Source organism: Pantoea sp. CFCC18179 (assembly GCF_059412405.1).
In genome coordinates this window covers 285,793-328,207 of sequence record NZ_JBNBPM010000005.1, presented here as the reverse complement: position 1 = coordinate 328,207, position 42,415 = coordinate 285,793, and the positions used below count along the sequence as shown (strand labels likewise).

Genomic DNA, 42,415 nt, shown 5'->3' with positions numbered 1-42,415 from the left:
CTGAGTAACATAAAAAAATCCGTAATCCCTGATAGATTACGGATTCTTGCAGAACTGCCGGATCGTTCAACCGATCATTTTTGGCTTAACTGATCGGCATTACGCCATTTATGGTGACCTTTTTTATTCGCGCTCTTCAAACTCCTGATAATTATAAATTCCCGCCGCCAGCACCAACTGCGATGCCACTTCGCGCGCTTTGTCTTTATCCACCAGCAAATCAATCAGCTTCAAGGCGAAATCCATCGCGGTACCCGGTCCCTGGCTGGTGAGCAGATTAACGCGCGGATCCCACACTACGCGGCGTTCCATCCATTTGTTGTCGGGAATGGTTTCACGCAGGCCGGGGAAACCGGTCATGTTGCCGACGGGAAATAAGTCATGCGGCACTAAAACCGTGCCCGGCGCGGCACAAATCGCCGCCACAATTTTGCTGGAGAGATGAAACTGGCGCACGGTTTCCACCAGAAGTGGGCTATCGCGAAAGGTTTCTGCGCCTTTTAATCCGCCGGGTAACACAATCGCATCGTAATCGTTGTCAGCGACTTCAACCAACGGCGCATCCGCCAGCAGGCGCACGCCGCGTGAACAGACGATTTCGCGCGTGCCGTCGCTTTCAACGCTGGCGGTAGTGACACTTATCCCGCTGCGCACCAACAGATCGATAGTGGTGACCGCTTCGGTCTCTTCACTGCCATGTGCCAGGCAAACCAGCACCGATACGTTCGCGCTCATAGTGGGACTCCTTTTGTTTAATCAGGTCGTACAAACGGGTATTTTCCGGCAGTGAAATCCCTTGCGCGCGGGCACGACGCAGCAGGTAACCGTTGATGTAATCAATCTCGGTCAAACGCTGCGCGCGTACATCCTGCAACATCGACGAGGTATTGGCGGCGGTGTTGTCGATCACGTCGTAGATAATGTCCTGCAAGTTATCGACCGCAATATGCTGGCCTTCACGTTCCATCACCCAGGCAATCTCTTCGCACAAAGTGGCAATCTGCTGCGGCCAGGCGCGCAGCGCACCGTTTTGGCAATTATGCTCCACGGTTAACGGATTAATCACACAGTTGATGGCTAACTTGCGCCAGCTGGCAGCGGCGATATTGTCGTGCCACGCCACATCCGGCAGCGCCTGATGCAGAATGTCGGCGATGTCACTCAACGCCGCACCTTCGCGGCTGGCGGGGCCAATGTGCGTCATGCCTTGCGCAACGTGTTTGATCACCGTGCCATCACGCATTGCGGCGTGCGTGGTAATGCCGCGCAACACCGGTTGGCGCAACTCTTTGAGTTCATCCAAGGTGCCCATACCATTATGCAGCAGCAAAATTGGCGTATGGGCCGGCAGCACGCTTTGTAAGTTTTTCACTGCGGGTGAGACTTGCGGCGCCTTGAGCGTCACCAGTAATAACTGGCTCTCAGCGAGGAACAGTGGATCGTTGGCAATAAAAGTGTGATTGCTAACGTTGCCTTGTGTATCGATCACATTGACCGAGCAATACGGCTGCGGCACGCGAAGCCAACCTTGTACTTCATGTCCCTGGCGAGCGAGTGCGGCGAGCCAAATCTGACCCAAAGCGCCACAACCCAACACGGTAATTTTCATTTTGCCTCCCGCTGGCCGGTCTGATTTGTAAGTATAGCTTCCGCGTCTCGTGTTTAATTAGCGCCACAAGACGCGTATTATGCATGTCACTTTAGTATCAGGAGAAGAAAAGATGCCATCTTTCGATATCGTTTCAGAAGTCGAATTGCCGGAAGTGCGAAATGCGGTGGAGAATGCCAGCCGTGAGATCTCAACCCGTTTCGATTTCCGTAACGTGAGTGCAACTATTGAGCTCAACGAAAAGAATGAGACCATCAAAATCAGCAGCGAATCTGATTTCCAGGTAAAACAGCTGGTGGATATTCTGCGTGAAAAGCTGCTGAAGCGTGGCATTGAAGGCGCAGCGATTGAAGTGCCTGAAGAGATCGTGCACAGCGGTAAAAGCTGGACGGTGGAAGCCAAGCTGAAAAAAGGTATCGAAAGCGATATCGCTAAAAAGCTGGTGAAGCTGATTAAAGACAGCAAGCTGAAAGTGCAGACGCAGATTCAGGGCGAAGAGCTGCGTGTGACCGGTAAGTCACGCGATGACCTGCAAGGTGCGATGGCGCTGGTGCGCGGTGGTAACCTCGGTCAGCCATTCCAGTTNTGCAGACGCAGATTCAGGGCGAAGAGCTGCGTGTGACCGGTAAGTCACGCGATGACCTGCAAGGTGCGATGGCGCTGGTGCGCGGTGGTAACCTCGGTCAGCCATTCCAGTTCAAAAACTTCCGCGATTAATCGCGTTTGTCGCGCGCCGCACGGCGATACAGCGTGCTGCGCGCGACACCCAATGCTTCCGCTGTTTTACTCACATTGCCATTGAAGCGCTGGAGCGTTTCGCTAATCAACCGCTCATCATGACTTTGCCGATCCTCAATCGGTTGCAGTGCCGCACGACGATATTCCGCCGGTAAATGCACTTCTGTTACTTCTTCGCCTTCATCAGCCAGCGCCAGCAACACGCGCAACAAACTGCGTAATTGCCGCACATTGCCCGGCCACGGCAGCTGCGCTAAAGCTGTCAGCAGCGTAGGCGCGAGCTGAATATTACGATCGGCTCCACCTAATTCCAGCCATAAGCGGCTGATAAAGCCTTCTACGTCTGGCCAGTCGCGCAATGGCGGAATAGTCATCGAGAACTCTTGCAGGCGATAAAGTAAATCCTCGCGGAAATCCCCTTCAGCAACACGCGCAGTTAAATCGCGGTGCGTGGCGCAAATCACCGCAAAATTCACCGGCCAGCTGCGACTTGATCCTAAAGGTGCAACCTCTTTTTCCTGCAACACGCGCAACAAGCGAGTTTGCAATGCCAGCGGCATATCGCCAATTTCATCCAGGAACAATACGCCGCCATCGGCTTCACGAATTTTGCCGATGTAGCCGTTCTTGCTGGCACCGGTAAACGCGCCGGGTTGATAACCAAACAGTTCAGATTCGATCAGCGCTTCGGGAATCGCTGCACAGTTAATCGCCACGAATTTGCCTTCGCGCCAGCGGCTTTGCTGATGCAGCGCGCGGCTGACGTACTCTTTGCCGCTGCCGGTTTCGCCGTGAATGCACAGCGATACGCCAGCATTGAGCAATCGCACCATCTTTTCGCCATCGCGACGCAACGAGAACGGCAAATCACTGGCGGCTTCGCCGGGCGTGGCGAAATGGCTGCGATTGGGTGCGCGCAGGCGGAAATAGAAGCGTTGCGCGGCGTAATCCAGTGGAACCGGCACGGTATTGGCTTGTTGCTGTTGTTGCGGGAACAACTGCTGAAAGGTGAGGGTGCCAAGTTGCTCAACGCTGAGCGACAGTTCACGCATCGCCAAACGATTCGCGGCGGTGAGCACGTTATCGGAGAACACCAGCAGCAGTTCATCACTGGTATCAATGCCTTGCGGCTGAGCGTGCAGGCTCATCAACCACTGCTGCGGATGCAGACTCTGCTTCACCCACAAATATTCAATTTGCTTCGCGGCGGCTTTCACCCAGCTAAAGGTATGCGGATGCGGGAAGTGTGCCGGGCCTGAAATGTCCAGCACGCCCGCAATCTGACCGTTTGGCATTTGCAGCGGCATGGCGGCGCAATACAGGCCTTGGTTGAGCGTCAGGAAGTGCTGATGCCCATCGATTTCACAGCCATCATCAATCGCCAGCGCGGTACCAATCGCATTGGTGCCACGACCGCATTCACTCCACAAATTACCGGGTGCCAGCGCATAACGTTGCGCTTTCTCCATTGACGGCATATCGCCAAAGGTATTCAGCACCAAACCGGTGGCGTCGGAGAGAATCAGCACCGATTGCTTTTCGGCGAGCTTCTGCGCCAGTTGTTTGATCACCGGCTGGGCGAATTGCTGTAACCCGGCATTGCTGGCGAGCAAGTCAGCCAATTCACTTTGACGAACGCGAGGAAAATCATCGGCGGTGCGGTCAAGGCCATACAGCTGGCTACGGAACCAGGAGTCGCTTAACAGCGGGTTGGCGGTAACAGCAGAAGCGGATGAATTTCCCTGCATTGATGACCTCATGCCAGCTAAAAGTGTTGCGACATTGTAGCGGTTCCGTTTCTGCACTGTTGCGATACGCAACACAGATGCCGATCTTTCCTCGCTGATTAAGCAAGAACAATGGGCGATTAGTTTTGCAACGTAATGATAGATATGACGATTTTTAGCTAATTCGCCAGCTGAAAAAAACTGGCACGCCGGATGCAATATCAGACATGGCAGCGGGCTGTGTAGCCTGTTGACCCCAGGTTGCCGCTGCCAGTTCAGAATATCTGACCCTACATTAAGGAGTTTGCGATGCGTTATGCACATCCCGGCACGCCCGGCGCACTGGTTTCACTTCAGGCGACTTACGGCAATTACATTGCGGGCAAATTCGTAGAGCCGCTCAGCGGCCAATATTTCACTAACACCTCGCCAGTGAATGGCAGCGATATCGGCCAGTTCCCGCGTTCAGATGCGCGCGATATCGATTCTGCATTGGATGCTGCTCATCAGGCCGCTGACGCCTGGGGAAAAACCAGTGTGCAGCATCGCGCGAACTTGCTGTTGCAAGTTGCCGATCGCATTGAAGCCAATCTTGAAATGTTGGCAGTGGCGGAAAGTTGGGACAACGGTAAACCGATCCGTGAAACCCTGAATGCCGACCTGCCGCTGGCGGTTGATCACTTCCGCTATTTCGCCGGTTGCCTGCGTGCTCAGGAAGGCAGTACCGCTGAAATCGATGAAACCACCGTAGCGTATCATTTCCATGAACCGCTCGGCGTGGTTGGGCAGATCATCCCGTGGAACTTCCCGTTGTTGATGGCGGCATGGAAATTGGCACCAGCACTGGCGGCGGGTAACTGCGTGGTGCTGAAACCGGCGGAACAAACGCCGTTGGGTATCACCTTGTTGATGGAAGTGATTGGCGATCTGTTCCCGGCTGGCGTGCTCAACGTGGTGCAAGGATTTGGTCGCGAAGCCGGTGAAGCGCTGGCGACCAGCAAGCGTATCGCCAAAATCGCGTTCACCGGATCTACGCCGGTGGGCCGCCACATCATGGCGTGTGCGGCGGAAAACATCATTCCTTGTACCGTTGAGCTAGGCGGTAAATCGCCCAACATCTACTTCGCCGATGTGATGGAAGGCGAAGAGGAGTTTATCGAAAAAGCGGTGGAAGGCTTGGTGCTGGGCTTCTTTAATCAGGGCGAAGTCTGTACTTGTCCATCGCGTGCGCTGATCCACGAATCGATCTATCAGCCGTTTATGGAACGCGTGATCGCCAAAGTCACCAATATTCGTCGTGGCGATCCGCTGGATACTGACACCATGATCGGTGCGCAGGCGTCACGTCAGCAATTCGACAAAATCCTGTCATATATCAACATCGCACGTGATGAAGGCGGGCAAATTCTGACCGGTGGCGATCGTGCAAGCGTCGCCGCCGAACTGGATAACGGATTTTATATCCAGCCGACCTTAATCAAAGGAACCAACCAGATGCGCTGTTTCCAGGAAGAGATTTTTGGCCCGGTGATTGGCGTGACCACCTTCAAGGATGAGGCTGAAGCATTGGCGATTGCCAACGAAACGCAGTTTGGTCTCGGCGCGGGCGTATGGACGCGCGATACCAATCTGGCGTATCGCATGGGACGCGGCATCAAAGCCGGTCGCGTGTGGACCAACTGCTATCACATCTATCCCGCTCATGCGGCATTCGGCGGCTACAAGCAATCCGGTGTTGGTCGTGAGACGCACAAGATGGCGCTCAGCGCCTATCAACAAACCAAAAATCTGCTGGTCAGCTATGGCACCGCGCCTTTGGGCCTGTTCTGAGTCCGCATCCGATCAAATGGAGAGTGAAAGATGAATATGCAAATTAAAACCACCATGAAAGCCGCAGTCGTGAAATCCTTTGGCGAACCGTTAGTGATTGAGCAGGTGCCGGTGCCGCAGGTTGGCCCGGGACAGATTTTGGTGAAGATTGCCGCCACAGGCGTGTGCCATACCGATTTACATGCGGCGGAAGGGGATTGGCCGATCAAACCCAATCCACCGTTTATTCCTGGGCATGAAGGCGTTGGCCAGGTTGTCGCGCTGGGCGAGGGCGTTAAACATCTTAAGCTGGGCGATCGCGTCGGCGTGCCGTGGCTCTATTCCGCTTGCGGTCACTGTGAACACTGCCTGGATAGCTGGGAAACCTTGTGCCTGTCGCAGCAAAACGCCGGTTACTCTGTGAACGGCAGCTTCGCCGAATATTGCCTGGCTGATGCTAATTATGTTGGCATCATCCCTGATAATGTTGAATACAACGAAATCGCGCCAATCTTGTGTGCGGGCGTTACCGTGTATAAAGGACTGAAGATGACCGACACCAAACCCGGCGATTGGGTGGTTATTACCGGTATCGGTGGCTTGGGTCACATGGCGGTGCAATATGCAGTGGCGATGGGGCTGAACGTGGCGGCGGTGGACATTGATGACGAGAAACTGGAGTTTGCTAAGCGTCTCGGTGCCAGCGTGGTGGCGAATGCTAAGAATGTCGATCCGGCCAAAGTGTTCCAGGAAAGCTTCGGCGGCGCGCATGGCGTGCTGGTGACGGCGGTATCACCAAAAGCCTTCGAGCAGGCAATTGGAACCTTACGTCGTGGCGGCACCATGGTGCTGAACGGCTTGCCACCCGGTAAGTTCGATCTGTCGATCTTCAATATGGTGCTGGATGGCATTACGGTGCGCGGTTCTATCGTTGGCACACGTAAGGACCTACAGGAGGCGCTGGATTTCGCCGGTCGTCATAAAGTGAAAGCCACCGTAGCGGTGGAGCCGCTGACCAATATCAACGACATCTTTGCGCGCATGCACGCAGGTAAGATTGAGGGGCGTATTGTGGTGGATCTGTCGCTATAAGGATCGCAGGTTTTTGTAGCGGCGCGATTCATCGCGCAATAAATTGCGCCGCTACAATCTGTACATGGATTAACAGCTGGCGAGCAGCGCCTCAAGTTCGACGCGGCTCGTCACTTTACTGTCTATTTTGATGTAGGCGCTTTTCTCTTCCGGCACGATAAACACCGAAGCAACGCCTGGCTGGGCTTTCAAACGTTTTTCGAGGTTTGGCACCGCCAGAACCGCATCACTCAGCATGATGCGCAAGCTGCTGACATACGGCGGCTCTTGCATCGACATCGCCACAAACAACCACGCGGCGGCGACTAGCGCGCCAACCAAAAATACCGTTTGCGCATCAACATGACCGAAGATCCAACCGCCCATGCTGCCGCCAATCGCCACACCAATAAACTGGCTGGTGGAGTAAATGCCCATTGCGGTGCCTTTATAGCCCGGCGGTGATTCTTTGCTGATCAATGAAGGTAGAATCGCTTCCATCAGGTTGAAGGCGAGAAAGAACAATTGCACGCCGATCACTAATGTCCAGAAATGACCTGCTGCGCCCCACAACACAATTTCGGCAATCACGATCAACGCCACGCAACCAACAAACACGCGCTTCATGCGGCGTTTCACTTCGGCATAAATGATGAACGGCACCACCGCAACAAACGCCACCAGCATGGTGACCAGATATACTTTCCAGTGTTCCGCCGCTGGGAGTCCGGCCTGTTCGAACTGACCTGGCAACGCCACAAAGCTCGACATCAATAAAATGTGCAGACACAGAATGCCGATGTTGAGTTTCAATAATTTCGGATTAACCAATACCGCGCGGATGCTGCCTTTCACCATGCCCGATTCACGATTCAATACGTGGTTGGGGGCGTTTGGCACCACTAATAAGGTAATGACGATGCCGAGCGTGGCGAGGATCGCAATCATCCAGAACAGCGCGTGCAAACCCAGCGCGTGGGTGACAATCGGGCCAACCACCATCGCAATCGCAAAGGTTACGCCAAAACTGATGCCGATAAAGGCCATCGCTTTGGTACGGTTCTGTTCGCGGGTGAGATCGGATAATAACGCCATTACCGCTGCGGCAATCGCCCCGGAACCTTGCAGCGCACGACCTAAAATGACGCCCCAAATGGAGGTGGAGAGTGCTGCAATTACGCTGCCGAGTACGAAGAGTAACAGCCCACCAACGATCAGCGGCTTGCGGCCGACGCGATCGGAAAGCAGACCAAAAGGAATCTGGAATATCGCTTGTGCCAGACCATAAATACCAATTGCCAGACCAATTAAGGTTTCACTGGCGCCCTGTAATGCCATGCCGTAAGTGGTCAATACCGGCAGAACCATAAACATTCCCAGCATGCGCAGGGAAAAAACCGTGCCTAAACCCCATGTAGCCCGAAGCTCTACTGGCGTCATTCTATTGTCGTTCATTCCAACCTCTGTAATTTGCTGCGCCCATTTTAGGCAGCAGGGCAGGGCGGGTAAAACATTTGATCTTAAGCAGTGGTAACAAAAAGAAAGGGCGCGAAATTCGCGCCCTTTGCAGTCGTTGCGTGCTGAATTTACCAGACGTAAGTCAGCAGGTCTTTTGATGCCGGCGTCATGAAATCAACCGACATCATCACGCTCAGCGCGGTGATAGCGACAATCGAGAACACAAACAGCTTACGCGCCCAAACTTTATCGTTTGAGGTTTTGTAACCTGAAAGCGCCATTCCGAGCCACCATACGCTTACCGCAGCAGCGACAACCAGATATTTGTAGCCCGCGTAACCGCCCAGCGTCAGCATCAGCGTGGCAATCATGAACGCCAGGATATACAGCGTAATATGATTTTTTGCCACTGAGATGCCTTTCACTACCGGCAGCACCGGAATGTTGGCAGCCTGGTAATCTTTAAAGCGGAAGATGGCAATCGCATACGAGTGCGGCATCTGCCACAGGCTAAAGATAGCCAGTAAAATCAACGCGCCAGCATCAAACTGGTTGGTCACTGCGCAGTAGCCAATCACCGGCGGCGCTGCGCCAGAAAGGCTACCAATTAGCGTGCCGTAGACGGAGTTACGCTTCATATAGAGGCTGTAAACGCCTACGTAGACCACGAAGCCCATCACCGCCAGCCACATGGCCAGCGGGTTAGCGCCGAAATATAGCAACGCAAAGCCAGCAATACCCAATGCGGTTGCATAAACCAGGCTTACTTTCGCCGAGATCAGGCCTTTGACCAGAACACGATTCCGCGTTCTCTCCATTTTGATATCGATATCGCGGTCAATCACGTTGTTGAAAACACAACCTGATGCGACAACCAACGACACGCCTACCAATGCGTAGAGAAACAGGGGGTAGTCAATGCTGCCTTTCGAAGCCAGCAGGAATCCACCGATCACAGAAATTAAATTGCCGAAAATAATTCCTGGTTTTGTTACTTGCAGGTATTGCTTAATCATTACGCGACTCTTTAGTGGGCCATCATGTTGTAGTTGAGGTTCCACATAATCCACAGTGAGCCTACGACAACAATCAAGATGATGAGTGCTGAGAAGACAATGGCCACCATGTTCCAGCCACCTTCTGATTTGCTATCCAAGTGCAGGAAGTAGACCAGGTGAACCAGCACCTGAACTACCGCACACACCAGAACCACACCCAGAATAGTGCCGTGTGAAGCGCCGCCATCCATTACCATCCAGAACGGAATACCGGTCAGGATGATAGAGAGGATGAAGCCGATCATGTAAGACTTCACGCTACCGTGCGAAGCGCCATGTTCGTTAACAGAATGACTCATTACATGGCTCCCATCAGGTAGACAACGGTGAATACGCAGATCCACACCACATCCAGGAAGTGCCAGAACAAGCTGAGGCACATGATACGGGTGCGGTTGGTTGCAGTCAGACCACGTTTAGAAATCTGGAACATCATCACAGCCATCCAGATCAGGCCTGAGGTCACGTGCAGACCGTGCGTACCAACCAGCGTGAAGAACGCTGACAGGAAGCCGCTGCGATCCGGACCGAAGCCTTCTTTGATCAGGTGATGGAATTCATAGATTTCCATGCCGATAAAGCCAGCACCGAACAGGAAGGTCAACGCTAACCAGCTGATGACCGAACCTTTGTTCTGGTTGTTCATCGCGATCACTGCCATACCATAAGTAATGGAGCTAAGCAGCAGCAGCGCGGTTTCAACCAGTACGAACGGCAGTTCGAAGATGTCTTTACCTGCCGGGCCACCGGCGGTGTTATTGACCATTACTGCATAGGTCGCAAACAAGGTTGCGAAGATAATGCAGTCACTCATCAAGTAGATCCAGAAACCAAAGACTTTATTGGCTCCTGCATCGTGATGCCCATGCTCCGCATGGGCGTCGTGGTGGTGTTTTGCAGTTTCAGTTGACATTATTTCAGACCTGCTTTGCTGATTTCGTCAAAGTGCTTCTTCTCGATCTGCTCGACTTCGGCAACCGGTACGTAGTAATCCACGTCTTCATCGAAGCTCTTCACAATCCAGGTCACGATAGTGCCCAGGAAGGTAAGGCCAGCCAGCCACCAAATGTGCCAGATCATAGCGAAACCGAAGACAGTCATCAGGGCCGCGATAACAATGGCTGCGCCGCTGTTTTTTGGCATATGAATTTCTTCATATTTTTCTGGCTGCTTGTATGCTTCGCCTTTCTCTTTCATTTCCCAGAACGCATCACGCTCGTGGATATGAGGGATCACAGCAAAGTTGTAGAACGGAGGTGGTGAAGAGGTTGCCCACTCCAGCGTACGGCCGCCCCACGGGTCACCGGTCAGGTCACGGTTCTGATCGCGATCACGCACAGAAACGTAGAACTGAGTGATCTGGCACAGGATACCGCAAGCAATCAGTGCCGCGCCGCCTGCTGCAACCACCAGCAGTGAGTGGAACTGTGGATCGATGTCCTGGCTGATACGACGAGTCATACCCATGAAGCCCAATGCGTACAGCGGCATGAAGGCAACGAAGAAGCCAATGATCCAGAACCAGAACGCACGGATACCCCATTTTTCATTCAGCGTGAAGCCGAATGCTTTCGGGAACCAGTAGGTCACGCCAGCCATACAACCGAATACCACACCACCGATAATAACGTTATGGAAGTGCGCAATCAGGAACAGGCTGTTGTGCAGAATGAAGTCCGCACCCGGAACCGCCAGCAGAACACCTGTCATACCACCAATAGAGAAGGTAACCAGGAAGCCGATGGTCCACAGCATCGCTGAGTGGAACTCAACGCGACCCTGATACATAGTGAACAGCCAGTTGAAGATTTTCACGCCGGTCGGGATGGCGATGATCATCGTCATGATACCGAAGAAGGCGTTTACGTTTGCGCCAGCACCCATGGTGAAGAAGTGGTGCAGCCAAACGATGAACGACAGAACGGTAATCGCGATGGTCGCCCACACCAGAGAGGTGTAACCGAACAGACGCTTTTTAGAGAAGGTTGCAGTGACTTCAGCGAAGACACCAAACACCGGCAGAACCAGGATGTACACTTCTGGGTGACCCCAGACCCAAATCAGGTTGACGTACATCATCATGTTACCGCCCATTTCATTGGTGAAGAAATGGAAGCCAAGGTAACGATCAAGTGTCAACAGTGCCAGCGTAACGGTCAGTACCGGGAACGCAGCGATGATCAGGACGTTAGTACACAGTGATGCCCAGGTGAACACCGGCATTTTGAACAGGTCCATCCCCGGTGCACGCATCTTCAGAATGGTAACGAAGAAGTTGATACCGGTTAAGGTCGTACCGATACCGGATAGCTGGAGACTCCAGATCCAATAATCGACCCCGACGCCAGGACTGTACTCCGCACCCGAAAGCGGCGGATAAGCCAACCAGCCAGTCTGCGCGAACTCGCCCACACCCAGAGAGATGTTCACCAGGATCACACCGATCGCGGTAAACCAGAAGCTCAGGTTGTTCAGGAACGGGAAGGCAACGTCACGTGCACCGATTTGCAGCGGTACCGCGATGTTCATCAGACCTACCACGAATGGCATTGCCACGAAGAAGATCATGATCACGCCGTGAGCGGTGAAGATCTGGTCGTAGTGGTGCGGCGGTAGAATGCCGGCTTCTCCGGCGGAAGCCATCACTTGTTGGGTACGCATCATAACCGCATCGGCAAAGCCGCGCAGCAACATGACGAAAGCCATGATGATGTACATAATACCCAGTTTTTTGTGGTCGATGGAGGTGAACCATTCTGACCACAGGTACTGCCACTTACCAAAATAGGTAATGGCCGCAACCAGCGCCAAACCACCTAAGATGATAGCGGCGACCGTAACCACGATAATGGGTTCGTGGTATGGCACTGCATCCAGTGTTAATTTTCCGAACATCGTATTATTCCTCGGCTCCCGCGGAAGCGGCGTGACTCATGTCCATACCTTTATGTTCTGGCATGTCCATCTTCCCGTGGCTCATCATGAACTTATCAATAACTTGCTTGAACAGTTCTGGATTAGCAGTAGAGAAATATTCCACCGGATGATTTTCGCTTGGCGCAGCCACTTTCTCGAAATCATCCATGGTGGTCAGCGTGTTAGGTGCCGCTTTAACTTTGGCAACCCACTGCTGGAATTCCGCATCGTCTTTCGTTGCAATGGCTTTGAACTTCATGCCAGAGAACCCGCGACCACTGAAGTTCGCAGAGATACCGTCAAATGTTCCTGGCTCGTTGGCGATCAGATGCAGTTTGGTTTGCATACCGGCCATCGCATAAATCTGGCTGCCGAGAGTAGGAATAAAGAAGGAGTTCATTACGGAGTTGGAGGTGATCTTGAAGTTCACCGGAGTATTTGCCGGGAAGGCAATCTGGTTAACGGTCGCAATACCCTGTTCTGGGTAAATAAACAGCCATTTCCAGTCCAGCGCAACAACGTCGATCTCAACCGGCTTAACGTCAGAAACCAGCGGTTTGCTCGGCTCCAGCGCGTGGGTTGATTTCCAGGTCAACACGCCGAGGAAAACAATGATCAGGATCGGAATGGTCCAAACCACGGCTTCCACTTTGTTCGAGTGTGACCAGTTAGGGCTATATGTTGCATTAGTATTGGTTGCCCGATATTTCCAGGCAAAAAACACCGCCATGAAGACTGCGGGGATAACGACGATCATCATCAAGCCGAAAGCTGTCAGAATCAACGAACGTTGCTCCAGTGCAATCTGTCCTTTGGGATTTAACAACGCACTATCGCAGCCACTGAGTAATACAGCGCCTGCAATTAATGACAAAATCCCCAAACTTTTATTGTATTTACTGAGTCTCATTTAACGACCTCAATGACAAAGGGCTCTATTGTCGTTTAAGTGTGCGCGCATTTTACGGGAAGGTTTATGCAGTGTAAACCAGCTTAAGGATGTGTCAGAAGGCTGTTGACACCTTTTGCTAAGGGTGTCACAGATGTTACGCAGGGTGACAAATTATTAACTGCGACAAGCAGTTGGCGTCAATATAACAAAAAACGATGATAGAAACCGCAGAAAAATCAGGGAAAGTATAAACCGTACTCTTAATACTCATTTATTTAACAATTATGCATCATTTCGGCGATGAGTTTTATACAAAGTAATTGCTCACCGGATTGTAATATTATCCGCAGTTGTTAATTTAATGTTTCTAATTCGCTTTAAAAAAAATGCTATTTGGTAAAATCAGTAACTGATATTTTTTAGCCAACTATTTTAGCGTTGGCAAATAGTGATTACTCAACTCAAATTGTTCTGCGGCATTTTTCTTAATGCCAAACTATCCAAAATTACGCCGAGAGCGACCGCTAACAACGCGAAGGCCATTCCCGCTTCAAACATCGGTGCCAGCAACGCGCTGGTGTGTACCAGACCGCTGGCATTCAGCGCCAGTGCCAGCAACCACAATGCCAGCAGACCGCAGCCAAGACTGAACAGGCGCACTGTCCAGCGATAACCTTGCGGCCACAAACTGCGCATGACAAATTCGCCACTTTGTTGCACCGCATGCAAGGTGCCGCGACACAGCCACAGCAGCAGCAAACCGGGCACGCCAGCAAATACCGTAAAGGCGTAAAAAGTCGGCCAGCCCCATAATTCCACCAACCAACCGGCTGCCGGGCCAACATATACGCGGCCTACCGCCGACAGGGCAGAGAGCAGCGCAAATTGCGTGGCGGAGAAGGATTTGTTACACAGCGTCATTAACAACGCGACAAATGCCGCGGTGCCCATGCCGCCACATAGGTTTTCGATAAACACCGCGCTCGCCATGCTCCACAAATGCGGCGGCGTAACGGCCAGCAACCAGTAAGCAAAGTTCGAGACCGCTTGCAGCACGCCAAAAATCATCAGCGCACGGAACAAGCTCAAGCGTTGCATCAGCACGCCGCCGTACAGCGCACCAATAATGGTCGCCAACAAGCCAAGTGTTTTGTTCACCAGGCCGACATCACCGGCGCTAAAACCAACGCCGCGAATCAGGAAGGTCGTCGTGAGCGAGGCGGCAAACGCATCGCCAAGCTTATAAAGGATGATTAAGGTGATCAGCAGCCAGGCATTGTTGCGCTGGAAGAAGTCTTTAAGCGGGAAAGTCACCGCCTGGCGCAGAGAATGCGGTTCACGCACGGGCGTAATCGGCTCTTTTGCCAGCAGTGTGGCAATCAGTCCGGGCACCATTAATAAGGCCATCAACCAATACGTTGCTTGCCAGCCGAGATAACGATCGGCCAACCACAACGCTAATCCACCCGAAATTAACATCGCCAGACGATAACCCAGCACCGTAATCGCCGCGCCGCTGCCGCGCTCTTCAGGCGGCAGGACATCGGTTTTCCATGCGTCAAATACGATGTCTTGCGAAGCGGAGCAGAAGGCGACTAAAACCGCCAGCCCGGCCAATAAGGTTAAATCGCGCGAAGGCTGCATAAAGCCCATGGCGATAATGCCGCCAATCAGCGCTATTTGCGTCAGGATCAGCCAGCCGCGGCGGCGACCCAGAAACGGCGGGGTGTAACGATCCATCATCGGCGACCACAAGAATTTGAATACGTAAGCCTGGCCGACAAGGGAAAAAAAACCGATGGTTTTCAGGTCAACATTCTCTACCGTCATCCACGCTTGCAAAGTTCCGGCGGTTAACGCCAAGGGCAAACCGGAAGCAAAGCCCAGCAGCAGTAATACCGCCGCGTTACGTTGGGTAAAAATTCGCAGATAGTGAGATGTCATAACCAACCTGAAATGAAGCCCGGCTATGATTAGCCGGGCAAGTTACTGCGGAAATTAGCGGGCGTTCTGCTTAATGAAGTTATGAACGCTGGTGTCTTGCGCCATATCAGCAATCACGTCACTCAGGGTTGAGTTAACCGCGTTGGTGATCTTCGCGTTGGTGGCGGTAAATGCGCCTTCTACGCTGTAAGTCTGGCGATAGTTTTTCACCTGCTTGTTACCGTTTTTCGCGGTGGCGATGATGGAGATATCCGCTTTAGTGGTGATGCTGTAGCGCACGTTGCCTTGTGTCACATCAGCATACAAACCGTTTACCACGATTTGCAGATCAACCGCACCGCTTGGGCCGATCATGTAGCCACGTGACGTCATCTGCTTCTCTAACACTTCCTGCAACAGGAAGCGCAGATCGCGCGATGGCGTTAGCGTGATCAATTGACCATCGCGGTTGACTTTAGCCAGTGCTTGATCTGAACGTTGATCGGCGCCGTTAACACTGATGGTAACGCCCATCAAGCTTGGATCTTGCTGCGGTAATTGGATCTTCGGTTGAATATCCAGGGTCGTGTTGTTGCTGGCACAGCCGGCCAAAATAAAAGCAGCCAGCAGAGGGAATAACAGTTTTTTCAACATACTCATTCTCGTTAGCATATGGGTTGGTTTGCAAAACTGCGGCCATCATAGCATTGCGCAGCGGCGAAAAAAGCCCCGGGCCAGTGGAAATTGATTGTAAAGGCTTTTTTCGGACTGACTGAAATCGCCGCCGGTTGACCTGAGCCATCAGCAAGCTACTATGCGCAGCGTTGGCGGATTTATTTCCAACCAACCTGCGGAAGCGGTGAAAAACCTACTAATATTTAAACAGATGGGCACAGCGCTCGCCGGAGAGGAGTGTTAATCATGATTCGCGAACAAATAGAAGAAAAGTTGCGTAACGCTTTCGAGCCTGCACACCTTGAAGTGCATGATGAAAGCTATCGTCATAACGTGCCCGCCGGTTCTGAAAGTCACTTCAAAGTAGTGATTGTCAGCGATCAATTTACCGGTCAGCGCTTTCTGCAACGTCATCGTGCCATTTATGGCGAGTTGGCAACCGAGTTAGCGGGCAGCGTGCACGCGTTGGCACTGCATACTTACACGCAAAAAGAGTGGGATGGATTGCAAGATACCGTGCTGGCCTCGCCAAATTGTCGCGGTGCAGGCACCCTCGCTTAACTGATTTATTGATCTCCCTCAAAACGGCCTGCGGGCCGTTTTCTTTTCATTTATTACCCTCAAACGCGATCTACGGCGCAAAAAAGCAGCAAAACCGCTAAAAAGTGGTGAGTTTGCAGCCTCGACTCATTCCAGCGATGCCGCTATAATGCTGCGTCTATTTTTCCGGAATGTCTTCGGGACGCTTCTGGTGACAGGGATTAGGTTCTGCCTGCAGAGGCCGTCCCGGTTGTTGGATACGGCGCATTTATGTGTGGTGTCTGAAGTTGACCGAGCACGTGATTTTTTGAGGTAACAAGATGACAGTTTCAGTAGAAACCACTCAGGGTCTGGGCCGTCGCATTTCGATTACTGTTGCAGCTGACAGCATCGAAAGCGCAGTGAAGAAAGAACTGGTGGAAGTAGCTAAGAAAGTCCGTATCGACGGTTTCCGTAAAGGCAAAGTGCCGGCACACATCATTTCTCAGCGCTACGGTGCTTCTGTTCGCCAGGACGTGCTGGGCGAGCTGATGACGCGCAACTTTGTTGACGCCATCATCAAAGAGAAAATCAATCCGGCTGGCGCACCTAACTACGTGCCGGGCGAATATAAAGAAGGCGAAGACTTCACCTACGCGGTTGAGTTCGAAGTGTATCCAGAAGTTGAGCTGAAAGGCCTGGATGCTATCGAAGTCGAGAAGCCAGTAGTCGAAGTGACTGACGCTGACGTTGATACCATGCTGGAAACCCTGCAGAAGCAGCAGGCGACCTGGAAAGAAACCGATGCTGCTGCGACTGCTGAAGATCGCGCAACTATCGATTTCAGCGGTTCAGTGGACGGCGAAGAGTTCGAAGGCGGCAAAGCGTCTGACTTCGTACTGGCAATGGGCCAGGGTCGTATGATCCCAGGTTTCGAAGAAGGTGTTGTTGGCCACAAAGCGGGCGAAACCTTCACCATCGACGTGAAATTCCCAGACGATTACCACGCTGAAACCCTGAAAGGGAAAGACGCGAAGTTCGAAATTGTGCTGAAGAAAGTTGAAACACGCGAACTGCCAGAACTGACTGAAGAGTTCATCAAACGTTTCGGCGTTGAAGACGGTTCAGTTGCCGGTCTGCGTGCAGAAGTACGTAAGAACATGGATCGCGAGCTGAAAGGCGCTATCCGTAACCGCGTAAAATCTCAGGCAATCGACGGCCTGGTTGCAGCTAACGACATCGACGTTCCGGTTGCGCTGATCGACAGCGAAATCGACGTTCTGCGTCGTCAGGCTGCACAGCGTTTTGGCGGCAACGAGAAGCAAGCGCTGGAATTGCCACGCGAGCTGTTCGAAGAGCAAGCTAAACGCCGCGTTGTAGTTGGCCTGCTGTTGGGCGAAGTAATTCGCATCAACGAGCTGAAAGCTGACGAAGATCGCGTTAAAGCATTGATCGAAGAGATGGCTTCTGCGTATGAAGATCCGCAGGAAGTGATCGAGTTCTACAGCAAGAACAACGAGCTGATGAACAACATGCGCAACGTTGCTCTGGAAGAGCAAGCGGTTGAAGCGGTTCTGGCGAAAGCTAAAGTGACCGATAAAGCCACTAACTTCCAGGAACTGATGAACCAGACCTCAGCGGCCTGATTCATTCGTTAACCGTTAGTGCTGAGCCCGTGACTGAAAAGTCGCGGGCTTTTTCGTTTCTGGCGCTTAATAACGTAGATTTGTCGTCTATTTGCTTAATTAATCGGCAAATTATCCGCTAAGCTCTTTTTCCGTGTTAGCGAATGGGCAAAAGGTTGTTATGCTTGAAACAACTGCGCAGCATCCCCAGATACAGGGAGCATGCATGAAAACAGTGAGACTGGCTGATTAACCGTCCCGTTATCGCGGACTGAGACTGTGGCGCGTAGTTTTCCCGCTGCACCTCACGTAAAATCGGTACAGAATGTTGCCAATAAAAATTATCAGGAGACGGTAATGTCATACAGTGGCGATCGTGAATTTACTGCACCGCACATGGCGCTGGTGCCAATGGTGGTTGAACAAACCTCGCGCGGCGAGCGTTCATACGACATCTACTCTCGCCTGCTCAAAGAGCGTGTGATCTTCCTGACCGGTCAGGTTGAAGATCATATGGCTAACCTGATCGTGGCGCAGATGCTGTTTCTGGAAGCTGAGAATCCTGAAAAAGACATTTACCTCTACATTAACTCGCCAGGCGGCGTGATTACTGCCGGGATGTCGATTTACGACACCATGAAATTCATCAAGCCAGACGTCAGCACCATTTGCATGGGTCAGGCTTGTTCGATGGGCGCGTTCTTGCTGACAGCAGGCACCAAAGGCAAACGCTTCTGCCTGCCTAATTCACGTGTGATGATTCATCAGCCGCTGGGCGGCTATCAGGGCCAGGCGACGGATATCGAAATCCATGCGCGTGAAATCCTGAAAGTGAAACAGCGCATGAATGAGTTGATGGCGGAGCACACCGGCAAATCGCTGGAAGAGATTGAGCGCGACACCGAGCGCGATCGTTTCCTCTCAGCGAGCGAAGCGGTAGAGTATGGCTTGGTCGACTCAATCCTGACGCATCGCCAATAAGACACATCTGTCTGCCCCTTACGCTATAGTTAACGGGAAGCAGACAGATGGGTTGAATGAATATCGGCCGTTGATGTACGGCCAGTGCCGTACAACAAATTAGGTCTGAGAAAGAAAAGAGGTTAGCTGATGACAGATAAGCGCAAAGACGGTTCAGGTAAGTTGCTGTACTGCTCTTTCTGCGGCAAAAGCCAGCATGAAGTCCGTAAGCTAATTGCCGGGCCGTCAGTGTATATTTGCGATGAGTGCGTTGATCTTTGCAACGACATCATTCGTGAAGAGATCAAAGAAGTTGCGCCGCATCGCGAGCGTAGCTCACTGCCGACGCCGCATGAAATTCGCCATCACCTCGATGACTACGTCATCGGTCAGGAAAGGGCGAAGAAAGTGCTGGCGGTTGCGGTGTATAACCACTACAAACGCTTGCGCAATGGCGATACAAGCAATGGCATCGAACTGGGCAAAAGTAACATTTTGCTGATCGGTCCAACCGGTAGCGGTAAAACACTGTTAGCAGAAACACTGGCGCGCTTGCTGGACGTACCGTTTACCATGGCGGATGCCACCACACTGACCGAAGCCGGTTACGTGGGTGAAGATGTAGAAAACATCATCCAGAAGTTGTTGCAGAAGTGTGATTACGACGTGCAGAAAGCGCAGCGCGGCATTGTCTACATCGATGAAATCGACAAGATTTCTCGTAAGTCTGACAACCCGTCAATTACCCGCGACGTATCGGGTGAAGGCGTGCAGCAAGCGTTACTGAAATTGATTGAAGGCACTGTGGCCGCTGTTCCGCCGCAGGGTGGACGTAAGCACCCGCAGCAGGAATTCTTGCAAGTTGATACTTCCAAGATTCTGTTCATCTGTGGTGGTGCATTTGCCGGTCTCGATAAAGTGATTTCCCAGCGTGTAGAAACCGGGTCCGGTATTGGCTTTGGTGCAACCGTTAAAGGCAAATCGCAGAAAGCGAGCGAAGGTGAATTGCTGTCGCAGGTCGAGCCAGAAGATTTGATCAAGTTTGGTCTGATTCCTGAGTTCATTGGTCGTCTGCCTGTTGTGGCAACGCTGAGTGAACTGAGTGAAGAAGCGCTGATTCAGATCCTGCGCGAGCCAAAAAATGCCCTGACTAAACAGTATCAGGCGCTGTTCAATCTTGAAGGTGTTGAACTGGAATTCCGTGATGAAGCTTTAACAGCAATTGCTAAAAAAGCCATGTCACGTAAAACCGGTGCACGTGGTCTGCGCTCCATCGTTGAAGGGGCGTTACTGGAGACCATGTACGACTTGCCATCAATGGATGACGTTGAAAAAGTGGTGATTGATGAGTCAGTGATTGACGGTCAATCTGAGCCAATGTTGATTTATGGAAAGCATGAAGCCCAGGCTTCTGGCGAATAAATAAACAATTGCACCACGTTGTTATCTTAAAAAAGGGGAAAAATCTTTCCCCTTTTGTTTTTCTCTCGCCAGTGACATTGAATGTCGTACAAGCATCCCCATATACTCAATATCCTGTGGGTTTAACTGCAAAACCTCTAATTGCGCGGTACCCATCACCTGGCGGACATTAAACTAAGAGAGAGCTCTATGAATCCTGAGCGTTCTGAACGCATTGAAATCCCCGTGTTGCCGTTGCGCGACGTGGTGGTTTATCCGCACATGGTAATTCCGTTGTTTGTTGGCCGGGAAAAATCGATTCGGTGCCTCGAAGCCGCGATGGATCATGATAAAAAAATCATGCTGGTTGCACAGAAAGAGGCTTCAACGGATGAACCTGGCATTAACGATCTCTTTTCTGTAGGGACCGTCGCTTCTGTATTGCAGATGCTGAAACTTCCAGACGGCACGGTAAAAGTGCTGGTTGAAGGTTTACAGCGCGCGCACATCACCACGTTGGCTGATAACGGCGACCATTTCGTTGCCCAAGCCGAATATCTGATCTCGCCAGAAATTGAAGAGCGTGAGCAGGAAGTGTTGGTGCGCACCGCCATCAATCAATTTGAAGGCTACATCAAGCTCAACAAAAAAATCCCGCCAGAGGTCTTAACCTCACTGAACAGCATTGACGATGCGGCCCGTTTGGCTGACACCGTTGCAGCGCACATGCCGCTGAAACTGGCTGATAAACAGTCAGTGCTGGAGATGTCCGACGTCAATGAGCGTCTGGAATATCTGATGGCGATGATGGAATCAGAGATCGATCTGCTGCAGGTTGAGAAGCGTATTCGCAACCGCGTTAAAAAGCAGATGGAAAAAAGCCAGCGTGAGTACTATCTGAATGAGCAAATGAAAGCCATTCAGAAAGAGCTGGGCGAAATGGACGATGCGCCGGATGAATACGAAGCGCTGAAACGTAAAATCGAAGCGGCCAAAATGCCGACTGAAGCACGCGAAAAAGCCGAAGCAGAATTGCAGAAGCTGAAAATGATGTCGCCGATGTCTGCTGAAGCCACCGTGGTGCGTGGTTATATCGATTGGATGGTTCAGGTGCCTTGGGTGGCGCGCAGTAAAGTCAAAAAAGACCTGCGTAAAGCGCAAGAGACCTTGGATATCGACCATTACGGCCTGGAACGCGTTAAAGATCGCATCCTTGAGTATCTTGCGGTGCAAAGTCGCGTCAGCAAAATCAAAGGCCCGATTCTGTGCCTCGTTGGACCGCCGGGCGTAGGTAAAACCTCGCTGGGTCAATCCATTGCAAAAGCTACCGGACGTAAATACGTGCGTATGGCGCTGGGCGGCGTGCGCGATGAAGCGGAAATCCGTGGACATCGTCGTACTTACATCGGTTCTATGCCAGGCAAACTGATCCAGAAAATGGCGAAAGTTGGCGTGAAGAACCCGCTGTTCCTGCTGGATGAGATCGACAAAATGTCTTCGGACATGCGTGGCGATCCGGCTTCAGCGCTGCTTGAGGTGCTGGATCCTGAGCAGAACATTGCGTTCAACGATCACTATCTGGAAGTCGATTACGATCTTTCTGATGTGATGTTCGTCGCAACGTCTAACTCGATGAACATCCCGGCACCGTTGCTGGATCGTATGGAAGTGATTCGTCTGTCGGGTTACACCGAAGATGAAAAACTGAACATCGCCAAGCAGCATTTGTTGCCGAAGCAGATTGAGCGTAACGCGCTGAAAGATAAAGAGATCAGCGTTGATGATAGCGCGATTGTTGGCATCATCCGTTACTACACGCGTGAAGCGGGTGTACGTAGCCTGGAACGCGAACTCTCCAAACTGTGCCGTAAAGCAGTGAAAGCGCTGCTGATGGATAAGTCGAAAAAACACATCGTGATCAATGGCGACAACCTCAAGGATTTCCTTGGCGTACAGCGCTTTGATTATGGTCGCGCAGAGAGCGAAAGCCGTGTGGGTCAGGTGACCGGTTTGGCGTGGACGGAAGTGGGCGGCGATCTGCTGACCATCGAAACTGCCTGCGTACCAGGCAAAGGCAAGCTTACTTATACCGGTTCGCTGGGCGAAGTGATGCAAGAGTCAATCCAGGCAGCGCTGACTGTGGTGCGCGCGCGTGCGGAGAAACTCGGCATCAACGCTGATTTCTATGAGAAGCGTGACATTCACGTACACGTGCCAGAAGGTGCGACACCGAAAGACGGTCCAAGCGCGGGTATCGCGATGTGTACTGCGTTGGTGTCATGCCTGACCGGCAACCCAGTACGTTCAGATGTGGCGATGACCGGCGAAATCACGCTGCGTGGTTTGGTGTTGCCAATCGGTGGCCTGAAAGAGAAGCTGCTGGCCGCGCATCGTGGTGGCATCAAAACCGTGTTGATCCCGGACGAAAACAAGCGCGATCTGGAAGACATTCCACAGAACGTGATTGCCGATCTGGAGATTCACCCGGTTAAGCGTATTGAAGAAGTGTTGAACCTGGCATTGGAAAATGCGCCTTACGGCATGCAGGTTGCGACCGCAAAATAGTGATTAGTGGCAGAAACCGCTAAAAAGCGAAGCTGGCAGGCAAATTGGTGCTTGCCAGCTTTTTTTTGTGCCGCTAAGTTAGTGGGCTGCTGGATCAACGATTAAGATGAATACCGTTGTTTCGGCTCCACAGGCTTGATATAACTGGCTGCGCGTTCGTACCGGGCGGGAAGCGCAGGTGCGATGTGAATAATAAAAGAGGGGATGAATAGAGTGAATAAGTCACAGTTGATCGACAAAATTGCTGCAGACGCTGACATTTCTAAAGCAGCAGCGGGACGTGTTTTAGATGCATTCATGGACTCCGTCACTGAAACCCTGAAGGGTGGTGATGAAGTGGCACTGGTTGGTTTCGGTACTTTCTCTGTGCGTGAGCGTGCGGCGCGTACTGGCCGTAACCCGCAAACGGGTAAAGAGCTCACCATCCCGGCTGGTAAAGTTCCGGGCTTCCGTGCAGGTAAAGCACTGAAAGATTCCGTCAATTAATGACCGCTGACACATCCATTGAAGCATTTTCTTCCATGGATTGAGGACGTAAAAGCCGTTCTCATGTAACATACGGGCACATCTTTTTTGATGTGCCTTTTTTTATTCTTGATGCGCGGCGATAGCCCTTGGGTTGTTGTCTCCGCATGGTTGCCAACTGCCAGCCTGAACAGCAGTTGCACGATGATGACATCGTGTTAGAGCTTTACATTCACACTACAGCGGAGTGTTGTCATACCATGATGGACAATTTACGCGCGGCGTCGAATCATGTCGTGCTCAAGATTATTCTGGGATTGATCATCCTGTCTTTCGTACTCACCGGGGTGGGCAACTACCTGATTGGTGGCGGCAGCGATTATGCCGCTAAAGTCAACGGACACGAGATCAGCCGAGCAGAGCTGGAGCAAGGTTATAACAGTGAGCGTAATCGTCAGCAGCAGATGCTGGGCGACCAATTCTCACAGTTAGCCAGCAACGAAGGCTACATGCAGCAGATGCGCCAGCAGGCGCTGTCACAGTTGATCGATCAGGCACTGCTTGATCAATACATCAAAGATCTGCATATCGGCATCAGCGATGACCAGGTAAAACAGGCCATCTTCAATCAGAAAGCCTTCCAGACCAACGGTAAATTCGACAACGCCAAATACAGCGGCCTGATCACCAGCATGGGTTATACCGCCGATCAATATGCGGAAGCGCTGCGCAAGCAGTTGGCGACGCAACAGTTAATCAACGCGGTCGCCAATACCGATTTCATGCTGAAAGGCGAAACCAGCAAGCTGGTGGATTTGGTGTCACAGCAGCGTGAAGTGCGCCAGGCGGTGATTGATGTTAACGCGTTAGCCGCTAAACAAACCGCCAGTGATGAAGAAGTTAGCCAGTATTATCAGCAGCATCAAAACAGCTTCATGGCACCTGAGCAGTTCCGCGTGAGCTACATCAAAATGGATGCGGCTAGCATGCAGGAAACCGCCAGCGAAGCGGATATCCAGAGCTGGTACGATCAACATAAAGCGGATTATTCACAGCCACAGCGTAATCGCTACAGCATCATTCAGACCAAAACTGAAGCGGATGCGAACGCGGTTGTTGATGCGCTGAAGAAAGGTGAAGATTTCGCCACGCTGGCAAAAAGCAAATCTATCGACCCAATCTCAGCGCGTAAAGGCGGTGACATGGGCTGGCTGGAGCCAAGCACCACGCCAGATGAGCTGAAAACCGCCAATCTGACGCAGAAAGGTCAGCTGTCTGGTGCGATCAAATCGTCGGTTGGTTTCCTCGTGGTACGTCTGGATGATATCCAGCCGGAGCAGGTTAAACCTTTGGCTGAAGTGCATGACGCGATTGCCGACAAAGTGAAGCAAGAGAAAGCGGTTGATGCCTTCTACAAGATGCAGCAGAAAGTCAGCGAAGCTGCCAGCAACGATAATGAGTCGTTGGCAGGCGCTGCACAGGCTTCAGGCTTGAAAGTGACTGAAACGGGCTGGATCACGCGTGACAATCTGCCGGACGATTTGAACTTCGACCAGGTTAAGCAAGCGATTTTCAACGGTGGTTTAGTCGGCCAGAACGGTACGCCGGGCAATAACTCAGACATCATTTCTGTTGATGGCGATCGCGCCTTTGTATTGCGTATCAGCGAGCACAAGCCGGAAGCGGTGAAGCCGTTGGATCAGGTTAAAGCGCAGATTGTTGATACGCTGAAGCATGATAAAGCGACCCAGCAGGCTAAAGCCCAAGCGGATAAATTACTGGCAGATTTGAAAGCCGGTAAAGAAGACGCCCTGAAAGCGGCTGGCCTAACGCTCAGCGCCAGCAAATCGTTTGACCGCAATGCGCAAGACCCTGTCGCGCAGTCTGCCTTTAATCTGCCAGAACCTGCTGACAATAAGCCGTCGTGGGGCGTGAGCGAAGATATGCAAGGCAATGTGGTGCTGATCGCGCTGGATAAAGTTAGCGCGGGCAATATGCCGCAGGCACAAATCGATGAGATGGTGAAAGGTGTGACGCAAAACAACGCGCAAATCGCCTTTGAAGCATTGCTGGAAAACCTGCGTAAAGAGGCCAAGATTAAGTACGGCACCGCAGCACAAAACCAGTAAGCCTCACAAAAAAAGTTAAAACACTGCAACACCGAAAGGCCGCTTATGCGGCCTTTTCCATTTCTGAAAATGGCCTTTTGTATCCTGATTTGCGCTGTGACACCCTGCTGTGGCTGTCAAACACAAGGAGAAACACAGCATGGTGAAATCAACTTTTCATGCCTTATGCATTACGCTGGCGCTGGGCGGCGCAGTTTACACCACCGGACTGGCGGCTGCCGAAAGTCCCAGCGAAACGCAGGCCACACAAGTCTCGACGTCGCAGGAAGGGCAGGTCAGCATCAACTCCGCCACAGCCGAACAACTGGCTGCGGGTATGAATGGCATCGGACTCAAGAAAGCGCAGGCGATTGTCAGTTATCGCGATCAGTACGGTCCGTTTACCGCGATAGAACAACTCAAGGAGGTGCCGGGGATTGGCAGCGCATTGATTGAGCGCAACAGCACGCGCTTGAAATTGTGAGGCAACTCGCGACTTTGAACGATTGAAATAGTCCGGATTCAGGCTGTGCTATGCTCAACAGGTCTTACCAGTTGTCATTCTCAGCCTGAACAGGAGCAACAATGCAAACCACAATTAAAGTGCGCGGCTATCATCTGGATGTTTATCAGCACGTGAACAATGCTCGCTATCTGGAGTTTCTGGAAGAAGCGCGCTGGCAGTGGCTGGAGGATGTCGATGCGTTCCACTGGCTGCTGGAACAGCAGTTGGCCTTCGTGGTAGTGAATATCAACATCAATTATCGTCGTCCGGCGGTACTGGGTGATGTGCTGAATATCGAAAGTGAAGTGTCGCAGTTGAGCGGTAAAAGCGGAGTGATTGCGCAACGCGTATTGCTGGCGAGTGACAATTCCGTCGTTGCTGATGCGGCGTTAACCTTTGTCTGTATTGATTTGCGCACGCAAAAAGCGGTGCCGATGGAAGGGGAACTGCGCGAGCGTCTGGCGGCATTAATGGTGGAAAGTCACTGACGCCAACGGCGCCAGTGTGGACCGCGCCCGAATCAGTTCAGGCCGCTTTTTTGCTTCATCGCGGCCATCACCGCAGACGAATTGGCCTGATAATCCGCTAAACCGCGGGCGCGCAAATGGCAAGCCGCGCATTCGCCACAGCCATCGCCTTTAATGCCGTTATAGCAGGTCAGCGTTTCGGCCCGCACCAGCGGCAGTTGTTGCCAGTAATCGGCCAGTGCCCAGGTTTCTGCTTTGTTCAACCACATCAGCGGCGTTTCAAAACGGATGTTGCGCGCCATACCCAGGCTCACCGCGTTATTCAGCGCTTTAACAAACTCGTCACGGCAATCCGGATAGCCGGAGAAATCGGTCTCGCACACGCCGGTAATCACTGCTTCGGCTTCAACCTGATAGGCGTAAATCGATGCCAGCGTTAAGAACAGAATGTTGCGGCCCGGCACAAAAGTGCTGGGTAAACCGCTGGCATTCGGATCGTAAGTCGGCACCGGGATGTTATCGCGCGTCAGGCTGCTCACCGCGAGTTCGTTCAGCAACGTAACATCCAGCACTTTATGTGCACGCGCGCCGAGTTTGTGTGACAGTTCAGCCGCAACCTCAATCTCTTCACGATGGCGTTGACCGTAATCGAAGGTGACGCAATGCACTTCGTCGTACTGTTGCAGCGCTTGAATTAAACAGGTGGTGGAATCTTGCCCGCCACTAAAGACCACAACGGCTCTTTTCATCATTTGTTCCCCAAAAATCAGTGCGCCTATGGTACTGGCTCAGGCGCAGGCTGAACAGAGCTGGGCGGCGGAATCCAGGCGCGGGTGAAATCAAACCAACCTAGGCTATTCAGCTGAATCCCCTCAACGCCCGGCGGGGCAAAGACCTGATAGCGATAGTTAAACAACGGCAACAGATGTCCTTCGCGCATCAGTTGCTGAAATAATTGTCGAGTTAATGCGCTACGCTGCAAGGTATTGATCTGCTGGGAGATCCGGCTTAATGCCGGTTGTAGCATTTTCTCACGCTGCGGTTGCCACACCGCGTCATTCTCCAGCCAATTCACTAGTGTGAACAGCGGTGCATCACCAATCAGCCGATCGCCCATCACCACATCGGCAGCGCTAAGATCGATATCATCACGCCAGCTTTTTACATCATGGAATATACAGGTCAACGTGCAGCCATGTTGTGCCAGCAATAGAATCAACGCTTGCGCCATAACATGTAACTCGACCGGCAAATGGTAATGCAGCGTTAGCGTAGCCGGCAGGGAGATGACTTCTTGTTGAGCAATCGGCACCGGCCAGCCAGGCAACAGTTCATGGCTCGGCGTAATCAAGCCTTCATCCAGCGGCAACTGCTGAATCACGCCGCTACGCTGGATCAGAGCAATCAATGATTTGACCTGTTCGGCGCTGAAATGTGCCGAGATGCGTGGTGCCAAATAGCAGAATCCCAAGCTAATACTGCGATCAACCGGGCGCAGCGAAGCCAATTCATCAGGATCGCCAATGGCAATCTGCACCGGATGGCTGCAACTGGTTCCTAGATCGCGATCGAACAGTTGCGGTGTGATCCAATATTCCATGCGCTGAATCAGCGGACGCTGTAAATGCCAGCGTGCATGGCTTTCCAGACGCACCAATTCAGCGGTGAAATGGGTAAGTTTCCACGGCCCGCTACCGATATCGGGATATTCAGGATGTGGCAGCAAACAGAATTGGTGCGCCAAACGCTGCGGCAGCCAGTAATCGCTGGCACGCAACCTAATACGAATTGCCAGTGGATGGGGAGCTTCGATCTTTTCAACGGCGGCCAACAGGCGCGCGCCGCGCGGCGATTGCATAATCTGCTGCAACTGCTCAACCAATTGCGCCGCATGCAGCGGTTCATCGTTATGCCAGCTAAGTTGTGGGCGCAGCCAAAAGTACCAATCGCGGCCGCTTTCGTCATGCTGCCAATGGTGGGCGATATCACCTTCAACATCATCGTCGCGAAAACGCGTTAATCCTGAGAAGACCTGACGTGCCAGATGTTGTTCGGCGCGTCCGGTCAGTTGCAGCGGGCGCAACGGTTCCATGGCACGGTAATAGGGGATGCGCAAAACCGGTGATTGGTTTTGCCATTGGCCGCCCATTAAGGGGCGCAGCATCCGCACCAACCGTTCTGGTTGTAAGTCCAGTACTTGCAAAGCTTGTACCGCCTCGCCGGCAGCGAGTTGCTGCGTTAACAACTGCTGGCGCAGTTGTTCAGGCGACATTAGAAATGTCAGTTCGCCCTGTTTTCCTCTGCCGGATTCCCCGCGCCAGCGCAACCAGCCCGCATCCTGCCATTGGCGCAGCAGCGTGCGTACATGGCGTTCGCTGCAAAAACAGTGTTTCGCCATATCAGCAACGCTAAGACGTTGCGGTTCGCCGTGACTGATCTGCCACAGCCGCTGAAATTGATTAACCCGGTGAAGCTCGCGCATAGAATAAACCCGGAACAGTTTTTAAAAAGTATTCACTATTAGTTCCGTAATTACCAGGCGATAGTAAGCTCCTCATTCAGACAGGAGAATTTGCATGGCTCGCCTCGCGGCATTTGATATGGACGGCACCTTGTTGCTGCCAACGCATCGATTAGGTAATGAAACGCTGGCGACCCTACATGCATTGCACCAACGCGATGTCACGCTGACTTTTGCCACCGGACGTCATTTGATGGATATGCAGCGCGTACGTGAACAAATCACCTTGCCGGCCTGGCTGATTACCGGCAACGGCACGCGCATTCACGACTTAGAAGGCAATCAACTTTATGGCTGTGATTTAACCTCATCGGTGGCGGAAGAGGTGATTCACACCCATTGGCAAACGCTAGCGTCGATTCATATCTTCAACGATGAAGGCTGGTTCACTGATAAACCGTTGCTGGGCGCGCTGGAAGCGCATGCGATGAGCGGTTTCCATTATCAATTACGTGATTTACGCCAAATGTCGGCCCATGAAGTGACCAAAATTTGTTTTATTGCGCCACATGAGATGCTGCAAGCATTACGCACCGAGCTGCAGGCCGCATTGGGCGAGCGGGCCAATATCTGCTTCTCAGCGTGGGATTGTTTAGAAGTATTGCCGGTTGATTGCCATAAAGGCGCGGCGCTGGGCCGTTTGTGCGAGCATCTTTCGCTGACGCTGGAGGATTGCATGGCATTTGGTGATGCGATGAACGATCGCGAAATGCTGGAGCGGGTGGGCAACGGTTTCATTATGGGCAACGCAATGAATCAACTTAAAGCGTCGTTGCCGCATTTACCGGTTATCGGACATTGCGAGACACAGGCGGTGTCTCACTACTTAAATCACTGGATGACCACACCACACCTCGATTATTCCCCCGAATGCTGAGGCTTACAGTGAACCGGACATGATGTCCGGTTTTTTATTGCAGCTCACGCACCCACGGCTCGATATCGCCGATATTCTGCTGAACCCACTCTGGATTGTAATAGGTGTCGGGATAACGCTCGCCGCTGTCGCACAGCAACGTCACTAATGAACCCTGTTCGCCGTTTTCGCGCATGCGTTTTGCTACCTGCAACATGCCCCAGAAGTTGGTGCCAGTTGAGGCGCCAGGGCGACGACCGAGGATTTTCTCCAGTTGCAGCATCGCAGCTACCGTTGCGCCATCCGGCACTTTGATCATTTCATCAATCACCGCAGGCATAAATGACGGCTCAACGCGCGGACGACCAATCCCTTCAATGGCGCTGCCACGTTCACTACGCAACGTATTGTCGCGACTGTGCCAGTAGTCAAAGAATACCGAATGCTGCGGATCAACCACCAACAAGCGCGTGTTATGCCCTTGATAGCGGATGTAGCGGCCCAACGTCGCCGAGGTGCCGCCGGTGCCCGCGCTCATGATCAAGGTATGCGGCACCGGGAACGGTTCATGCGACATCTGACGGAAAATGCTCTCGGCGATATTGTTGTTGCCACGCCAATCGGTGGCGCGCTCGGCATAGGTGAACTGATCCATAAAGTGACCGTTGAGTTCACGCGCCAGGCGTTCTGATTCGCTGTACAGCTGACAAGGATCGGCAACGAAATGGCATTCGCCGCCATAAAAACGAATCATCTCGATTTTGCGTTTCGCGGTGCTGGCAGGCATTACGGCGATAAACGGCAAACCTAACAATTGCGCAAAGTAAGCCTCTGAAACCGCCGTGCTGCCAGAAGACGCTTCAATGATCGGCGTGTTTTCATTGATCCAGCCATTCGCCAATCCATACAGAAACAGCGAACGCGCCAGGCGGTGCTTCAGGCTGCCGCTGGGATGGGTGCTTTCATCTTTGAGGTAAAAGTGAATGCCTGGAAAATCATCTAGCTTGAAGCGGATCAAATGGGTATCTGCCGAGCGCTGAAAGTCGGCGTTAATTTCATTAATAGCGTGGCGAACCCAGAGTGTTTGCATGTTGCGTTTCCGTAATCATTATTGGGCATATTCTAAGGCACTGGCAGGAAAAAGAGGTTGCTAAAACCGCGCTATAATGGCGAGATTAGAGAAAAATTTTCTCCTGGAGTGGCAAATGTTAGATAAAACTGACCGCACTTTGCTGGCGCTATTGCAGCAGGATTGTACGTTGTCGCTGCAAAACCTGGCCGATGCGGTCAATCTCACCACCACGCCGTGCTGGAAACGCCTGAAAAAACTGGAAGATGATGGCATTATTCGTGCGCGCGTGGCGCTGCTCGACGGCGAGAAGATCGGTTTATCGCTCACTGCCTTTATGTTTGTTAAAACGCAGCAGCACAGCAGCGAGTGGTTTAAGCAATTTGTCGCCGTGGTGCAACAAATGCCGGAAGTGATGGCGTTTTACCGTATGGCGGGTGAATACGATTATTTGCTGCGTATTCAGGTCGCAGACATGAAGAGCTACGACAGCTTTTATAAGCGCCTGGTGAACGGCGTACCGGGGCTGATGGATGTGACATCCAGTTTTGCCATGGAAGAGATTAAATATACCACCGCATTGCCGGTAGCGCCCTAAGGGCAAAGAAAGAGACACGCTTGTGCGATTATTCAGCCAGTTAAGTTGGTATTTTTTGCGCGAGTGGCGGCGATATCTGGGCGCCGTCAGCTTGCTGATCGTGATTGCTTTGCTGCAATTATTGCCGCCGCATGTGGTGGGCGTGATTGTTGATGGCGTAACGCAACATCGCCTCAGTACTGGCCAGATCTTCATGTGGATCGGCGTGATGTTGGTCACTGCGGTGATCGTCTATCTGCTGCGTTACGTTTGGCGCGTGCTGTTGTTTGGCGCCTCCTACCAATTAGCGGTCGAACTGCGCGAAGATTTCTATCGTCAACTCAGCCGCCAGCATCCCGCTTTTTATTTGCGTCATCGCACCGGCGATCTGATCGCGCGCGCCACCAACGATGTGGATCGCGTGGTATTCGCAGCCGGTGAAGGCGTGCTGACGCTGGTGGATTCGCTGGTGATGGGTTTGGTGGTGCTGATTGTAATGAGTACGCAAATCAGCTGGGAACTGACGTTATTGGCGCTGATCCCGATGCCAATTATGGCATTCGCCATCCAAAAAGACGGCGCGCGTCTGCATCAGCGATTCAAAGTGGCGCAGGCGGCGTTCTCCAGCCTCAACGATCAAACGCAAGAAAGCCTGACCAGTATTCGCATGATCAAAGCCTTTGGTCTGGAAGATCATCAATCGCAGCAGTTCGCTGGGATAGCGGCGGATACTGGCAAGAAAAACCTGCATGTGGCGCGCGTTGATGCGCGTTTCGATCCGATCATTTATATCGCCGTTGGCTTCTCCAATTTGCTGGCGATTGCCGGCGGCGGCTGGATGGTATGGGAAGGTAATTTGACGCTCGGCCAGCTCACCAGTTTCGTGATGTATCTCGGTTTAATGATTTGGCCGATGCTGGCGTTGGCATGGATGATCAACATCGTCGAGCGCGGTAGTGCGGCGTGGAGTCGTATCCGTGCGCTGCTGAACGAAGCCCCAGCGGTGGAAGATGGGCAAAAAATTCTGCCATCGGAACCTGGCGTATTGCAGGTGGCGATTCGCGAATTCCGTTATCCGGCCAGCTCCAGCGCGGTGCTTAGTCATGTCAATTTCCAACTGAAACCGGGGCAAATGCTCGGTTTGTGCGGACCCACTGGCTGCGGCAAGAGTACCTTGTTGAGCCTGATCCAACGTCATTTCGATATCGATCAGGGCGACATTCGCTACCACAACACGCCGTTGCCGCAGTTGCGACTCGATAGCTGGCGCAGCCGTTTGGCGGTGGTCAGCCAAACGCCATTCCTGTTCTCAGATACCATCGCCAATAATCTGGCATTAGGTCGGCCCAATGCAACGCAGGAAGAGTTGGAGCGCGTGGCGCAAATGGCCTGCGTGCACGACGATATTTTACGTTTGCCGCAAGGTTATGAAACCGAAGTGGGTGAGCGCGGCGTGATGTTATCCGGTGGACAAAAACAACGCATCGCGATTGCCCGTGCGCTGCTGCTGAACGCCGAAATCCTGATTCTGGATGATGCACTTTCAGCGGTAGACGGCCGCACCGAACATGACATTCTGCATAACCTGCGCATTTGGGGCAAAGGCCGCACTTTGATTATCAGCGCGCATCGCTTGTCGGCGCTAACCGAAGCCAGCGAAATTCTGGTGCTGCAACAAGGCGCGGTAGCGCAGCGTGGCGATCATGACACACTGGCGGCAAATGAAGGTTGGTATCGCGATATGTACCGTTATCAGCAATTGGAAGCGGCGTTGGATGAGGATGAAGTGGCAGAAGGAGCGATCCGTGGCTAAAGCAAAACCTTTGTGGCCAACGCTGAAACGCCTGCTGGCGTATGGCAAACCGTGGCGCAAATCGCTGTGGCTGGCGGTTGGCATGCTGTGGATCGCGGCGGCGGCAGAAGTCACCGGACCGGTGTTGGTGAGCTACTTCATTGATAATTTAGTGGCAAAACATCAAATGCCGTGGGGCATTGTGGCGGGATTGCTGGTGGGCTTTGTGCTGCTGCAATTATTAGCCGCCGGTTTGCACTATTTTCAGGCGTTGCTGTTTAACCGCGCCGCGATTGGCGTGGTGCAGCAATTGCGCGTCGATGTGATGAACGCCGCGCTGCGCCAACCGCTTAGCGCATTTGATACCCAGCCGGTGGGGCAAATTATCTCTCGTGTCACCAACGACACCGAAGTGATCAAAGATCTGTATGTCACCGTGGTCGCCACGGTTTTACGTGCTGCCGCGCTGATTGGTGCCATGCTAGTGGCGATGTTCTCGCTGGATTGGCGCATGGCGCTGGTGGCGATTGTGATCTTCCCGCTGGTGCTGACGGTGATGCTAATTTATCAGCGCTACAGTACGCCAATCGCGCGCCGCGTACGCAGTTATCTGGCGGACATCAACAACGGCTTTAACGAAGTGATCAACGGCATGAGCGTGATCCAGCAGTTCCGCCAGCAAGCGCGTTTCGGCGAACGCATGGGGGAAGCCAGCCGCTCGCATTATCTGGCACGCATGGAAACGTTGCGTCTTGATGGCTTCTTGCTGCGCCCTTTGTTGAGCCTGTTTTCAGCCATGATTCTGTGTGGCTTGCTGATGTTGTTCAGCTTTGCCACACCCGGGGTGTTTGAAGTCGGCGTGTTGTACGCGTTTATCACCTATTTGGGACGTCTCAACGAACCGCTAATTGAGCTCACCACCCAGCAATCAATGCTGCAACAAGCGGTGGTTTCCGGCGAACGTATCTTCGAGCTGATGGATGCTGACCAACAAGGTTACGGCGGCGATAGCCAACCGCTTAAATCCGGTAGCATCACACTGCGCGAGGTCAGTTTTGCCTATCGCGATGACCGTGATGTGTTGAGCAACATCAATCTTGATGTGCCGTCGCGCAATTTTGTCGCGCTGGTTGGGCATACTGGCAGCGGCAAAAGTACCTTAGCCAACTTGCTGATGGGCTATTACCCGGTGACGCGCGGTTCGATTGAACTCGATGGTCGACCGCTGCCGCAGCTTTCCCATGCGGCATTGCGTCAAAGCGTGGCGATGGTGCAGCAAGATCCGGTGGTGCTGGCCGATTCATTGCTGGCCAACGTGCGTTTAGGCCGTGATATCCCGGAAGAGCAAGTGTGGCAAGCGCTGGAAACGGTGCAACTGGCACCGCTGGCGCGCAGTATGTCGGAGGGCATTCATACGCGGCTGGGCGAGCAGGGCAATAATCTTTCGGTTGGGCAGAAGCAATTGCTGGCGCTGGCGCGCGTGTTGGTGTCATTGCCGCAGATTCTGATCCTCGACGAAGCCACCGCCAATATCGATTCCGGCACCGAGCAGGCGATCCAGCATGCGTTACGTGCGTTGCGTCAGCACAGTACCTTGGTGGTGATTGCACATCGGCTTTCCACCATCACTGAAGCCGATCAGATTTTGGTGCTGCATCGCGGCCAGGTTGTTGAACGCGGTACGCATGCTGAATTGCTGGCCGAGCAAGGTCGTTATTGGCAGATGTATCAATTGCAACAAGCGGGCGATGAACTCGCGGCGGGCATTCCCGTACACGCTGAAGGGTGAATTGCACCTTTTTTGCACAGTTTTCTCGGAATGTTCTGTATTGATGCACTTCTTTGAGGCTTAAAGCACCAAATTGGTGCGTTAATGCAACACCTTTTCTGTTCTCTCTCCCCAAATTGCGTCGCGCATCACATAACGAAGCGCGATGCAGCGCGCCTATGCTACTGACATTCCCCTTTTTTTATTTATGGCACAGCGTTTGCTTATATCTCTGCGTGTCCGCGAAGACTCACTCAATTTCTTATCTGGAGGGGAACGTATGAAGCTGGTTACCGTGGTAATCAAACCATTCAAGCTGGAGGACGTGCGTGAAGCCTTATCCTCTATTGGCATTCAGGGACTGACAGTTACCGAGGTGAAAGGTTTCGGTCGCCAGAAAGGTCACGCAGAGCTTTATCGCGGTGCCGAGTACAGCGTTAACTTCCTGCCAAAAGTAAAAATTGATATCGCTATTGCGGACGATCAACTTGACGAAGTGGTCGATGTCATCAGCAAAGCCGCTTATACCGGCAAAATTGGCGACGGTAAGATTTTCGTCGCAGAACTACAGCGCGTTATCCGTATTCGTACCGGCGAGACCGACGAAGCAGCACTGTAACTGGGGCTCTGAATTGTGATGGGATGGAAAGAAATGAATAAAGTAATGACGAAGTTGGGCCTTGCTAGCCTCGCGCTGTTACCGTCTCTGGCCATGGCGGCAGCTCCTGCCGTAGCGGATAAAGCCGATAACGCCTTTATGATGATCTGTACCGCGTTAGTACTGTTTATGTCGATTCCGGGAATTGCGCTGTTCTACGGCGGTTTGATTCGCGGTAAAAACGTGCTGTCAATGTTAACGCAGGTGGCGGTGACCTTCTCTCTGGTGTGCGTGCTGTGGGTGCTGTATGGCTACTCGCTGGCGTTCAGCGAAGGTAACTCCTTCTTCGGTAACTTCCAGTGGGCGATGTTGAAAAATATCGAACTGAAAGCCGTTATGGGCAGCTTCTACCAGTACATTCACGTGGCGTTCCAGGCTTCCTTCGCCTGTATCACCGTGGGTCTGATTGTTGGTGCTCTGGCTGAACGTATTCGCTTCTCTGCGGTGCTGATTTTCGTGGTGGTCTGGCTGACGCTGGCTTACCTGCCAATCGCACACATGGTTTGGGCTGGTGGCTTGCTGGCGCAAGACGGTGCGCTCGACTTCGCGGGTGGTACGGTTGTTCACATCAACGCCGCGGTTGCTGGCTTGGTCGGTGCTTACCTGGTGGGTAAACGTGCTGGTTTCGGCAAAGAAGCCTTCAAACCGCACAACCTGCCGATGGTGTTCCTCGGTACTGCGATTCTGTATGTAGGCTGGTTCGGCTTCAATGCCGGTTCTGCTTCATCGGCTAACGAAATCGCGGCGCTGGCGTTCCTCAACACCGTTGTTGCAACTGCGGGTGCGGTGCTGTCTTGGGTGTTTGGCGAGTGGGCGATGCGTGGCAAACCTTCTCTGCTCGGTGCTTGCTCGGGCTTCATCGCGGGTCTGGTGGCGATTACCCCAGCCTGTGGTTATGTCGGTGTCGGCGGCGCGCTGATTATCGGTCTGGCAGGTGGTTTGGCTGGTATCTGGGGCGTCACTACTCTGAAAAGATGGCTGCGTGTTGATGACCCATGTGACGTGTTCGGTGTACACGGCGTGTGTGGCATCCTCGGATGTATCCTGACTGGCGTGTTCGCTTCCTCTTCACTGGGCGGCGTGGGCTACGCAGAAGGCGTGACCATGGGCCATCAGGTTTGGGTACAGTTGTTCAGCGTGGGCGTCACCATCGTGTGGACCGCCGTTGTGGCCTTCATCGGCTTCAAACTGGCAGATATGATTGTTGGCCTGCGTGTTCCAGAAGATCAGGAACGTGAAGGTCTGGATGTGAACAGCCACGGCGAAAACGCTTACAACCAGTAAGAGCCGGGCTGAAGAAGAGCAGTGCGCTAAAACTATAAAAAGCAGAAGGGGCGATAATATCGCCCCTTTTTTTATGCGTCGCGTTGGCGCATCACACCTTCCTGCACCGTGGTCGCCACCAAGGTGCCATCCTGCGTATAAAACTCACCTCGAACGAAACCACGCGCGCCAGATGCTGAGGTGCTGACCACGCTATACAGCAACCATTCCGTCAAATCGAACGGGCGATGGAACCACATTGAGTGATCGATAGTGGCAACTTGCATATCCGGCTCCAGGAAGCCTTTGCCGTGTGGCTGAAGCGCAACCGGCAGGAAGTTGAGATCGGAAGCATATCCCAGCAGATATTGGTGGATGCGACGGTCATCTGGCAATGCGCCATTCGCACGAATCCAAACCTGACGTACCGGTTCATCGACACGCCCCTTTAGCGGATTGTGAATCTGCACCGGGCGGATATCCAACGGGCGTTCGGCGAGGAATTTCTCTTTCAGTTTGAGCGGCAAATGGGCGGCCAGCTTTTGCGCCAAATCCTGTTCTGACGGCAAATTATCCGGGCCTGGCACCTTCGGCATGGTGTTCTGATGTTCAAAACCACTTTCGGGCGCCTGGAATGACGCTGTCATGTAGAAGATCGGCTGGCCGTTCTGCACCGCGCTGACGCGGCGAGCGCTGAAGCTTTTGCCGTCACGCAGCGTTTCGACATCATAAATGATGGCTTTCTGGCTATCGCCCGGGCGCAGGAAATAGCTGTGGAATGAGTGGATGATGCGATCTTCTGGCACCGTTTGCTTTGCTGCGTACAGTGCTTGCCCCACTACTTGACCACCAAACACCTGTCGCAGGCCAAGATCTTCGCTTTGCCCGCGAAATAACCCTTCTTCCAGTTTTTCCAAATTTAATAAATTAAGCAGGTTGTGCAGTGCCTGGCTCATAGCGGATTCCTCAGTAATACCGATGGAGTGAGTTTGAAAGATCCGACCAGTTTCCGTCAATGATTTTGCCGTGATTTCAGCGAGCTGGCAGTGGCTTTAGGCATAAAGCCGATTTTTGTGCCAGAATTAAGGGCATTCAGCGGGTGAAAAGCTACGGAGTAAAATACCCGCCGACAATCATAGTGTTCATAAGGAGACGACATCGATGAAACTCTGGCAAGTTATTAGCGGTATTACCTTGGCCGCGGCGATCAGCGGTTGTGCCGATCACAGTAAACCGATTGCAACCCCGACGCTCGGTTCAACGGTGGTAGGGCAGCCGGATGCGATTAAGCAGCCTAACGTGAGTGGTTCGGTGTATATCCGTCAGCGTATTGCGCTGCCACCGGATGCCGTTTTGACCGTGACGCTGGCGGATGCCTCCCTGGCCGATGCGCCATCGAAAGTGCTGTCGCAGCGCGCGGTGCGCACCGAAGGGAAGCAGTCGCCGTTCCAGTTTGTCTTGCCGTTCAATCCAGCCGACATTCAGCCTAATGCACGCATTCTGCTGAGTGCGGCGATTACTATTGATGGCAAACTGGCGTTTATCACCGATACGGTGAAACCAGTGATCAATCAGGGCGGAACTAAAGCGGAACTTCTGTTGGTGCCGGTCACTAATATGGCGATGCCCGCGCAGCCGGGAGCAGCGACAATCGTGCCTTCGACGTCACCGACGCAGGTCACGCCATCGTCTTCGGTGCCTGCGCCGACAAGTTTGTAATTTGATTTTGGACGAGAAAGCGCGCAGTACGTCATCATTGTTACGTAAAGCCGCTGTCTCGTCCCTGATCGCTCAGCACACGCCATCCCTGGCGTGTGACGCTTTACTTCACAACGATGACATAGCGCGTGTTAATCATTGTGCGGTTTGCTAAGGTCAAAACAGCATTCGTTTTGCCACTAATATTCCCAGCGATACTTTTCCAGTTCGATTTCGCCTGCATCACTCACTTCAATGCCTTCCGCTTCTAACGCATCGCGCTGGCGAAACAGATCGTCACCTTGCAGTGAAATTCGCCCATGACGATTAATCACGCGAAACCAGGGTAATTTGCTGCCTTGCGGTAATCGCCGCAACACGCCGCCAACCTGACGCGCCGCACGCGGTGATCCCGCAAGTAACGCCACATCGCCATAAGTGGTGACCTTGCCTTTCGGAATGGCGGCAATGATTTGCCAAACGCGCTCGGAGAAGTTGTTTTGGTCGCTCATTCGCGCACCTATTTCAAACAGGAAGGGGCAAATTTTAGCATGCAGAAGGGTAGACAGCAGCGCATTGCTGTGTGCTTGTGCAAGAAACCAACGGTTGTCGGGCCTGCGCTTGCAATTGCCAGGGGCTTACTTGATAATGCCTGCGCTCTCGAAATGAGGGCACCTCAATGGGGGCCCTGTTGGTTCTCCCGCAACGCTAACTTGTGAACTCGGTCAGATCCGGAAGGAAGCAGCCGCAGCAGGCGACGCGTGTGCCGGGATGTAGCTGGCAGGGCCCCCACCCAATTCTAGCCCGCCCAAAAACACCCACTTATTTCATGCGCAGAGAAATCGGGCACTCCTTTGCCGATGAATCATTCCTTGATTAAACGAAGATATTACCGAAGCGATTGGGGGAGAAATCTTAGCGGACGAACTTCCAGACAGAAACGGGCACTTTGTCATACAGCTTATTCATCGTCAGTTCAGCCAGACGATGGTCGGCTGCAGAATAGAATACCGCGAGTTCATTATCAGGTAATTCGTACTTGTTTTTTTCGATCACTCTTTCAAGCGTATCGATTGAGCGACAGCGGCGCAGTCGCATCAAATAATCTGTTTTGGTTAAGGCTTGGTTGCTCATAAATAAACCGGTCTCAGTCTGATGCTAAAAGGAATGGCTAGGTTGTTGGAGATAAGCGCACTCTTCGGCAAACAGATTAAATAAACGTTTTGCTGAACGCTGCCATCGTTGTAGATCCTGAGTATTGATTCCATAACTGCTAAAAAGCATAAAGGTATCATCAAGATATTCATCGATTTGCGTAATCAAGGCTTCATCTTCAACGTGCTTAATTTTGTAATTCATTGTGAAAGAAGCGATATGCTCAATCAAATCGTTGAGCTGTAAATTGCTTTCCGAAGTAGGATCATTAACCCAACCATGATGGCTGTCGGTCAAGGTCGCCATACTTTCGTCGAACAAGTTCTCACACAGGTATTTAAGCTGGGCAATATCATGCCGTTTCGGTGAGTATTCGTCCATCTTTTTCCCCTCCATAGCTAGCACAGTTACCGCAGCGCGGCGAGATTAGGAAAAGCTACCAGGAAGCGATTACGAATAAAAATGTATTCAGCGACTCCTTCAATGTAATCCACAATCATTAGCTTTGCTCACCTCAATTACCAAATATTACAATTCGTCGGCAGGAGAGGGGCGCGTATTGTCAATCACTTCAAACACCAGCGCGCCGGGCGTTACCTGGAACATCACTTCTTCACGACGCTTAAATGTTTCATTTAAATCCAGGCAAGGATTAAATAAATTCCAGCTGAAATCGTAAAGCATTTTAAATCGATTGTTGTCACTTGGCTGAATAGAAATAATGTGGAAGCTGTCGGGAACTAATTGCGCGTTTTGAGAATACCACTGTAAATCACCGGCTAATGCCTCGGCTATTTTGAGAATATTCCCCTGGATAATTCCCAGTAACTTTCCGCAATCGTCCTCATTCATAGCAATATCACAATGAATAATAGACGTCATTGGGTAACCAGTAAAAGAATCATGTTTATATCATTGAGCTTATCGCCACATATTGCAAGTCGCTAATAAACAGAAAGAGTAATCGTTGTGATGGGTTTCATAACTCAATCTGGCCAAAACGGTGAATTACGGCGGCTGCAAACATCAGAAAACAAGTTTTGAAACACTTTTGCTCAAGCATAAGCGTGTAAGAATCAGATAGTATAATTGTTATGTTATAACATTTTTGGTTGTTTAAGATGAATCACAGCGGATTACTTCTCTCACTCGGCGGCCGCCTGCTGATTGCGCTAATGCTGATCGCCTTCTTAGCGTTGGCTTTGTGGTGGGGAATGCAGAAATGATGCAATTCAACTGCTTACAGGCTGGCTATCAGGGGCGCGCAGTCACACCAGTGGTGAATGGCGAGCTGGCAACGGGCAGCATGACGGCACTGATTGGCGCCAACGGCACTGGAAAATCGACCCTGCTAAAAACCATTGCCGGTTTATTGCCACCTATTTCGGGAAGCTGTGAATTACAAATCTCACGCAAAGCGCTGGGTTGGTTGCCGCAGCGCAGTGAACTCGAAACCCGCTTTCCTTTAACCGCGTATGAACTGGTGGCGATGGGTTGCTGGCCGCGTTGTGGCTGGTTTGGTGGCATCAATCGGGCGTTGCGTCTGGAAATTGATGCGGCGCTGGATGCGGTGCAAATGCGCGAGTTCGCCGACGCTCAACCATCCACGTTATCCGGCGGGCAACTTCAGCGCGTACTGTTCGCACGTTTAATGCTGCAACGTAGCCAACTTTGGCTGCTCGATGAACCCTTTAATGGCATTGATACACAAACCGTCGCGTTGCTGATGTCGATCCTCGAACAGCAGCAGCAAGCCGGCACCACATTATTAGTGGTGCTGCACGATCGCCCATTGGTGGCACGTCATTTTCAGGATGTGCTTTCGCTTGATGAAGTGGATTCCGCACAAACGCCGCAATTACGCAGGGTCGCGTCGTGACATTAATTCAACCGTTTATCGAATTTGGTTTTATGCGTCGCGCGCTGGTTGCTTGCGTGGCATTGGCGCTCAGCGCAACGCCGTTGGGGGTTTTCCTCTCTCTCCGCCGCATGAGTTTAGTCGGCGATGCCTTATCACACGCGGTATTACCTGGTGCTGCCATCGGCTATCTGGTGTCGGGATTATCGTTGGTGGCGATGGGAATTGGCGGTTTGATTGCCGGATTGGCGGTGGCGTTGCTTTCGGGCGCGGTCAGTCGTTACACCCACTTAAAAGAAGATGCCAGTTTCTCCGGCTTCTACCTCGGTTCACTGGCGCTGGGCGTCACGCTGGTCTCATTACGCGGTTCCAGTGTCGATCTGTTGCACGTGTTATTTGGATCGCTGCTGGCCGTGGATAACGCCGCCATCTTGCTGGTCGGCGCGATTGCGGCCTTCACTTTACTGATGTTGGCCGTGATTTTTCGCCCATTGGTGATTGATGCCTTTGATCCCGACTTCCTGCGCGCGCAGGGCAAGTGGAGTGCGCCGCTGGTGCACGGCTTGTTCCTGATGCTGGTGGTGCTCAATCTGGTGGCCGGTTTTCAGGTACTCGGCACCTTGATGTCGGTGGGTTTGATGATGCTGCCTGCCACTAGCGCGCGTTTCTGGAGTCGCCATCTCGCCTGCATGCTCGGCATCGCCATGCT

Annotated in this window: 41 protein-coding genes and 1 other RNA gene (1 of these 42 cut by a window edge); 23 read left to right on the top strand and 19 right to left on the bottom strand. The window is 52.4% G+C overall.

Features of this window, described 5'->3' with window-relative positions; translation table 11 throughout:
- Positions 1-123: 123 nt before the first annotated feature.
- The gene (gene yajL, locus ACPUC7_RS12890) at positions 124-735 is read right to left on the bottom strand and encodes a protein deglycase YajL (protein ID WP_494923202.1); all 612 of its coding nucleotides are present in this window, start codon (positions 733-735) and stop codon (positions 124-126) included.
- On the bottom strand, positions 689-1,609 hold the full coding sequence (gene panE / locus ACPUC7_RS12885; RefSeq protein WP_494923201.1) for a 2-dehydropantoate 2-reductase: 921 nt from the start codon (positions 1,607-1,609) through the stop codon (positions 689-691). The genes yajL and panE overlap by 47 nt, the downstream gene beginning before the upstream one ends.
- A 112-nt stretch (positions 1,610-1,721) precedes the next feature.
- On the opposite strand from panE, the gene ACPUC7_RS12880 reads away from it, so the two are divergent.
- Both ACPUC7_RS12880 and ACPUC7_RS12875 read left to right on the top strand, forming a co-directional pair.
- Positions 1,722-2,231, top strand: coding sequence for a YajQ family cyclic di-GMP-binding protein (locus ACPUC7_RS12880; protein WP_494923200.1), 510 nt, complete (start codon positions 1,722-1,724; stop codon positions 2,229-2,231).
- Complete coding sequence (locus ACPUC7_RS12875; protein WP_494923199.1) at positions 2,228-2,326, top strand: nucleotide-binding YajQ family protein; 99 nt, start codon at positions 2,228-2,230, stop codon at positions 2,324-2,326. The genes ACPUC7_RS12880 and ACPUC7_RS12875 overlap by 4 nt, the downstream gene beginning before the upstream one ends.
- Here the strand turns inward: ACPUC7_RS12875 and ACPUC7_RS12870 are convergent.
- Entirely contained in the window at positions 2,323-4,095 is a 1,773-nt protein-coding gene (locus tag ACPUC7_RS12870; RefSeq protein WP_494923198.1) for a sigma-54-dependent Fis family transcriptional regulator, read from the bottom strand. The two genes, ACPUC7_RS12875 and ACPUC7_RS12870, sit on opposite strands and share 4 nt — an antisense overlap.
- 288 nt (positions 4,096-4,383) lie before the next feature.
- Here ACPUC7_RS12870 and exaC point away from each other — a divergent pair, with 288 nt between their 5' ends.
- Positions 4,384-5,904 (top strand): acetaldehyde dehydrogenase ExaC, encoded by a 1,521-nt coding sequence (gene exaC / locus ACPUC7_RS12865; RefSeq protein ID WP_494923197.1) that lies wholly within the window; start codon positions 4,384-4,386, stop codon positions 5,902-5,904.
- Positions 5,905-5,934: 30 nt separating this feature from the next.
- Positions 5,935-6,975, top strand: a complete 1,041-nt coding sequence (gene adhP, locus ACPUC7_RS12860) for an alcohol dehydrogenase AdhP (RefSeq protein WP_494923196.1) — start codon at positions 5,935-5,937, stop codon at positions 6,973-6,975.
- 69 nt (positions 6,976-7,044) lie between these two features.
- On the opposite strand, the gene ACPUC7_RS12855 is transcribed toward adhP, so the two are convergent.
- The 8 genes from ACPUC7_RS12855 to ACPUC7_RS12820 form a co-directional block, all read right to left on the bottom strand.
- A complete protein-coding gene (locus ACPUC7_RS12855) occupies positions 7,045-8,409 on the bottom strand; it encodes an MFS transporter (protein ID WP_494923195.1) in 1,365 nt (454 codons plus the stop codon).
- 131 nt (positions 8,410-8,540) lie between these two features.
- Entirely contained in the window at positions 8,541-9,428 is an 888-nt protein-coding gene (gene cyoE, locus ACPUC7_RS12850; protein ID WP_343554106.1) for a heme o synthase, read from the bottom strand.
- 11 nt (positions 9,429-9,439) lie between these two features.
- Positions 9,440-9,769: a cytochrome o ubiquinol oxidase subunit IV gene (locus tag ACPUC7_RS12845; RefSeq protein ID WP_343554105.1), complete on the bottom strand. Its 330-nt coding sequence runs from the start codon at positions 9,767-9,769 to the stop codon at positions 9,440-9,442.
- Positions 9,769-10,383: a cytochrome o ubiquinol oxidase subunit III gene (locus ACPUC7_RS12840; protein WP_007886985.1), complete on the bottom strand. Its 615-nt coding sequence runs from the start codon at positions 10,381-10,383 to the stop codon at positions 9,769-9,771. The genes ACPUC7_RS12845 and ACPUC7_RS12840 overlap by 1 nt, the downstream gene beginning before the upstream one ends.
- The gene (cyoB, locus tag ACPUC7_RS12835) at positions 10,383-12,365 is read right to left on the bottom strand and encodes a cytochrome o ubiquinol oxidase subunit I (RefSeq protein ID WP_008103943.1); all 1,983 of its coding nucleotides are present in this window, start codon (positions 12,363-12,365) and stop codon (positions 10,383-10,385) included. The genes ACPUC7_RS12840 and cyoB overlap by 1 nt, the downstream gene beginning before the upstream one ends.
- Before the next feature lie 4 nt (positions 12,366-12,369).
- Positions 12,370-13,296, bottom strand: coding sequence for a cytochrome o ubiquinol oxidase subunit II (gene cyoA / locus ACPUC7_RS12830; protein WP_494923194.1), 927 nt, complete (start codon positions 13,294-13,296; stop codon positions 12,370-12,372).
- Positions 13,297-13,734: 438 nt separating this feature from the next.
- The gene (ampG, locus tag ACPUC7_RS12825) at positions 13,735-15,222 is read right to left on the bottom strand and encodes a muropeptide MFS transporter AmpG (protein ID WP_494923193.1); all 1,488 of its coding nucleotides are present in this window, start codon (positions 15,220-15,222) and stop codon (positions 13,735-13,737) included.
- Positions 15,223-15,276: 54 nt separating this feature from the next.
- Positions 15,277-15,855: a lipoprotein gene (locus ACPUC7_RS12820; protein ID WP_007886975.1), complete on the bottom strand. Its 579-nt coding sequence runs from the start codon at positions 15,853-15,855 to the stop codon at positions 15,277-15,279.
- A gap of 267 nt (positions 15,856-16,122) precedes the next feature.
- On the opposite strand from ACPUC7_RS12820, the gene bolA reads away from it, so the two are divergent.
- From bolA to ACPUC7_RS12775, 9 genes are all read left to right on the top strand, one after another.
- A complete protein-coding gene (gene bolA, locus ACPUC7_RS12815; RefSeq protein ID WP_343554880.1) occupies positions 16,123-16,437 on the top strand; it encodes a transcriptional regulator BolA in 315 nt (104 codons plus the stop codon).
- 299 nt (positions 16,438-16,736) lie between these two features.
- Positions 16,737-18,041, top strand: coding sequence for a trigger factor (gene tig, locus ACPUC7_RS12810; protein ID WP_494923192.1), 1,305 nt, complete (start codon positions 16,737-16,739; stop codon positions 18,039-18,041).
- A 336-nt stretch (positions 18,042-18,377) separates the two neighbouring features.
- Positions 18,378-19,001, top strand: a complete 624-nt coding sequence (clpP, locus tag ACPUC7_RS12805) for an ATP-dependent Clp endopeptidase proteolytic subunit ClpP (protein ID WP_008103933.1) — start codon at positions 18,378-18,380, stop codon at positions 18,999-19,001.
- Between the two features lie 129 nt (positions 19,002-19,130).
- The gene (clpX, locus tag ACPUC7_RS12800; protein WP_007886970.1) at positions 19,131-20,402 is read left to right on the top strand and encodes an ATP-dependent protease ATP-binding subunit ClpX; all 1,272 of its coding nucleotides are present in this window, start codon (positions 19,131-19,133) and stop codon (positions 20,400-20,402) included.
- Between the two features lie 189 nt (positions 20,403-20,591).
- Complete coding sequence (gene lon, locus ACPUC7_RS12795) at positions 20,592-22,946, top strand: endopeptidase La (RefSeq protein ID WP_494923191.1); 2,355 nt, start codon at positions 20,592-20,594, stop codon at positions 22,944-22,946.
- Positions 22,947-23,159: 213 nt separating this feature from the next.
- On the top strand, positions 23,160-23,432 hold the full coding sequence (gene hupB / locus ACPUC7_RS12790; protein WP_343552230.1) for a nucleoid-associated protein HU-beta: 273 nt from the start codon (positions 23,160-23,162) through the stop codon (positions 23,430-23,432).
- A 239-nt stretch (positions 23,433-23,671) separates the two neighbouring features.
- Positions 23,672-25,540, top strand: coding sequence for a peptidylprolyl isomerase (gene ppiD / locus ACPUC7_RS12785; protein WP_494923190.1), 1,869 nt, complete (start codon positions 23,672-23,674; stop codon positions 25,538-25,540).
- Between the two features lie 139 nt (positions 25,541-25,679).
- Entirely contained in the window at positions 25,680-26,003 is a 324-nt protein-coding gene (locus tag ACPUC7_RS12780; RefSeq protein ID WP_343552228.1) for a ComEA family DNA-binding protein, read from the top strand.
- Positions 26,004-26,104: 101 nt separating this feature from the next.
- Positions 26,105-26,512: an acyl-CoA thioesterase gene (locus tag ACPUC7_RS12775; RefSeq protein ID WP_494923189.1), complete on the top strand. Its 408-nt coding sequence runs from the start codon at positions 26,105-26,107 to the stop codon at positions 26,510-26,512.
- A gap of 32 nt (positions 26,513-26,544) precedes the next feature.
- Here ACPUC7_RS12775 and queC read toward each other — a convergent pair whose 3' ends face one another.
- Both queC and ACPUC7_RS12765 read right to left on the bottom strand, forming a co-directional pair.
- Positions 26,545-27,240, bottom strand: coding sequence for a 7-cyano-7-deazaguanine synthase QueC (gene queC / locus ACPUC7_RS12770; RefSeq protein ID WP_343552225.1), 696 nt, complete (start codon positions 27,238-27,240; stop codon positions 26,545-26,547).
- Positions 27,241-27,266: 26 nt separating this feature from the next.
- Positions 27,267-28,973: an SgrR family transcriptional regulator gene (locus ACPUC7_RS12765; protein WP_494923188.1), complete on the bottom strand. Its 1,707-nt coding sequence runs from the start codon at positions 28,971-28,973 to the stop codon at positions 27,267-27,269.
- Positions 28,974-29,067: 94 nt separating this feature from the next.
- Here ACPUC7_RS12765 and cof point away from each other — a divergent pair, with 94 nt between their 5' ends.
- Positions 29,068-29,889 carry an HMP-PP phosphatase gene (gene cof, locus ACPUC7_RS12760; RefSeq protein WP_494923187.1) on the top strand — a complete coding sequence of 274 codons (822 nt, stop codon included), beginning with the start codon at positions 29,068-29,070 and terminating at the stop codon, positions 29,887-29,889.
- Between the two features lie 34 nt (positions 29,890-29,923).
- On the opposite strand, the gene ACPUC7_RS12755 is transcribed toward cof, so the two are convergent.
- A complete protein-coding gene (locus ACPUC7_RS12755) occupies positions 29,924-30,958 on the bottom strand; it encodes a PLP-dependent cysteine synthase family protein (RefSeq protein ID WP_494923186.1) in 1,035 nt (344 codons plus the stop codon).
- 115 nt (positions 30,959-31,073) lie between these two features.
- On the opposite strand from ACPUC7_RS12755, the gene ACPUC7_RS12750 reads away from it, so the two are divergent.
- From ACPUC7_RS12750 to amtB, 5 genes are all read left to right on the top strand, one after another.
- Positions 31,074-31,535 (top strand): Lrp/AsnC family transcriptional regulator, encoded by a 462-nt coding sequence (locus tag ACPUC7_RS12750; RefSeq protein WP_494923185.1) that lies wholly within the window; start codon positions 31,074-31,076, stop codon positions 31,533-31,535.
- Positions 31,536-31,557: 22 nt separating this feature from the next.
- The gene (locus ACPUC7_RS12745; RefSeq protein WP_494923184.1) at positions 31,558-33,327 is read left to right on the top strand and encodes a SmdA family multidrug ABC transporter permease/ATP-binding protein; all 1,770 of its coding nucleotides are present in this window, start codon (positions 31,558-31,560) and stop codon (positions 33,325-33,327) included.
- Positions 33,290-35,095 (top strand): SmdB family multidrug efflux ABC transporter permease/ATP-binding protein, encoded by a 1,806-nt coding sequence (locus ACPUC7_RS12740; protein ID WP_494923183.1) that lies wholly within the window; start codon positions 33,290-33,292, stop codon positions 35,093-35,095. The genes ACPUC7_RS12745 and ACPUC7_RS12740 overlap by 38 nt, the downstream gene beginning before the upstream one ends.
- A 259-nt stretch (positions 35,096-35,354) precedes the next feature.
- Positions 35,355-35,693: a P-II family nitrogen regulator gene (gene glnK, locus ACPUC7_RS12735; protein ID WP_007886947.1), complete on the top strand. Its 339-nt coding sequence runs from the start codon at positions 35,355-35,357 to the stop codon at positions 35,691-35,693.
- 33 nt (positions 35,694-35,726) lie between these two features.
- Positions 35,727-37,016: an ammonium transporter AmtB gene (amtB, locus tag ACPUC7_RS12730; RefSeq protein WP_343552218.1), complete on the top strand. Its 1,290-nt coding sequence runs from the start codon at positions 35,727-35,729 to the stop codon at positions 37,014-37,016.
- 71 nt (positions 37,017-37,087) lie between these two features.
- Here amtB and tesB read toward each other — a convergent pair whose 3' ends face one another.
- Positions 37,088-37,951, bottom strand: a complete 864-nt coding sequence (tesB, locus tag ACPUC7_RS12725; RefSeq protein WP_494923182.1) for an acyl-CoA thioesterase II — start codon at positions 37,949-37,951, stop codon at positions 37,088-37,090.
- Between the two features lie 205 nt (positions 37,952-38,156).
- On the opposite strand from tesB, the gene ACPUC7_RS12720 reads away from it, so the two are divergent.
- Entirely contained in the window at positions 38,157-38,714 is a 558-nt protein-coding gene (locus tag ACPUC7_RS12720) for a YbaY family lipoprotein (protein WP_494923181.1), read from the top strand.
- 179 nt (positions 38,715-38,893) lie between these two features.
- Here the strand turns inward: ACPUC7_RS12720 and ACPUC7_RS12715 are convergent, their stop codons facing one another.
- Positions 38,894-39,205 carry an MGMT family protein gene (locus ACPUC7_RS12715; RefSeq protein ID WP_494923180.1) on the bottom strand — a complete coding sequence of 104 codons (312 nt, stop codon included), beginning with the start codon at positions 39,203-39,205 and terminating at the stop codon, positions 38,894-38,896.
- A gap of 177 nt (positions 39,206-39,382) precedes the next feature.
- Between ACPUC7_RS12715 and ffs the strand changes: the two genes are divergently transcribed.
- Positions 39,383-39,479: signal recognition particle sRNA small type (gene ffs, locus ACPUC7_RS12710), an RNA gene on the top strand.
- Between the two features lie 129 nt (positions 39,480-39,608).
- On the opposite strand, the gene hha is transcribed toward ffs, so the two are convergent.
- The 3 genes from hha to ACPUC7_RS12695 form a co-directional block, all read right to left on the bottom strand.
- On the bottom strand, positions 39,609-39,827 hold the full coding sequence (gene hha, locus ACPUC7_RS12705) for a hemolysin expression-modulating protein Hha (protein ID WP_007886938.1): 219 nt from the start codon (positions 39,825-39,827) through the stop codon (positions 39,609-39,611).
- A 24-nt stretch (positions 39,828-39,851) separates the two neighbouring features.
- Positions 39,852-40,229 carry an Hha toxicity modulator TomB gene (gene tomB / locus ACPUC7_RS12700; RefSeq protein ID WP_007886936.1) on the bottom strand — a complete coding sequence of 126 codons (378 nt, stop codon included), beginning with the start codon at positions 40,227-40,229 and terminating at the stop codon, positions 39,852-39,854.
- 147 nt (positions 40,230-40,376) lie between these two features.
- Positions 40,377-40,730 carry a hypothetical protein gene (locus ACPUC7_RS12695; protein ID WP_494923179.1) on the bottom strand — a complete coding sequence of 118 codons (354 nt, stop codon included), beginning with the start codon at positions 40,728-40,730 and terminating at the stop codon, positions 40,377-40,379.
- A 340-nt stretch (positions 40,731-41,070) separates the two neighbouring features.
- On the opposite strand from ACPUC7_RS12695, the gene ACPUC7_RS12690 reads away from it, so the two are divergent.
- Both ACPUC7_RS12690 and ACPUC7_RS12685 read left to right on the top strand, forming a co-directional pair.
- Positions 41,071-41,727, top strand: a complete 657-nt coding sequence (locus tag ACPUC7_RS12690; protein ID WP_494923178.1) for a metal ABC transporter ATP-binding protein — start codon at positions 41,071-41,073, stop codon at positions 41,725-41,727.
- Positions 41,724-42,415: the 5' portion of a metal ABC transporter permease gene (locus tag ACPUC7_RS12685; protein ID WP_343552212.1), read on the top strand. It continues 148 nt past the right edge of the window; only the first 692 of its 840 coding nucleotides appear in the window; the start codon lies at positions 41,724-41,726; its stop codon lies beyond the right edge, outside the window. Before ACPUC7_RS12690 ends, ACPUC7_RS12685 begins: the two co-directional genes overlap by 4 nt.

Excerpts from the sequence above, each read along its gene's own strand:
- yajL (WP_494923202.1), bottom strand. The coding sequence starts at position 735 with ATGAGCGCGAACGTATCGGTGCTGGTTTGCCTGGCACATGGCAGTGAA.
- panE (WP_494923201.1), bottom strand. The coding sequence starts at position 1,609 with ATGAAAATTACCGTGTTGGGTTGTGGCGCTTTGGGTCAGATTTGGCTC.
- ACPUC7_RS12870 (WP_494923198.1), bottom strand. The coding sequence starts at position 4,095 with ATGCAGGGAAATTCATCCGCTTCTGCTGTTACCGCCAACCCGCTGTTA.
- exaC (WP_494923197.1), top strand. The coding sequence starts at position 4,384 with ATGCGTTATGCACATCCCGGCACGCCCGGCGCACTGGTTTCACTTCAG.
- adhP (WP_494923196.1), top strand. The coding sequence starts at position 5,935 with ATGAATATGCAAATTAAAACCACCATGAAAGCCGCAGTCGTGAAATCC.
- ACPUC7_RS12855 (WP_494923195.1), bottom strand. The coding sequence starts at position 8,409 with ATGAACGACAATAGAATGACGCCAGTAGAGCTTCGGGCTACATGGGGT.
- cyoE (WP_343554106.1), bottom strand. The coding sequence starts at position 9,428 with ATGATTAAGCAATACCTGCAAGTAACAAAACCAGGAATTATTTTCGGC.
- ACPUC7_RS12845 (WP_343554105.1), bottom strand. The coding sequence starts at position 9,769 with ATGAGTCATTCTGTTAACGAACATGGCGCTTCGCACGGTAGCGTGAAG.
- ACPUC7_RS12840 (WP_007886985.1), bottom strand. The coding sequence starts at position 10,383 with ATGTCAACTGAAACTGCAAAACACCACCACGACGCCCATGCGGAGCAT.
- cyoB (WP_008103943.1), bottom strand. The coding sequence starts at position 12,365 with ATGTTCGGAAAATTAACACTGGATGCAGTGCCATACCACGAACCCATT.
- cyoA (WP_494923194.1), bottom strand. The coding sequence starts at position 13,296 with ATGAGACTCAGTAAATACAATAAAAGTTTGGGGATTTTGTCATTAATT.
- ampG (WP_494923193.1), bottom strand. The coding sequence starts at position 15,222 with ATGACATCTCACTATCTGCGAATTTTTACCCAACGTAACGCGGCGGTA.
- ACPUC7_RS12820 (WP_007886975.1), bottom strand. The coding sequence starts at position 15,855 with ATGTTGAAAAAACTGTTATTCCCTCTGCTGGCTGCTTTTATTTTGGCC.
- bolA (WP_343554880.1), top strand. The coding sequence starts at position 16,123 with ATGATTCGCGAACAAATAGAAGAAAAGTTGCGTAACGCTTTCGAGCCT.
- tig (WP_494923192.1), top strand. The coding sequence starts at position 16,737 with ATGACAGTTTCAGTAGAAACCACTCAGGGTCTGGGCCGTCGCATTTCG.
- clpP (WP_008103933.1), top strand. The coding sequence starts at position 18,378 with ATGTCATACAGTGGCGATCGTGAATTTACTGCACCGCACATGGCGCTG.
- clpX (WP_007886970.1), top strand. The coding sequence starts at position 19,131 with ATGACAGATAAGCGCAAAGACGGTTCAGGTAAGTTGCTGTACTGCTCT.
- lon (WP_494923191.1), top strand. The coding sequence starts at position 20,592 with ATGAATCCTGAGCGTTCTGAACGCATTGAAATCCCCGTGTTGCCGTTG.
- ppiD (WP_494923190.1), top strand. The coding sequence starts at position 23,672 with ATGATGGACAATTTACGCGCGGCGTCGAATCATGTCGTGCTCAAGATT.
- ACPUC7_RS12780 (WP_343552228.1), top strand. The coding sequence starts at position 25,680 with ATGGTGAAATCAACTTTTCATGCCTTATGCATTACGCTGGCGCTGGGC.
- ACPUC7_RS12775 (WP_494923189.1), top strand. The coding sequence starts at position 26,105 with ATGCAAACCACAATTAAAGTGCGCGGCTATCATCTGGATGTTTATCAG.
- queC (WP_343552225.1), bottom strand. The coding sequence starts at position 27,240 with ATGAAAAGAGCCGTTGTGGTCTTTAGTGGCGGGCAAGATTCCACCACC.
- ACPUC7_RS12765 (WP_494923188.1), bottom strand. The coding sequence starts at position 28,973 with ATGCGCGAGCTTCACCGGGTTAATCAATTTCAGCGGCTGTGGCAGATC.
- cof (WP_494923187.1), top strand. The coding sequence starts at position 29,068 with ATGGCTCGCCTCGCGGCATTTGATATGGACGGCACCTTGTTGCTGCCA.
- ACPUC7_RS12755 (WP_494923186.1), bottom strand. The coding sequence starts at position 30,958 with ATGCAAACACTCTGGGTTCGCCACGCTATTAATGAAATTAACGCCGAC.
- ACPUC7_RS12750 (WP_494923185.1), top strand. The coding sequence starts at position 31,074 with ATGTTAGATAAAACTGACCGCACTTTGCTGGCGCTATTGCAGCAGGAT.
- ACPUC7_RS12740 (WP_494923183.1), top strand. The coding sequence starts at position 33,290 with ATGAGGATGAAGTGGCAGAAGGAGCGATCCGTGGCTAAAGCAAAACCT.
- glnK (WP_007886947.1), top strand. The coding sequence starts at position 35,355 with ATGAAGCTGGTTACCGTGGTAATCAAACCATTCAAGCTGGAGGACGTG.
- amtB (WP_343552218.1), top strand. The coding sequence starts at position 35,727 with ATGAATAAAGTAATGACGAAGTTGGGCCTTGCTAGCCTCGCGCTGTTA.
- tesB (WP_494923182.1), bottom strand. The coding sequence starts at position 37,951 with ATGAGCCAGGCACTGCACAACCTGCTTAATTTATTAAATTTGGAAAAA.
- ACPUC7_RS12720 (WP_494923181.1), top strand. The coding sequence starts at position 38,157 with ATGAAACTCTGGCAAGTTATTAGCGGTATTACCTTGGCCGCGGCGATC.
- ACPUC7_RS12715 (WP_494923180.1), bottom strand. The coding sequence starts at position 39,205 with ATGAGCGACCAAAACAACTTCTCCGAGCGCGTTTGGCAAATCATTGCC.
- hha (WP_007886938.1), bottom strand. The coding sequence starts at position 39,827 with ATGAGCAACCAAGCCTTAACCAAAACAGATTATTTGATGCGACTGCGC.
- tomB (WP_007886936.1), bottom strand. The coding sequence starts at position 40,229 with ATGGACGAATACTCACCGAAACGGCATGATATTGCCCAGCTTAAATAC.
- ACPUC7_RS12695 (WP_494923179.1), bottom strand. The coding sequence starts at position 40,730 with ATGACGTCTATTATTCATTGTGATATTGCTATGAATGAGGACGATTGC.
- ACPUC7_RS12690 (WP_494923178.1), top strand. The coding sequence starts at position 41,071 with ATGATGCAATTCAACTGCTTACAGGCTGGCTATCAGGGGCGCGCAGTC.